Annotated in this window: 41 protein-coding genes and 2 riboswitches (1 of these 43 running past the window's edge); of the genes, 25 read left to right on the forward strand and 16 right to left on the reverse strand. The window is 60.7% G+C overall.

What is annotated here, in order from left to right; genetic code table 11:
- Positions 1-54 precede the first annotated feature (54 nt).
- Positions 55-999, reverse strand: coding sequence for a transporter (locus tag ACM6G4_RS18690; RefSeq protein WP_414914307.1), 945 nt, complete (start codon positions 997-999; stop codon positions 55-57).
- A 208-nt stretch (positions 1,000-1,207) separates the two neighbouring features.
- On the opposite strand from ACM6G4_RS18690, the gene ACM6G4_RS18695 reads away from it, so the two are divergent.
- From ACM6G4_RS18695 to ACM6G4_RS18745, 11 genes are all read left to right on the forward strand, one after another.
- Positions 1,208-2,248, forward strand: coding sequence for an AraC family transcriptional regulator (locus ACM6G4_RS18695; protein WP_056724354.1), 1,041 nt, complete (start codon positions 1,208-1,210; stop codon positions 2,246-2,248).
- A 90-nt stretch (positions 2,249-2,338) separates the two neighbouring features.
- Positions 2,339-3,226: a Dyp-type peroxidase gene (locus ACM6G4_RS18700; protein ID WP_414914308.1), complete on the forward strand. Its 888-nt coding sequence runs from the start codon at positions 2,339-2,341 to the stop codon at positions 3,224-3,226.
- Positions 3,227-3,242: 16 nt separating this feature from the next.
- Positions 3,243-4,211, forward strand: coding sequence for a Gfo/Idh/MocA family protein (locus ACM6G4_RS18705; protein WP_414914309.1), 969 nt, complete (start codon positions 3,243-3,245; stop codon positions 4,209-4,211).
- 215 nt (positions 4,212-4,426) lie between these two features.
- Complete coding sequence (locus ACM6G4_RS18710) at positions 4,427-5,179, forward strand: GntR family transcriptional regulator (protein WP_056724359.1); 753 nt, start codon at positions 4,427-4,429, stop codon at positions 5,177-5,179.
- A complete protein-coding gene (locus ACM6G4_RS18715) occupies positions 5,176-6,906 on the forward strand; it encodes a fumarate reductase/succinate dehydrogenase flavoprotein subunit (RefSeq protein ID WP_414914310.1) in 1,731 nt (576 codons plus the stop codon). The genes ACM6G4_RS18710 and ACM6G4_RS18715 overlap by 4 nt, the downstream gene beginning before the upstream one ends.
- A 26-nt stretch (positions 6,907-6,932) precedes the next feature.
- Positions 6,933-7,178 (forward strand): ferredoxin family protein, encoded by a 246-nt coding sequence (locus ACM6G4_RS18720; protein ID WP_056724362.1) that lies wholly within the window; start codon positions 6,933-6,935, stop codon positions 7,176-7,178.
- Between the two features lie 166 nt (positions 7,179-7,344).
- Positions 7,345-8,751 (forward strand): ABC transporter substrate-binding protein, encoded by a 1,407-nt coding sequence (locus ACM6G4_RS18725; protein WP_414914311.1) that lies wholly within the window; start codon positions 7,345-7,347, stop codon positions 8,749-8,751.
- 76 nt (positions 8,752-8,827) lie between these two features.
- The gene (locus tag ACM6G4_RS18730) at positions 8,828-9,610 is read left to right on the forward strand and encodes an ABC transporter permease (RefSeq protein WP_414914312.1); all 783 of its coding nucleotides are present in this window, start codon (positions 8,828-8,830) and stop codon (positions 9,608-9,610) included.
- Positions 9,610-10,458: an ABC transporter ATP-binding protein gene (locus ACM6G4_RS18735; protein ID WP_414914313.1), complete on the forward strand. Its 849-nt coding sequence runs from the start codon at positions 9,610-9,612 to the stop codon at positions 10,456-10,458. Before ACM6G4_RS18730 ends, ACM6G4_RS18735 begins: the two co-directional genes overlap by 1 nt.
- Positions 10,455-11,417, forward strand: a complete 963-nt coding sequence (locus ACM6G4_RS18740; protein ID WP_414914314.1) for a HEAT repeat domain-containing protein — start codon at positions 10,455-10,457, stop codon at positions 11,415-11,417. Before ACM6G4_RS18735 ends, ACM6G4_RS18740 begins: the two co-directional genes overlap by 4 nt.
- Complete coding sequence (locus ACM6G4_RS18745) at positions 11,414-11,689, forward strand: DUF971 domain-containing protein (RefSeq protein WP_414914315.1); 276 nt, start codon at positions 11,414-11,416, stop codon at positions 11,687-11,689. Before ACM6G4_RS18740 ends, ACM6G4_RS18745 begins: the two co-directional genes overlap by 4 nt.
- A gap of 102 nt (positions 11,690-11,791) precedes the next feature.
- Here ACM6G4_RS18745 and ACM6G4_RS18750 read toward each other — a convergent pair whose 3' ends face one another.
- A complete protein-coding gene (locus tag ACM6G4_RS18750; RefSeq protein ID WP_223542786.1) occupies positions 11,792-12,511 on the reverse strand; it encodes an AAA family ATPase in 720 nt (239 codons plus the stop codon).
- Between the two features lie 1,316 nt (positions 12,512-13,827).
- Here ACM6G4_RS18750 and lexA point away from each other — a divergent pair.
- The 6 genes from lexA to ACM6G4_RS18780 all read left to right on the forward strand — a co-directional run bounded on the left by lexA (position 13,828) and on the right by ACM6G4_RS18780 (position 22,228).
- Positions 13,828-14,445 carry a transcriptional repressor LexA gene (lexA, locus tag ACM6G4_RS18755; protein ID WP_347906995.1) on the forward strand — a complete coding sequence of 206 codons (618 nt, stop codon included), beginning with the start codon at positions 13,828-13,830 and terminating at the stop codon, positions 14,443-14,445.
- The gene (gene imuA / locus ACM6G4_RS18760; RefSeq protein WP_056724376.1) at positions 14,445-15,062 is read left to right on the forward strand and encodes a translesion DNA synthesis-associated protein ImuA; all 618 of its coding nucleotides are present in this window, start codon (positions 14,445-14,447) and stop codon (positions 15,060-15,062) included. Before lexA ends, imuA begins: the two co-directional genes overlap by 1 nt.
- A 7-nt stretch (positions 15,063-15,069) precedes the next feature.
- Positions 15,070-16,485, forward strand: coding sequence for a Y-family DNA polymerase (locus ACM6G4_RS18765; protein ID WP_414914316.1), 1,416 nt, complete (start codon positions 15,070-15,072; stop codon positions 16,483-16,485).
- Entirely contained in the window at positions 16,461-19,559 is a 3,099-nt protein-coding gene (locus ACM6G4_RS18770) for an error-prone DNA polymerase (protein ID WP_414914317.1), read from the forward strand. The genes ACM6G4_RS18765 and ACM6G4_RS18770 overlap by 25 nt, the downstream gene beginning before the upstream one ends.
- 159 nt (positions 19,560-19,718) lie before the next feature.
- Positions 19,719-21,830 carry an ATP-binding protein gene (locus tag ACM6G4_RS18775; protein WP_414914318.1) on the forward strand — a complete coding sequence of 704 codons (2,112 nt, stop codon included), beginning with the start codon at positions 19,719-19,721 and terminating at the stop codon, positions 21,828-21,830.
- A gap of 164 nt (positions 21,831-21,994) precedes the next feature.
- Entirely contained in the window at positions 21,995-22,228 is a 234-nt protein-coding gene (locus ACM6G4_RS18780) for a DUF465 domain-containing protein (protein ID WP_008050666.1), read from the forward strand.
- Between the two features lie 275 nt (positions 22,229-22,503).
- Here ACM6G4_RS18780 and ACM6G4_RS18785 read toward each other — a convergent pair whose 3' ends face one another.
- The 5 genes from ACM6G4_RS18785 to ACM6G4_RS18805 all read right to left on the reverse strand — a co-directional run bounded on the left by ACM6G4_RS18785 (position 22,504) and on the right by ACM6G4_RS18805 (position 26,929).
- Complete coding sequence (locus tag ACM6G4_RS18785) at positions 22,504-23,583, reverse strand: SMP-30/gluconolactonase/LRE family protein (protein ID WP_056724384.1); 1,080 nt, start codon at positions 23,581-23,583, stop codon at positions 22,504-22,506.
- A complete protein-coding gene (locus ACM6G4_RS18790; protein ID WP_414914319.1) occupies positions 23,580-24,725 on the reverse strand; it encodes a sterol desaturase/SRPBCC family protein in 1,146 nt (381 codons plus the stop codon). The genes ACM6G4_RS18785 and ACM6G4_RS18790 overlap by 4 nt, the downstream gene beginning before the upstream one ends.
- Positions 24,726-24,831: 106 nt before the next feature.
- The gene (locus tag ACM6G4_RS18795) at positions 24,832-25,695 is read right to left on the reverse strand and encodes a LysR family transcriptional regulator (protein WP_056724386.1); all 864 of its coding nucleotides are present in this window, start codon (positions 25,693-25,695) and stop codon (positions 24,832-24,834) included.
- Between the two features lie 144 nt (positions 25,696-25,839).
- Positions 25,840-26,154: an SCP2 sterol-binding domain-containing protein gene (locus tag ACM6G4_RS18800; RefSeq protein ID WP_007946492.1), complete on the reverse strand. Its 315-nt coding sequence runs from the start codon at positions 26,152-26,154 to the stop codon at positions 25,840-25,842.
- Between the two features lie 64 nt (positions 26,155-26,218).
- Positions 26,219-26,929, reverse strand: a complete 711-nt coding sequence (locus tag ACM6G4_RS18805) for a histidine phosphatase family protein (RefSeq protein WP_414914320.1) — start codon at positions 26,927-26,929, stop codon at positions 26,219-26,221.
- Positions 26,930-27,130: 201 nt separating this feature from the next.
- Between ACM6G4_RS18805 and sohB the strand changes: the two genes are divergently transcribed.
- On the forward strand, positions 27,131-28,153 hold the full coding sequence (gene sohB, locus ACM6G4_RS18810; RefSeq protein WP_056724390.1) for a protease SohB: 1,023 nt from the start codon (positions 27,131-27,133) through the stop codon (positions 28,151-28,153).
- A gap of 142 nt (positions 28,154-28,295) precedes the next feature.
- On the opposite strand, the gene ACM6G4_RS18815 is transcribed toward sohB, so the two are convergent.
- Positions 28,296-28,883 carry a hypothetical protein gene (locus ACM6G4_RS18815; protein WP_414914321.1) on the reverse strand — a complete coding sequence of 196 codons (588 nt, stop codon included), beginning with the start codon at positions 28,881-28,883 and terminating at the stop codon, positions 28,296-28,298.
- A 284-nt stretch (positions 28,884-29,167) separates the two neighbouring features.
- Between ACM6G4_RS18815 and ACM6G4_RS18820 the strand changes: the two genes are divergently transcribed.
- A complete protein-coding gene (locus tag ACM6G4_RS18820) occupies positions 29,168-33,055 on the forward strand; it encodes a dermonecrotic toxin domain-containing protein (RefSeq protein ID WP_414914322.1) in 3,888 nt (1,295 codons plus the stop codon).
- Between the two features lie 51 nt (positions 33,056-33,106).
- On the opposite strand, the gene ACM6G4_RS18825 is transcribed toward ACM6G4_RS18820, so the two are convergent.
- Both ACM6G4_RS18825 and ACM6G4_RS18830 read right to left on the reverse strand, forming a co-directional pair.
- On the reverse strand, positions 33,107-33,601 hold the full coding sequence (locus tag ACM6G4_RS18825) for a DUF934 domain-containing protein (RefSeq protein WP_056724395.1): 495 nt from the start codon (positions 33,599-33,601) through the stop codon (positions 33,107-33,109).
- Positions 33,585-35,243: a nitrite/sulfite reductase gene (locus ACM6G4_RS18830; RefSeq protein ID WP_056724397.1), complete on the reverse strand. Its 1,659-nt coding sequence runs from the start codon at positions 35,241-35,243 to the stop codon at positions 33,585-33,587. The genes ACM6G4_RS18825 and ACM6G4_RS18830 overlap by 17 nt, the downstream gene beginning before the upstream one ends.
- A gap of 524 nt (positions 35,244-35,767) precedes the next feature.
- On the opposite strand from ACM6G4_RS18830, the gene ACM6G4_RS18835 reads away from it, so the two are divergent.
- Positions 35,768-36,853: an ABC transporter substrate-binding protein gene (locus ACM6G4_RS18835; RefSeq protein ID WP_056724399.1), complete on the forward strand. Its 1,086-nt coding sequence runs from the start codon at positions 35,768-35,770 to the stop codon at positions 36,851-36,853.
- Between the two features lie 6 nt (positions 36,854-36,859).
- Here ACM6G4_RS18835 and ACM6G4_RS18840 read toward each other — a convergent pair whose 3' ends face one another.
- On the reverse strand, positions 36,860-37,078 hold the full coding sequence (locus ACM6G4_RS18840; RefSeq protein WP_056724401.1) for a DUF2970 domain-containing protein: 219 nt from the start codon (positions 37,076-37,078) through the stop codon (positions 36,860-36,862).
- Positions 37,079-37,256: 178 nt separating this feature from the next.
- Between ACM6G4_RS18840 and ACM6G4_RS18845 the strand changes: the two genes are divergently transcribed.
- Positions 37,257-43,853, forward strand: a complete 6,597-nt coding sequence (locus ACM6G4_RS18845; protein ID WP_414914323.1) for an NEL-type E3 ubiquitin ligase domain-containing protein — start codon at positions 37,257-37,259, stop codon at positions 43,851-43,853.
- Between the two features lie 53 nt (positions 43,854-43,906).
- Here ACM6G4_RS18845 and metH read toward each other — a convergent pair whose 3' ends face one another.
- Entirely contained in the window at positions 43,907-47,617 is a 3,711-nt protein-coding gene (gene metH, locus ACM6G4_RS18850; protein WP_414914324.1) for a methionine synthase, read from the reverse strand.
- Between the two features lie 156 nt (positions 47,618-47,773).
- Between metH and ACM6G4_RS18855 the strand changes: the two genes are divergently transcribed.
- Both ACM6G4_RS18855 and nfuA read left to right on the forward strand, forming a co-directional pair.
- Entirely contained in the window at positions 47,774-50,083 is a 2,310-nt protein-coding gene (locus ACM6G4_RS18855) for a fatty acid cis/trans isomerase (RefSeq protein WP_414914325.1), read from the forward strand.
- 189 nt (positions 50,084-50,272) lie between these two features.
- Positions 50,273-50,857, forward strand: a complete 585-nt coding sequence (gene nfuA / locus ACM6G4_RS18860) for a Fe-S biogenesis protein NfuA (RefSeq protein WP_007912592.1) — start codon at positions 50,273-50,275, stop codon at positions 50,855-50,857.
- 101 nt (positions 50,858-50,958) lie between these two features.
- Here nfuA and cobM read toward each other — a convergent pair whose 3' ends face one another.
- From cobM to ACM6G4_RS18880, 4 genes are all read right to left on the reverse strand, one after another.
- Positions 50,959-51,705 (reverse strand): precorrin-4 C(11)-methyltransferase, encoded by a 747-nt coding sequence (cobM, locus tag ACM6G4_RS18865; RefSeq protein ID WP_056724408.1) that lies wholly within the window; start codon positions 51,703-51,705, stop codon positions 50,959-50,961.
- 85 nt (positions 51,706-51,790) lie between these two features.
- On the reverse strand, positions 51,791-52,204 hold the full coding sequence (locus ACM6G4_RS18870) for a cobalamin biosynthesis protein (protein WP_056724410.1): 414 nt from the start codon (positions 52,202-52,204) through the stop codon (positions 51,791-51,793).
- A complete protein-coding gene (locus ACM6G4_RS18875; RefSeq protein WP_409078974.1) occupies positions 52,201-52,908 on the reverse strand; it encodes a CbtA family protein in 708 nt (235 codons plus the stop codon). Before ACM6G4_RS18875 ends, ACM6G4_RS18870 begins: the two co-directional genes overlap by 4 nt.
- A gap of 11 nt (positions 52,909-52,919) precedes the next feature.
- Entirely contained in the window at positions 52,920-53,111 is a 192-nt protein-coding gene (locus ACM6G4_RS18880) for a CbtB domain-containing protein (protein ID WP_223542775.1), read from the reverse strand.
- Positions 53,112-53,231: 120 nt separating this feature from the next.
- Positions 53,232-53,458: riboswitch (cobalamin riboswitch) on the reverse strand.
- A 194-nt stretch (positions 53,459-53,652) separates the two neighbouring features.
- A riboswitch (cobalamin riboswitch) is annotated at positions 53,653-53,866 on the forward strand.
- A gap of 102 nt (positions 53,867-53,968) precedes the next feature.
- Here ACM6G4_RS18880 and cobW point away from each other — a divergent pair.
- Entirely contained in the window at positions 53,969-55,039 is a 1,071-nt protein-coding gene (gene cobW / locus ACM6G4_RS18885; RefSeq protein ID WP_414914326.1) for a cobalamin biosynthesis protein CobW, read from the forward strand.
- Between the two features lie 3 nt (positions 55,040-55,042).
- Positions 55,043-57,671 carry the 5' portion of a cobaltochelatase subunit CobN gene (gene cobN / locus ACM6G4_RS18890; protein WP_414914327.1) on the forward strand. 1,217 nt of this gene lie beyond the right edge of the window, so only the first 2,629 of its 3,846 coding nucleotides appear in the window; its start codon is at positions 55,043-55,045; the stop codon falls past the right edge of the window.

Genomic DNA, 57,671 nt, shown 5'->3' on the forward strand with positions numbered 1-57,671 from the left:
TTTGGAATGCATTCCCCTGTGGGAGCGGGCTTGCTCGCGAAGGCGTCGTTTCAGTCAGAACGCATACGGAATACTGACTTTGGCCCAAAGCATTTCCCCTTCAGGCCGGTTTTCCACGTCGAACTCCTTGGCCCAGCGAATCTCCGCGCTGGCGTATTCGAGAAAGGTCCAGTGCAGCGCCGGGCCAATGGCAAACACCTGGCCGCGCACCCCGTCGTTCACGTCCTGGCCATTGAACTGCACGGTGTGGCCGAACTGTTTGTCGTCGGTGGTCTGCTTGAGGTAATAGCCGTTCAACCCGAGCATCAGGTTGTCGGTGATCTTGAAACTGGCGGAATAGTCGAAGTGGAAAATCTGCCCTGACTTGTAGTCGGTGTCCTTGTTTTTCTCGTTGAAACTGTAGGTGGTCTTCATCGACACCTCGGTTCTGTCCGTCGGCAGCCAGGTGAAGGAGAACAAGGGTTTGTAGGTGTAGAAATTGTTGCTGGTGTTGGCCAGGCGATCAACGCTGTATTCGCCGGTCGGCACGGTGATTTCGATGGCGGCGCCGAGGGTCAGGTCTGGGCCCATGTCCCAGAGAATGATCGGTGCGACCGTGGTGTCGCCCATGCCTTCGCGGGTGTCCTGCAAGCCGAACACCGAGACTTCCTGCTTGAGCCAGGGCTGCGCGATGTAGCCACCCAGCCGGCCGCCAAACACCCGCATCGGGCTGAGGTAATCCAGGCGCGGAATGACCGCCGTGGACTCGATCTCGACGTTCGGCACCTTGCCGCCGAGGGAGCTGATATTGAGCTTCGTGGCTTTGTAGTGGTTGTAGTAGAGGTTGAAGGCAACCATGTTGTCCGGAAGGCTGTCGGGCGAAAGCGGCAACATGAAAAAGCCGTCGGTGCCGGTGCCGATGTTGTCCACGCCAGCCTCGGTGGCCAGTGCCGGTTGCAGGGCGCAGACGCCGGCCAGGCCAATGACCAGTAGGGGAAGTGTCGTGCGGGTCGGGATCATGGGTGTTCTCATTATTATTGTTAGCGGGCTGTCCGGCATCCATACGAGGGCCGCAACATAGAAATAAGCTGTCTGCGCCCTGCAAGGCAGGGTATTGGCGGCCATTTAGGGGGACTTCTGCGGACAGCCTTTGCACCCTGTGCTAACTTCCTTCGACATAACCGGTTACAAAAATAAGAATGCAGCTCGACCCGGAACGTATAGCCCCATGCAAATGAAAGTGACCGATCCCACCTTTGAACTGGCGCTGGTGTCGCCGTTTCTCCTGCAGACCCTGGCCGAAGTCGCCGAGCAAAAAGGCATCCACCCCGAAAGCCTGTGCCGAGGCTTGGGTTTTACCTTTGAAGACCTGCAGGACCCGGCGCAACGCATTTCCTATCGCCAGGCCGTGGCCATGATTCAGCGCGCGCTCAAGGCCTTGCCCAATCAGGGGCTGGGCCTGTGGGTCGGCGCGCAGAATGTGCTCGGTACGCTGGGTTTGTTGGGGCATGTGTTGTCGCTGTGCAAGACCCTGCGCGATGCCTTTGAACTGGGCATTCGCCATCAACACACCTCTGGCGGCATTGTCGTGTCGAGTGTGGAGGAGGCGGGGGATCGGGTGTTTATCGACGTTGAATGCCGCTTGCCGTTCGCCGACGTGCAGTTGTTCGCGGTCGAGGAGTTTTTCGCCAGCCTGCTGGTGTACGGCCGGGCGCTGGTCGGGGCGGATTTCAAGCCGATGGCCGTGGAGTTCATGCATGCCGCGCCGGAGTATCTCGGCGAATATTCGCGCCTGCTGGGGCCGGACGTGCGTTTCGGCTGCCTGCAAAACCGCATGGTGATCGAGGCACACTGGCTGGGCGTTCACTTGCCCAATCACCATTCCCTGGCCCTGCGTCAGGCCGTGAAACTGCTCGAGCTGGAAGCCGCGCAGGTGCACCAGAAAATGGACCTGATCCAGGCCGTGGAACGGGCGATTGCCCGGGACCTGACCGAAGGCAGCCACATCGAGAAAATCGCCGGCGACCTGAACATGAGCAGCCGCACCTTGCGCCGCCGCCTCACCGAACATGCATTGACCTTCGAAGCGCTGCTGGAACAAGTGCGTCAGGCCCGCACCATGAGCCTGCTGGCCAACCCGGACATGTCCATTGAACGCATCACCGAAGAAGTCGGCTACAGCGACGTGCGCAGCTTTCGCCGGGCGTTCAAGCGCTGGACCGGCATGAGCCCGAGTGCGTTCCGCAACGAAATCCCCAGCGTGGTTTGATCTTTTGTGGCGAGTGGCTTCTGTGGCCTCTCACGGCACACAAACCCTCGTACTCCGGTTAAACTCTGTGCTCTTTTTCAAGGAGTTCATATGAGCCATTACCAGCCGGGCATTCTCGCCACCCCTGTTCCGCCTCAAGCCCGCCATATGTTCTTCGCCCTCGAATCCGCCGCGGCACTGCCGGCTGCGCTCGACAACTTGATGCAACGGGTGGACGGGAAATCGGCTGTCGTCGGCTTCGGCGAATCCCTGGTCAACGCACTGGAGGGGCAGATCGAAGGCCTGCGTACTTTCCCGGCTTTGGCGGGTGTCGGCGTCGACAATCCGTCGACTCAACATGCGCTCTGGTGCTGGCTGCACGGTGAAGACCGTGGCGAGTTGCTCAACCGCAGCAACGCCATCGAAGCGGCACTGGCCCCGGCGTTGCGCCTGGTGCAGATGAACGAAACTTTCCGCCACATGAATGGCCACGACCTGACCGGCTATGAAGATGGCACCGAGAACCCCCACGACGCCGCCGCCGTGGCCGCCGCCCTGGTGGGTGAGGGCGCGGACGGTACGGTGGGTGGCAGCTTCGCCGCGATCCAGCAGTGGCAGCATGACCTGAAAGGTTTCCATGGGCTGTCGGCGGATGAAAAAGACAACATCATGGGTCGCCGCTTGAGCGATAACGAAGAGCTCGACGACGCGCCGGTTTCCGCCCACGTCAAACGCACCGCCCAGGAAAGCTTTGCGCCCGAGGCCTTCGTGGTGCGTCGCTCGATGCCGTGGATCGAAGGCGACCGCGCCGGCCTGATGTTCCTGGCCTTCGGCTTTTCCCTCGATGCCTTCGAAGCCCAACTGCGCCGCATGAGTGGCCTGGAAGACGGTATCACCGACGGTCTGTACCGCATCAGCCGTCCGATCACCGGCGGCTACTACTGGTGCCCGCCGCTCAAGGACGGTCGACTGGACCTGCGCGCATTGCGCGTCGGCTGATAAGCAAGGAGAGCCTATGAACCTGGTGCGCTGGGGCATGATCGGCTGTGGCAGTGTCGCTGAACGCAAAAGCGCGCCAGCCTTCTACAAGGCACCCGGATCGGCGTTGGTGGCGGTGATGGGCCGGCGCCTGGAAGCCGTTACCGACTACGCCGCGCGCCACGGTATCGCGCGGGTCTACACCGATGCGCAGGCGCTGATCAACGATCCCGAGGTCGACGCGGTGTACATCGCCACGCCGCCCGACAGCCATCACGCCTATGCCTTGCAGGTGGCCGCCGCCGGCAAGCATTGCTGCGTGGAAAAACCGATGGCGCTGAATGCCGGGCAAAGCCGCGAGATGCAGCAGGTGTTTGCCGATGCCGGGTTGCACTTGTTCGTGTCCTATTACCGACGTTCGTTGCCACGCTTCCGGCAAGTGCGGCAATGGCTGGAGGAAGGGCGGATCGGCGAGGTCCGGCACCTGAGCTGGACCCTCACCAAAGCCCCGTCGGCAGCGGATCGCAATGGCAGTGAAAACTGGCGTACCGACCCGGCGATTGCCGGTGGTGGTTACTTTGCGGATCTGGCCAGCCATGGCCTGGACCTGTTTCAGTACCTGCTGGGCGATATCGTCGAAGTCGCCGGGTTCACCGCACGCCAGGCCGGTATGTATGCGGCCGAAGATGCCGTCAGCGCCACCTGGCGGTTTGCCAGCGGGGCTCTGGGCATGGGCTGCTGGAACTTCGTTGCGGACCGTCGCGAAGACCGGGTCGAAGTGATTGGCAGCAAAGGCCGGATCACCTTTTCAGTCTTCGATGAACACCCGGTCGAGTTGCACGCCGATGAACACCTCAGCCTGACCATCGAGCATCACGCCCACATTCAGTGGCACCACGTAATGGGCATGAATGCGCATATTCGTGGCGAGGCCCAGCACCCGGCCGTGGCCGAGCAGGCGCTGAAGACCGATTGGGTGATGGACCAGATCCTCAAGCGCCACTGATCCTTCAGACCACACACAATCCCCTGTAGGAGCTGCCGGAGGCTGCGATCTTTTGATCCTGGCTTAAAAAACAAAATCAACAGATCGCAGCCTGCGGCAGCTCCTACAGTTTTTGGTTGTGTTGCACTTCTAACCTTATGCGCATTCGGTATTTCTCAAGCCTGTCATAACCTCTCTAAGATCACGTCATAACTCGTTATAACAAGTGATCTGCCATGACCGATAACGTTCTATCCCTGAGCAGCGTCCCGTTGCACACCCAGCTGCGAGACGTGCTGCGCGCACGCATCCTCGACGGCGAATACCCGCAAGACAGCCAGATGCCTTCCGAAAGCGAGCTTGGCGCGTTGTTCAAGGTCAGTCGCATCACCGTGCGCCAGGCCTTGGGCGACCTGCAAAAGGAGGGGCTGATCTTCAAGATCCACGGCAAGGGCACCTTCGTCGCCAAGCCGAAAACCTTCCAGAACGTCAGCACCCTGCAAGGCCTGGCCGAGTCCATGACCGGTCGCGGCTATGAGGTGATCAACCGCCTGCGCAGCTTCAAGTTCATTGCCGCCGACAAGCTCGTCGCCGAGCGTTTGCAGGTGGCCGAAGGCGAGGTCGTGGCGCAGATCAAGCGTGTGCGCCTGATCAATCGCGAGCCGGTTTCCCTGGAAATCACCTACCTGCCCAAGGCCGTTGGTGAGCGCCTGGAAAAAGCCGACCTGGTTACCCGCGACATTTTCCTGATCCTGGAAAACGACTGCGGCCTGGCCCTGGGGCACGCCGACCTGGCCATCGATGCGGTGCTGGCCGACAGCGACCTGACCCAGGCGCTGAACGTTGAACCCGGCTCGCCGATCATGCGCATCGAGCGCCTGACCCATGATGTCGAGGGTCGGCCGCTGGACTTCGAACACCTTTACTACCGTGGCGATGCTTTCCAGTACCGCCTGCGGATCGACCGGCAAAAAGGGGAGCAGGCATGACGCGCAGCACGTTGGAGCAGGAATACGACATCGTTGTCATAGGCGGCGGCACCGCCGGCCCCATGGCGGCGATCAAGGCCAAGGAACGCAACCGCGACCTGCGGGTGTTGTTGATCGACAAGGCCAACGTCAAGCGCAGCGGCGCGATCAGCATGGGCATGGACGGCCTGAACAACGCGATCATTCCCGGTCACTCGACGCCTGAGCAATACACCAAGGAAATCACCATCGCCAACGACGGCATCGTCAATCAGGCCGCGGTGTACGCCTATGCCACCCACAGCTTTGAAACCCTCTCGCAACTGGACCGCTGGGGCGTGAAATTCGAGAAGGACGAAACCGGCGACTACGCGGTGAAGAAGGTTCACCACATGGGCGCTTATGTGTTGCCGATGCCGGAAGGGCACGACATCAAGAAAGTCCTCTATCGGCAGTTGAAGCGCGCGCGGGTGAGCATCACCAATCGCCTGGTCTGCACCCGATTGCTGACGGACGAAGAGGGCGCGGTCAACGGGGTGATGGGCTTTGATTGCCGCACGGCGGACTTCCATGTGATCAAGGCCAAGGCAGTGATCCTCGCCTGCGGTGCCGCCGGACGCCTGGGATTACCGTCCTCCGGCTACCTGATGGGCACCTACGAAAACCCGACCAATGCCGGCGACGGCTACTCGATGGCCTACCACGCCGGGGCCGAACTGGCGAACCTGGAATGCTTCCAGATCAACCCGCTGATCAAGGATTACAACGGCCCGGCCTGCGCCTACGTCACCGGCCCCTTGGGCGGCTACACCGCCAACAACAAGGGCGAACGCTTCATCGAGTGCGACTACTGGAGCGGGCAGATGATGTGGGAGTTCCATCAGGAACTGGAAAGCGGCAATGGTCCGGTGTTCCTCAAGCTCGATCACCTGGCCGAGGAAACCATCCAGAACATCGAAGAGATCCTGCACAGCAACGAGCGTCCGAGTCGCGGCCAGTTCCACGCCAATCGCGGCACCGACTACCGCACGCAGATGATCGAGATGCACATCTCCGAGATCGGTTTTTGCAGCGGGCATTCGGCGTCGGGGGTGTGGGTCAACGAGAAGGCCGAGACCTCGGTCAAGGGCCTGTACTCGGCGGGGGACATGGCTGCCGTGCCGCATAACTACATGCTCGGCGCGTTCACCTATGGCTGGTTCGCTGGCCACAACGCGGCGGATTTTGTCGCCGGGCGCGAGTTTTCGGCGCTGGATACCCGGCAGATCGAAACCGAAAAGCAACGGGTCTACGCACCGCTGGATCGTGAGCACGGCCTGCCACCGGCCCAGGTCGAGTACAAGCTGCGGCGCTTCGTCAATGACTACCTGCAACCGCCGAAAGTGACCAGGAAGATGCAGATCGGCCTGCAACGCTTCAGCGACATCCAGCGTGATCTCGACCAGATCAAGGCCCACAACGCCCACGAACTGATGCGCGCCATGGAAGTCAGCATGATCCGCGACTGCGCCGAAATGGCCGCCCGGGCTTCATTGTTCCGCGCCGAGAGCCGCTGGGGGCTTTACCACCACCGCGTCGATCACCCGCAACGCAACGACCGCGACTGGTTCTGCCATTGCCACCTGAAGAAAGACGAAAACGGTTTGATGAGCAGTTTCAAGAAAGCCGTCGAGCCTTACATCATCCCGCTCGATGCCGACGAGTTGCAGGCCTACGACCGGCTGCGGGTCGGCGCGGATGCCGCCTGAGCATCACCCAAGAGAGAGACCGTGAAATGGCCTATCAAGCCCAGGAAATCTTCTTCCGTTCCAACGCCCCCGTCACCATCGACGAGGACAAATGCATCGCTCACAAAGGCTGCACCGTGTGCGTCGACGTCTGCCCGATGGACCTGCTGGCGATCAACCCGGCCACGCAAAAGGCCTACATGGCGTTCGATGAATGCTGGTACTGCATGCCCTGTGAAAAGGACTGCCCGACAGGGGCTGTGAAAGTAGAGATCCCGTACCTGCTGCGCTGAAACACTATCAACGGTGGGAGCGGGCTTGCTCGCGAAGAGGCCAGCCCAGACAACAAAACGCCATCCGGCACCACCGGACGCCTGATTCAAGACACCCCTCGTTTCCCACCGCGCCCTGATCGTGGCGGAGACGAACATCCAATAAATGATTCGAGGGGAAACACTCATGATGTTGCGTGCAGCTTTAGCCGGTCTGGTACTGGCTTCATTCACCCTGTCGGCCTCGGCCGAAACCATCCGCATTGCCATCGGCACCCAGGACACCACCATCAACTGCGCCGCCGGCGGATTGTTGATTCGCGAACTCGGTCTGCTGGACAAATACCTGCCCCACGATGGCCCCTACAAAGACGCCCAATACGAGGTGCAGTGGAAAAACTTCACCAGCGGCGCCCCCCTGACCAATGAGATGGTGGCCGGCAAGCTCGACTTCGGCGCGATGGCCGACTTCCCCGGCGCGTTCAACGGCGTGGCGTTCGAAACGGCGGGCAAGCACAGCCTGTTCATCAGCGTGCTGTCGGGCAGCATCAAGGGCAGTGGCAACGGCATCGTGGTGCCGAGCGCATCGGGCGTGCAGTCGCTCGCAGAGCTCAAGGGCAAGACCATTTCCGTGCCGTTCGCTTCCACCGCCCATGGCATGTTGCTGCGGGCCGTCGCGGCCCAGGGCTGGGACCCGCTCAAGGACGTGAACATCATCGCCCAGCCGCCGGAAGTCGCCGGCTCCGCGTTGCAGGCCGGCAAGATCGATGCCCATGCTGACTTCGTGCCCTTCGCCGAACTGTTCCCCAGCCGCGGTTTCGCGCGCAAGATTTATGACGGTGCCCAGGCCAACGCGCCGACCTTCCACGGTGCGTTGGTCGATCAGGCCTATGCGAAGAAGTACCCGGAAATCGTCGTCGCTTACCTGCGGGCGAGCATCGAAGCCAACCAGTTGCTGGCGGCTGAACCGGAGAAATACAGCGAGTTGATCGCCAGGGTCACCGGGGTCGATGCCGAGGTCAATTACCTGTTCCATGGCCCCCTCGGTGTGCAGACCCGCGACCTGAGCTGGAAGCCGGAATACCGTCAGGCCGTGGGCACCGCCATCGATACCCTCAAGTTGTTGAAGAAGGCCGATCGCGGGCTCGATCTCAACACCTTCATCGACGACCAATACATCCGCGCCGCCTTCAAGGCCTCGAACCTGGACTACAGCGCGCAACTGGCCAGTTACGGGCCGGCGCCGCTCAAGGCCATCGATGCCGCCAGCGGCCAAGCCATCACCGACTTCAGCCACGTGGCGGAAATCTGGGTGCGCGGCGAGCCGAAAGTCCGCCAGTACGCCTCGGCGCAAGCGGCGTTTGCCGCGCTGGCCAGCCTCAAGCAGGAAGGCAGGAACATCCGCGCGGTGTACGCCCAGGCCAGCGACAGCGGGATCAAGTTGCTGGCGGATCAGGCGTGGTTTGCCACCGATCGCAAAGGGCAACTGAGCGCGTTCCTGCTCAAGGGCCAGGCCCAACAGTTCGCCACGGCGCAAGGCGGCAAGGTCCTCGACTTCACTGATGCTACCGCGCAGGCCGTGGCGGTTCGCTAACAGTCATAACACCGCAATCCCCTGTGGGATCGCCGCACCGCCGCTCCCACAGGGTCCAGGGTTGAGAGGAATAATTGTGTACCAATCATATTCACGCTGGATCCCCAGAGCCGCATCCTTGCTGCTCTGCCTCGTATTCTGGCAACTCGCCGCCAGCCACCACTGGAACCTCGGCCTGGTGACCTTCGCCAACGTCCCGACACCCGTGGCGGTCATTGAAGCTGCCCTCGGCCTCGGCGACTCGGGCAAACTCGGTCAACACCTGGGCAGCAGCCTCGGCCGGGTGTTCGCCGGTTACCTCGCGGCGCTGATCATTGGCGTGGCCCTGGGCCTGGCCATCGGCCGCTCGAAATGGGCCGAAGATCTGTTGTTGCCGCCCCTGGAAGTGCTGCGCCCGATCCCGGCGGTGGCGTGGATTCCCCTGGCGATCCTGATGTTTCCCTCCTCGGAGCTGTCGATGGTGTTCATCACCTTCACCGGCGCACTGTTCCCGATCCTGCTCAACACCGTGCACGGCGTCGAAGGCGTCGACCCACGGCTGATCGCCTCGGCGAAAAGCCTCGGGGCGGGGCGCCGGGCCATCCTGCTGGAGGTCGTTCTGCCGGGCGCTGCGCCCAGCATCATCACCGGCCTGGCCATCGGCATGGGCACTTCGTGGTTCTGCCTGGTGACGGCGGAAATGATCTCCGGCCAGTTTGGCATTGGCTATTACACCTGGGAGTCCTACACCATCCAGAACTACGCCGACATCGTGGTCGGCATGTTGCTGATCGGCGTGCTCGGGATGGGCAGCAGCCTGTTGATCAAGCGTCTGGGCGGGCTGTTCACGCCCTGGCATCGACCACGAGGAAAAGCCTGATGAGCGTTTTTCAACACCTGGAAGGGCGTATCGACATTCGCGGGCTGTCGATCAGCCTGGGCGAGGGCGACACGGCTTTCGAAGCAGTGCAGGGCCTCGATTGCCAGATCGAACCGGGGCAGTTCGTGTGCATTCTCGGGCCGTCGGGTTGCGGCAAATCGACCTTGCTCGGCGCCCTGGCCGGCCACCTGCATCCGCGCACCGGCACCCTGAATGTCGATGGCGCAGCGGTGGCGGGCCCATCGCCCCAGCGCGGCATGGTGTTCCAGCAGCACACGCTGTTTCCGTGGCGCACGGTGCGTGACAACGTGGCGTTCGGCTTGAAAATGCAAGGCATCGGCAAGGCCGAACGGCACAAGGCAGCGGATGAAATCCTCGCCCTGGTGGGCCTCGAAGGCTTTGCCGGGCGCTGGCCCGATCAGCTCTCCGGCGGCATGCAGCAACGGGTGGAAATCGCCCGGGTGTTGGTCAACCGTCCGCGCCTGTTGCTGATGGACGAACCCTTCGGCGCCCTCGATGCCCTGACCCGATTGAACATGCAGGAACTGCTGCTGGACATCTGGACGCGCATCCGCACCACCGTGGTGTTTGTCACCCATGACATCGACGAAGCGCTGTTCCTCGCCGATCGCCTGCTGGTCATGAGTCCACGGCCCGGCCGGATCATCGAAGACTTGCGCCTGGACTTCCCCCGGCCACGCAGCACGCAACTGGTGACAAGCCCCGAATTCTCGCACCTCAAGCGCCATTGCCTCGAACTCCTGCGGCACGAAGACGGCCGGCAACTGCCGCGCCTGAACCCGCTCGGACTTCCCCCTGAAACCAAACTGCCGCGATTTGCCCTATGACCTCACTATTCGATGTAACCGATAACGACGACATTCTTGCCCTGCAGCCGCGCCTGACCGATGACGACCCCGGTGTACGCCGGATCGCGCTGATCGAACTGGCCGATCTCGAGGAGCCGGACGGCCTGCTGTGGCTGATCGATCGACTGGCCGAAGACCCGATTGCGGACGTTCGCGCCGAAGCCGCACGCCTGCTGGAAGCCTGGGAGGACGAACCGGTGGTCGAAGCGCTGTGCCAGGCCCTGACGGACCCATCCCCGGCGGTGCAGGTGGCCGCAGCGCAAAGCCTCAGCCTGCTCAAGAGTGAAGCGGCGGGCCGGGTCATCCTGCCGTGGACCGGGCACGCCGACAGCGGCGTACGCATCGCCGCATTCAGGGCGTTGCGCGAGTTGCGTTGCCCCGATGCCGCCGATGCGGCTGCCCGGGCACTGATTGATGAAAGCGCCAGCGTGCGCCGCGAAGCGGTGGGCGTGCTCGGCTGGCTCAAGCAACTCGATGCCTTGCCGGCACTGGCGCGACTGGCCAGCGCTGACCCGGACACCGAGGTGCGGCGTGCCGCCACCGGCGCATTGGGCCTGGCGTCTGACGCCCAGGTGCTGCCGGCCCTGCGCCAGGCCTTGCGCGACGCAGCCTGGCAAGTGCGCGAAGAAGCCGCCACCACCCTGGGCAAGGTCGGCCACCCCGACGCGGGCCCGGCCCTGGTCGACGCCCTGGGCGACGATTACTGGCAAGTGCGCCTGCGCGCCACCCGCAGCCTCGGTCGCTTGCGTTTTGTACCGGCGCTCGAAGCGCTGATCGACACCCTCGGCCACCGCATCAGCAACCTGCGCAAGGAAGCCGCGCTGGCCCTGGGCGAATTGAACGACCCACGGGCCATTGCGCCATTGCAGGACGCACAAGACGACGGCGACCCTGAAGTGCGCAAGGCCGTGCGCATTGCCTTGAGCCAACTGCAATGAACCCGGTGGCGATTGGCAACTCCCGCAGCAAACAGCAGTTGCGACTGGACTGGCCGGATGGCCGCGAGCAACTGCTGGAGCATGCCGAATTGCGCCGGCAGTGCCCGTGCTCGCAGTGCCGGGCGTTTCGGTTGCGGGGGATGGCGCCGATGGTGGACGGGCGGGTTCAGGTGATCGAACTGAATCCGCAAGGGTATGGCCTGCAACTGGTGTTCAGCGATGGGCATGAGCAGGGGATTTATCCGTGGGCGTATCTCTCAAGCCTGACCTGATCCCTGTAGGAGCGAGCTTGCTCGCGATGGACGTGAACGATAAAGCGATGCAGTTGGAGGAATCGGTACGCCTGGACGGTTTTCGCGAGCAGTCGACCGGCCTTATGCTGTGAATACAGGCTCAGTAACGGCTCGGATAAACGCATCGTCCACAGTATTTACTCCATACCGATGCATGAACTCCCTACCATTGGCAAAGCGATTGAAGCGTTTCTGGCTAATCATGTAAAAATAATCACAATGGTTAATTACCTCATCAACATTGTGCGAGGAAACCAGAATAGCGGTGCCCTCACTGGCGGCGCCGCGTAGGCATTGCCAAATATAGCGACGAAATTCCGGGTCTACACCGGCGGTAGGCTCATCGAGAATCACGAAGTCTGCAGAAATTGAAAGAAGAGTGAGAGTAAAGAACCAGCGTGTCTCTCCGTAGCTGCACAGCGATGATTTTTTGTTCCAGATATCTTGGTATCGGTCAACTATCGCAGGGCTCCACGCGCTTAGTTTTTTCAGGGTTTTATCTTGTGTCATGGGCTCGCTTGATGACAGCGCAGTCACCATTTTAAAAATGTCACGCATGCGTAGCGGCGGGGGAGTGGTGATGATTTGAGAAAGGTATAAAAACTGACTGAAGTCGTTTTTTATCAAGCCGGACTTTGCTTTTTTAAGCTCGCAGACGATATCGAAAAAAGTTGTTTTTCCAGATCCATTGGGCCCCAGAATGCCGACAATGTCACCTTGAGCAACCTCAAGAGATGCCTGGGTCAAGAGGGGCTTGTCCGTATAGGAGAAGTCAATGCTCTGCGCCGTGAATTTTTTCATCAGTATCGACTCCATACGGGATTGATTCTCAGGTGTTTGAAGGTTTTGTGCAGTACTGAAATAAATAAAAAAATTATTGCTGTCGTGATGAGTTTGTTGGATTCAAGACCTTGTTCCATTATCTGGCTTGCAAGTGTCAGTGGGTTTGCGAGGTTCAAAGTGTCGGTGATGGGGTTTGATCTGCTGGCACTCATTACGCCGAGAATCAGCATGCAGAACGAAAAAATGGAAAGCAAAGTGTTCGAGTTCTGAAAGTTGATCGGTAATAATGAGAATACAGCCCCGATCGCGCAAAACATGATAAAGCAGATGTAAAAGCGTGGTGTGATATTCAGTAGTTCATTGAGGTCGTAGTTTCCGAATGGTAATTTGGTCGTTAAGTAAAAGGTTGCGCAATAAGATATCGATATTAGCGAGTAGGCAATGAAGTGCGATAAAAGAAAAATTAGTTTCGATTCCTTGGAGTAAATAAATGATCGGGTGAATCCACTTTCCCTTCTTCCGATTATGTAAAAGGCGAATCCGAATAATGCGACACTTGAAGAGATGTAGGCATAAAACCATGCTGAAATCGTAATGTAATTGCTCGAAAAATAGTTGGGGTCTTGCCTGGTTATTGCAAAAAAATAGAACATCGCACAAGGTGATATCATGATCCAGAACAAGGCGATGGGTTCTTTTAGTTGTTCTTTTATGAATATGGACGTTAGGGAGAAAATTCTGGGCAGAATATTTTTAGTCATTGAGCGTCACTTTTTCAGGCTTGTTGTTTTTTATTTTTCTTTTATTTGTGGGGGCGCTTGGTATTAAGTGGTGCTGCAAGGATTAGTTGATTTTACTGTTGGACGCAAGCGAGAGGGTTTTGTGTTGTAGGGGAATTCCTGCATGTTTTTAAGATGCGTCCTGCATGATGTTAGGAACCTTAGTGGCTTGGTTTTGTTTTGGTGTGGATAGTTTCTAGCGTGGAACTGTGAAATTCCTTTTTGAAACTGTGTTTTAGTTTTCGGCAAGCAGAAATGATCTTGCTATGTTAAGTAGAATATTTCTGTAGGAGTAAATGTGCGTTTCGTACTTTTTTTATGGATTTTTATTTTCTTCAGATGCTAATTATTTTAGAAAGGCGACGAACGGTAGACCCTATTTTTTGATCGTCCGTTTTGTTCGAGTAAGGAGTGCTGGACGTTACGTTTGAACCGGCCTCCTGTAGGAGCTGCCGCAGGCTGCGATCTTTTCGCTCTGGTCTCAAGAGATCGCAGCCTCGTTTCACTCGACAGCTCCTACACGGTCCTTGCCAGGAAAAAGCCAAAAGAGTACAAATGTACTCCATGACGACTCTGACTCCCCGCCGTACCGCCATCCTGACCTTTATCCGCGATCGCATCGCCGAGCACGGTCAGCCTCCTAGCCTCGCTGAAATCAGTGAGGCGTTCGGTTTCGCCTCCCGCAGCGTGGCGCGCAAGCATGTGCTGGCGTTGACCGAAGCCGGGTTTATCGAGGTCAACCCGCATCAGGCCCGGGGCATTCGCCTGCTCGGGCAGCCGCCGCGTCCCGAATTGCTGGACATCCCGGTGCTCGGCCGGGTGGCGGCCGGTGCGCCGATTGGGGCCGATGCGGAGGTGCACAGCCGCTTGCTGCTCGATCCGTCGATCTTCTCGCGGGTGCCGGACTACATGTTGCGGGTGCGGGGTGATTCGATGATCGAGGACGGCATCCTCGACGGCGATCTGGTGGGCGTGCACCGCAGCCCCGAGGCCGTTAATGGCCAGATCGTCGTGGCGCGACTCGACGGCGAAGTCACCATCAAGCGCTTCGAGCGGGTCGGCGATGTGGTTCGCCTGCTGCCACGCAACCCGGCCTACCAGCCGATCATTGTCGAGGCCGACCGGGACCTGGCCATCGAAGGCGTGTTCTGTGGCCTGGTGAGGCAAGGCTGATGGGCGCCGTCGTTGCGCTGGATACGCTGTTCAATGGCGGCCAGGTCTGGAAGGGCCGGCCTGCGCCACCGGCCGCCAGCCCGCAACCCACCGGGCATGCCGCGCTGGACGCCGCGTTGCCCAGCGGTGGCTGGCCGGAGGCGGCGCTGACGGAAATCCTGTTGGCCGGGCAGGGCGTGGGCGAGTTGCAACTGGTGTGGCCGACCCTGGCACGGCTGTCGGCGGCGGGCGAGCGCATCGTGCTGGTGGCGCCGCCTTATGTGCCGTACCCCCAGGCGTGGCAGGGCGCCGGGGTCGATCTGCGGCAGTTGTCGATCATCCAGGCCAGCGAGCGCGATGCACTGTGGGCCGCGGAGCAATGCCTGCGTTCGGGCAGTTGCGGCGCGGTGCTGTGCTGGCCGCACAAGGCCGATGACCGCGCCTTGCGCCGCTTGCAGGTGGCGGCGGAAACCGGCCAGACCCTGGCCTTCGCCTATCGTCCCCTCGGTGAAGCGATCAACCCTTCGCCGGCGGCCCTGCGCATTGCCATCGATGCCCGTCCGGCACAACTGCGGGTGCTCAAGTGCCGCGGCGGCCTGGCCCGTTCGGCGCCGATTGCCTTCGCCGTGGGGCATTGAGGTTGCCATGCGCTGGGTCTGCATTGTTTTCCCGCAATTGGCGCTGGACGCGGTACTGCGTCAGCGCGCCGATCCCGATGAACCCCTGGCGCTGCTGACCGGTCCGGCCCAGCGCCGGGTGCTGCAGGCCGTCAACGGCGCGGCGCGGGCGCTGGGTTTGCGTCCCGGCCAGTCCATGAGCGCGGCACAGGCCTTGAGCAAAGGTTTTGTCACGGCTGAATATGACGCTGCTGAAATCGAACACTGGCAGCGGTTTCTCGCCGCCTGGGCCTATCGCTTCAGTTCCCAGGTCAGCGTGCATTACCCCCGGGCCCTGGTGTTCGAGATCGAATCCAGCCTCGGCCTGTTCGGCGCCTGGCCGCAATTCGAAGCGCTTCTGCGCCGTGAACTCGGTGAACTGGGGTTTCGCCACCGCATCGTGGCCGCGGCCAACCCGGTGGCGGCGCGGGTGCTGGCCAACGCCTATGACGGTCTGGTGGTGCCGGACGATCAAGCCTTGCAGCATCACCTGGGGCAAATGCCCGTCGACCGGGTCGGCCTCGAAGCCTCGGTCGCCACGGCCTTGTCGCGCATGGGCCTGCGCACCTTGAGCCAGGTGCAGGCGCTGCCCCGGCATAGCCTGGCCCGGCGCTTCGAGGCCCAGGTGCTCAAGCACCTGGATGCCCTCTTGGGTTTGCGGCGGTTGGCGCTGGCGTTCTACCTGCCGCCGGACCGCTTCGATGTGCGTATCGAGCTCAATTTCGATGTGCAGTCCCATCAAGCCTTGCTGTTTCCGTTGCGCCGGTTGACGGGAGACCTGTCGGCGTTCCTCTGCGGTCGCGATAGCGGCGTACAGCGTTTCGACCTGCATCTGGAGCACGCCGGGTTGCCGGACACGCTCATCAAGGTCGGCCTGCTCAGTGCCGAGCGCGATCCGGCGATGCTCTTCGAACTGGCCCGGGGGCGGCTGGAGCAAGTCCAGGTCGAGGCGCCGGTGCGCGGCTTTCGCCTGCGCGCCGAGGATTTGCCGACCTTCGTGCCCCAGCATCAGGAACTGTTCGACGATCGCCCGCAACAGTCCTTGCCCTGGGAGCAACTGCGCGAACGCCTGCGTGCACGGCTGGGGGATGACGCGGTGCATGGCTTGCGCTTCCAGGCCGATCACCGCCCCGAGTGCGCGTGGCAGGCCCGTGCCGACAGCCAGCCTTGCGCGGTGCCGGCCGCGGTGAAACGGCCGGGCTGGCTGCTGACTGAGCCGCTGGCCGTGCATCAGGGCTCGGCGCGCATCCTCATGGGGCCGGAGCGTATCGAGTCCGGCTGGTGGGACGGCGACGACGTACGCCGTGACTATTACCTGATCGAAACCCGTGCCGGCCAACAGGGCTGGGCCTACCGGGCGGTCGGTGAGGACGGCCCGCTGTGGTTGCAGGGCTGGTTCGCATGAGCAGCGACTATGCCGAACTGCACTGCCTGTCGAACTTCAGCTTCCAGCGCGGTGCCTCCAGTGCCCTCGAGCTGTTCCAGCGCGCGAAAAAGCAGGGTTATCAAGCCCTGGCGATCACCGACGAATGCACCCTGGCGGGCATCGTTCGGGCCTGGCAAGCGGCGAAGTCCGTGGAGTTGCCGCTGATCATCGGCAGTGAAATACGCATCGAGAACGGTCCGAAACTGGTGCTGCTGGTGGAGAGCCTCGAGGGCTATCAGGCGCTGTGCCGATTGATCACCCGCGCCCGGCGCCGCACGCAGAAAGGCCAGTATCAGGTGCTGCATGAAGACTTCAGCGAGCCCTTGCCGGGATTGTTGGCGTTGTGGGTGCCGGACGCTGTCGATGCCTTTGAACAGGGGCGCTGGCTCAAACAGGTCTTCGCCGAGCGCCTGTGGCTGGCGGTGCAGTTGCATCGCGGCCAGGACGATGCCCGGCGCCTGGGCGATCTGCTGAGCCTGGCCAGGGAGTTGTGCATCGCGGCCGTGGCCAGTGGCGATGTGCACATGCACGCGCGCGGCCGGCGCGCCTTGCAGGACACCATGACCGCGATCCGTCATCACCTGCCGGTGGCCGATGCCGGGTTGCGCCTGCACCCCAACGGCGAGCGCCATCTGCGCAGCCTCGACGTGCTGCAAGCGCTTTATCCGCCCGACTTGCTGGCCGAAACGCTGAACATCGCCCGGCGCTGCACCTTTGATCTTGGCCAGTTGCGTTACCAGTACCCCCGCGAACTGGTGCCGCAAGGACACTCGGCTACCTCGTGGCTGCGTCATTTGACCGAGGAAGGCATCGAGTGGCGCTGGCCAAAAGGGCCGAAAAGCGAAGTGCTGGTGCAGATCGACAAGGAGCTGCAACTGATCGCGGAGCTGGGCTATGAAAGCTACTTCCTGACAGTCCACGACATCGTCCGCTTTGCCCGCCAGCAACAGATTCTTTGTCAGGGGCGTGGTTCTGCCGCCAACTCGGCAGTGTGCTTCGCCCTGGGCATCACCGAAATCGATCCGGATCGCACCACGTTGTTGTTCGAGCGCTTTCTGTCCAAGGAACGTAACGAGCCGCCGGACATCGACGTCGATTTCGAGCATGAACGCCGCGAGGAAGTCTTGCAGTACGTGTTCCAGCGTTATGGCCGGGCCCGGGCCGCATTGACGGCGGTGGTCAGCACTTACCACGCCGCCGGAGCGGTGCGCGATGTGGCCAAGGCCTTGGGCTTGCCGCCGGACCAGATCAACGCCCTGGCCGATTGTTGCGGGCACTGGAGCGATGAAACGCCTCCCGTGGAACGTCTGCGCGAGGGCGGGTTTGACCCCGAAAGCCCAGTGTTGCACCGGGTGCTGAGCCTGACGGGGCAGTTGATCGGCTTCCCCCGGCATTTGTCCCAGCACCCCGGCGGTTTCGTGATTTCCGAGCAGCCGCTGGACAGTCTGGTGCCGGTGGAAAATGCCGCCATGGCCGAGCGCACCATCATTCAGTGGGACAAGGATGATCTCGATGCGGTCGGTTTGCTCAAGGTCGATATCCTGGCGCTGGGCATGCTCAGCGCGATTCGCCGATGTTTCGATCTGCTGCGCCGGCACCGGGGGCTGGACCTGAGTCTGGCGACCATCCCGTCCGAAGATGCGGCCACCTACGAAATGATCGGTCGGGCCGACACCATCGGCGTGTTCCAGATCGAATCCCGGGCACAGATGTCGATGTTGCCGAGGCTCAGGCCGAAGACGTTTTACGACCTGGTGATCGAGGTCGCCATCGTTCGGCCGGGGCCGATCCAGGGCGGCATGGTGCATCCGTACCTGCGGCGACGGAACAAGGAAGAACCGGAGGCCTATCCGTCACCGGAACTGGAGGTGGTACTCAAGCGCACCCTCGGCGTGCCGCTGTTTCAGGAACAGGTGATGCAGATCGCCATCGTCGCCGCCGACTACAGCCCCGGCGAGGCTGACCAGCTACGCCGCTCCATGGCCGCGTGGAAACGCCACGGCGGGCTCGAACCGCACAAGGCGCGGCTGGCCGCCGGCATGAAAAAAAACGGCTACACCGCCGAATTCGCCGCGCAGATCTTCGAACAGATCAAGGGCTTTGGCAGCTACGGTTTTCCCGAGTCCCACGCGGCCAGTTTTGCCTTGCTGACCTACGCCAGTTGCTGGTTGAAATGCCACGAGCCGGCGGCCTTCGCCTGTGCGCTGATCAACAGTTGGCCGATGGGGTTCTACAGCCCGGACCAGATTCTGCAGGACGTACGGCGTCATCATTTGCAGGTTCGTCCGGTGGACGTGCGCGCCAGTGACTGGGATTGCAGCCTGGAGCCGATCGCCGGTGCGCAACCGGCGATTCGCTTGGGGCTACGCATGATCAAGGGTTTTCGCGAGGACGATGCCCGGCGCATCGAGACGGCACGCTCCAAAGGCGCGTTTGCCGACATCGCCGACCTGGGCGAACGGGCGCGACTCGATGCCCGCGCCCAGGAGCAACTGGCCGATGCCGGCGCGTTGCGTGGGCTGGCCGGCGACCGGCATCGGGCACGCTGGGAAGTGGCCGGGGTACAAAAGCAGCTGGGTCTGTTTGCCGGCCTGCCGAGCCAGGAAGAGAACGCGGTGTCGTTGCCCAGACCCACCGTGGGCGAGGACCTGCAAGCCGATTACGCCAGTGTCGGCACCACCCTCGGGCCGCATCCGTTGGCCCTGTTGCGCGGTGAGTTGAAGGCGCGGCGCTGCCGCAGTTCGAAGGAGTTGCTGGACGTCGAGCACGGTCGGCCCGTCAGCGTTGCCGGACTGGTTACCGGCCGACAACGCCCGGCCACCGCCAGCGGCGTGACGTTCGTTACCCTCGAGGACGAGTTCGGCAACGTCAACGTGGTGGTGTGGCGCGACCTGGCAGAGCGCCAGCGCCAAGTGTTGGTCGGCTCGCAGTTGCTCAAGGTCGATGGGCGCTGGGAGAAGGAGGGTGAGGTCCGGCATCTGATTGCCGGACGCTTGAGTGACCTGAGCCCGTTGCTCGATGGCATCAGCGTGCGCAGCCGGGATTTTCACTAACCCCGCATTTCCCTGTAGGAGCGAGCCTGCTCGCGGTTACTGAGGACCAAATAGTGGGATCTCCAGTGGCCCGCGAGAATCAGCTATACCTCTATGAAACGAATAGCGCGCAGGATGCTCGAAACAAACGGGTGCAACTTACCGGGATAGAGCCAGCCGATGCAGTTTCTAGAGGAAAGCCACGGGTGCTCCGGGTGGAACGGCGAAATGGCCGGGCGCATTCGTGCGTTCGACTGGAGCCCGACCGAACTTGGCCCGCTCGATTCATGGTCCAGGAGCCTGAGCAGCGCGGTGCAGTTGATGCTCGCGTCCCCGCTGCCGATGGTGATGCTCTGGGGCCAGTCCGGCTACATGATCTATAACGACGCTTACTCCAAGTTTGCCGGTGGGCGTCATCCGTATCTGCTCGGTTCCGCTGTAGAGCTGGGTTGGCCGGAAGTCGCCGAATTCAATCGCCACGTGGTCGACACCTGCCTGGCGGGCGGCACCTTGTCCTATCGCAACAAAGAACTGGTGCTGCTGCGTGACGGGGTTCCAGAAGATGTCTGGATGGACCTCTACTACAGCCCGGTGGCCGACGATGACGGGCGCCCGGCCGGGGTCATGTCCATAGTGGTGGAAACCACGGAGCGGGTGATCTCCGAGCAACGGCGACAAGTGGCTGAAGACGCCTACCGCGCCGACAACGAACGGGTACGCCTGGCGCTCAACGCTGGCGCCTTGCTCGGTTCCTTTGTCTGGGACATCAAGGCCAACGTACTGACGGGTGATGAGCGCTTCGCTCGCGCGTTCTCTTATCCGCCCGGGCAAGACCTGCAAAACCTGTCCCAGGAAATCGCTGAAAGCCGGATCCATCCGGATGACCGCAGTTGGGTTCAGGAGCGAGTCAGACTGTCGGTGGAGACGGGCGAGCCCTACAACGTCGAATACCGGATCCAGCGCCCGGATGGCAGCTACCTTTGGGTACTCGCCAGTGGTTGTTGCGAGTTCAATGAGCAGGGCGAGGCGTTTCGCTTCCCCGGCGTGTTGATCGATATCCACGAACGCAAGAACGCCGAAGAGTCCCTGCTCAAGTTCACCCGCAACCTGGAACAGCGGGTGGCCGATGAGGTCGAGGCGCGGCTGGCGGCGGAAGAACAACTGCGCCAGTCACAGAAACTCGAAGCCATCGGTGGCCTCACCGGCGGTGTGGCCCATGACTTCAACAACCTGTTGCAAGTGATCGCCGGCAACCTGCACCTGCTGGCGCGCCATGAGCCGGATAACGCCAATGTGCAACGCCGGGTCTCGGCGTCGATCGCTGCCGTCGAGCGCGGCGCCAAGCTGTCCTCGCAACTGCTTGCATTTGCCCGTCGCCAACCGTTGTCGCCCGCGGTCTTCACATTGCGGCAGATTTTCGATGGCCTGGCGGAGCTGTTGCTGCGAGCCCTGGGTGAAACCCTTCAGGTTCACATGACGGCTCCCGAAGACTCGTGGAATGTGTTTGTCGATCGCAACCAACTGGAAAACGCCATTCTCAATCTGGCGATCAATGCCCGTGACGCCCTTCAAGGCGAAGGCAGGATTGACCTGTGCGCGGAAAACATCGTCCTCGACCGCAAGTTTTGCGCTGCAAAGGGCATTGCCCCCGGGGACTATGTGCGGGTGTCCGTGACGGATACCGGCGTCGGCATGCCGCCACAGGTACTGGCCCAGGCGTTCGAGCCGTTCTTCACCACAAAGGCCGACGGGCAGGGTACCGGCCTGGGCCTGAGCATGGTGTTTGGCTTCGTCAAGCAGAGTGGCGGTCATATCGAAATCGCCAGTGAAGTGGGGCGGGGGACCCGGGTGCAGTTGTACTTCCCGCGCACCTTGCGCGCGGCACCCAGCGAAACGCCGGGCGCTGATGTGCCGCAACGGGGCGGGCACGAGCGCATCCTGGTGGTGGAGGACAATGAGGCCGTGCGGGTAGCGGCGGTGGAGTTGTTGCGAGAAGAGGGCTATCAGGTCCTTACGGCCACCAACGGTGACGTCGCCATGCAAACGTTGCTGGAAGGGCTGGCGGTGGACCTGATATTTACCGACGTGGTCATGCCCGGCCTGATCAAGAGTTCGGATCTGGCGGCCTGGGCGAAAGTGCAGGAGCCACCGGTGGCCGTGTTGTTCACCTCAGGGCATACCCGCGACATCATCTCGCGCAACCACCAGCTCAGCCCCGACACCCACCTGTTGAGCAAACCCTACAATCCTGAAGCGCTCAGGCAAATGGTGCGCATGGTGCTCAACGGCTGAAACCGCTTGAGCAGACAAAGGTTTTAGCGCCTGTGGGACCGGACGACGAACGGACACCGCTGGTCTGACAGGTGGTCGACAGAACGGGCAAACCGAGGCCATTCTGATAGTTGGTGAACGCAATTGATCGCGTTTCGCTGCCGATCAACTAACGGAGGTGTTCCATGCCGGTGCCCCATGACCTTTATCAGGATCTGAAACGCTCAAAGGAAGAAATCCAGCAGAAACGCACCAAGGATCCGTTACTGGATTCACTGCTTAACAAGTATTCCCAGGCGGATGCCGAAGTGGTGAAAGCAGAGGAGGCCAAGTCCAACGATGACACCGTAAGGAAGCTCAAGGAGACACGTCTGCTGGTCAAGGACAAGATCGTCAAGCAACTTGGCGCGTCGTCCTGACCCACCAGCCTGCCACCGACGACCGGTGGCTGAACAGTTGAAATGGCACAAAAAAAATGGCACCTCGAATGCCCAGAGACCGATGTTACGGCTCTCAACGAGGTGCCTCATGACCCAGCCCGAATATCCCGATGAACTGAACGCTGTCCCATGTGGGAGCGGGCTTGCTCGCGAAGACGTCAGCACAGTCAACACCACTGGTGACTGCCCGTCCGCCATCGCGAGCAAGCTCGCTCCCACAATGGGTCCTGGGTGAGTTGAGACAGGGCGCTTGCTCATTGCAATGCCTTGCTTAACGGCAATCGCACCATGTTCCGGGCTTTCAGCGAACCGAAATACAACCAGTCCCCATATTCGCGCACCGTGGTGATGGGGGAGTAGTTGTTTTTGCTGCCATCCTGCAGGTTGGCGATCACTTTGCCCTCAAGGTCCAGGCCCAGGGCAAATCCGCGTTTTTCCACGGGCTTGGGCAATACGGTCATGGCTCGCACGATCATCTTGCGTACCAACGGATGCGGTGCCGTGGCGTCGAGCAAGGGGTTTCGGGGGGCATACAGGGCTACCCAGAAGCGGTCGCGGCCATTGAACGACAGGTTGTCCGGCAGCCCCGGCAGATTGTCGATGAACAGGTCATGGGTGCCGGCTTTCGGACCGGTGAGCCAATAACGGCTGATGCGGTAGGCACCGGTTTCATTGACCAGTACATAGGCATCGTCCGGACCCAGGGTCACGCCGTTGGCAAATTCCAGCTTATCCAGCACAACCGCCGTCTTGCCGGTCTGGAAATCGTAGCGCAGCAGTCGACCGTCGCCGCCGTGTTCGATCACGGCCTCACCGTCGTGGCCATAGCCGAAGTGGCTCGAAGCATCGCTGAAGTAAGCATAGTGACCGGGTTTGTCGATGGCCACATCGTCGATAAAACTGAAGGGAACGCCGTCGGCTTCTGTGGTCAAGGCCACCAGGCGTCCCTGGGCGTCGAGGGACAACAGACCTTTGACGGCGTCGGCGATCACCAGCAGACCATTGGGATGCCGGGCCAGGCCCAGCGGTCGGCCACCGGTATCGGCCAGGATCTTAGTGTTGTTGCCGTCCAGGCTCGTGCGGATCAGGCGACCGTCGTGCAGGCCGGTGATGAGCGCGTCGTTTTCCAGCAACAAGGCTTCCGGTCCATCGATGTTGGCGGCACCCACGCGTTCCACGTCCTTGAGCCGCTGGTTGTCGGCGTAGATTCCGCTGGTGAGAGACGGTGCAGGTTGTGGCGTCCAGGCCACTGGTCGCACCTTGGTCGGCATCAGCAGCAGGAAGGCGCCGATGACGATGATGGCAAGCAGCAGGCATTTGAAGGTTCTGCTCACGCGCCGACCCCCGTCGCCGCCAGATACTTCTGCGCCATGTCGCGCAATGCCAGCATCGACGCCGCCGATTCCCCATCGATGCGTCGCTTGAGCAGCAACCGGTTGGCAATGCGCATCGCCAGGCCGCTGAACTGATACTCCAGGGTGCGGACGAAGCGGGTGTCCTCGCCTGTGGCATCGCATTCATAGGTCACCACCAGCGACAGGCCGTGATCACCCCGGGCCTCGGCGCTCCAGCGCCGCCCGGGCAGGTATTCCGCTACCTCCCAGCGCAAGTGTCCGTCGCGCCCGCCGGCACGGATGTCTTCCTCGAAACGTGCACCGGCGTGCAACGGACCTTGTGGCCCATCGATGCGCAGCGACGACGGATGCCATTGCGGCCAAAGGGTCACGGTACTGGCGTAGGCAAGTACCTGGACCGGGTTTCCGGCAATGACAATCTGATGTTGCATGCGGGTCATGGGCGTTCTCGTCGGGTTGAGCGGCTCAGGTTCCGGCTCCCAATAGAGGGTGCCGAACAGGTAGTCCATCAGCGGGAAAACGATGTTGAAATTACGCTCCTGCATCAATTCGCGGCGGTGATGCAGTTCGTGCAACCGGCGCATCTGGCGGATCCACGGCAATCGTGTGACCAGGTTGCGCGACGGCAGGTGCTCGCAGGCATGGAACACTTCGTAAACCAGGTAACCGAGGACAAGAAGGCCGCCGACCAATCCGGCGACGTTGGTGTTGATGTGCTTGAGGAGCCACCAGAGGGGCAGGGCGAAGGCGAGGGTGTGCAGCACGATCAGCCACGCCGGAAACAGGATCACCCGCCAGTCGCGGGCGCTGTCGTAGGTCATGTGGCCGGGGGTGAAAAAGCTGTGGTGGTCGACTGCGTGACGGACATAAAACAGCCGGGCGAAGCTCTTTTTATGATGCCCCAGGTGGCGATGCACCATGAACACGCCGAGGTTGAACAACAGTAGTGTGACGGGTACCGCCAGCCATTCCGTTGGCCGCACCTGATGTACGTTGCTCCAGAAAGCGCTGATCGCTACTGCCCCGAACACCAGGACAAACACGCCGTGCAGCCAGGGATTGTAGAGCGGATGAATGTTGGCGCGGTAACGGCTGCGGAATCCTTCGGTGGTCTGCCTCACTGCAATCACCAGTCGTTTTTGTTATCTCTTTCAGATTAGCCGATCCCGGTGATTTGACGGAGCGAACCTTGATGACACAACGGCCATGATCCGGTGCAAACCGGTCTCAGGTCAGCGGGTCCCAGCGCTGCGACCAGTCTTCGTCGGAATCGATGACCTTGCGCAGCAGGTCGAAGGCGCGTTGCAGCGTCGGCGAGTCACGATCGCGCGAGTAGACCAGATAGGTCGGGTAGTTGAATTCCGGTGCCTTGGGCACCCGTTCCAGGGCGCCGCTTTGCAGATAGCTCTGCACGACGCGGGTGCGGAAGTAGCCACTGCCGCCGTTTTCGAGAAGGTACTGCAAGCCCAGCGGGCCGAGATTGAAACTCAGCGCGGCCTTGGCTTTTTCCGGCAGCGCGGCGTCGTGCTGGCGCCGGAAATCGGCGCCCCAATCGATGTACACATAAGGATCGGGCTTGTCGACCTGGCGCACGAGAATCAGTTTTTCTTCGAGAACCTGCTCAACCTGCAAACGCGGCCAATACTCGGGCTGATACACCAGCGCGGCATCCAGAACGCCCAACTCCAGTTGCCGCAGCAGGTTTTCGCCGTCACGGATTTCCATGCGCAGGGCGTGGCTGGGGATGTTCTTGCGGATTTCACCGGCCCAGCCGAGCATCAGCGGATTGCACAGGCTCACCTCGCCACCGATGTGCAGCACATCGTGAAAACCCTCGGGCAACGGCAAATCACGCCGCGCGGCTTCCCAGGTTTGCACCAGTTGATTGGCATACACCACGAACGCTTCGCCGTTGGGCGTCAGGCGGGCGCCGGCACGGTTGCGCACGAACAGGGTGCTGCCCAACTGGCTCTCGAGTTTTTGCACCCGCGCGGTGATCGCGGTCTGGGTGACATGGAGTTTTTCCGCGGCGGCAGCCAGGCTGCCATGGCGGACGATTTCGAGGAAGGTGCGGGCGAGGTCGATGTCCATGGGGTGGCCGGTGTGGGAAGTTCAGGCATTGTATGCCCCCTTGCCACAAGGTTCAGCGGCGGGCAGGCAAAAACGACGAATCCCGCCACTAAGGGCGGGATTCGTTTGCAGCAGGCACACTCCCGAAGTTCGGGAGCCAGGTGCTTACGACGGGAACAGTTCGGACAGTTTCATCGCCAGCATCATGTCGCCTTCAGCGCGCAGTTTGCCGCCCATGAACGCTTGCATGCCGTCAGTCGAACCGTCGACGATGCCTTGCAGGGTTTCGCCGTCCATCACCAGGGTAACTTGTGCGTCCGGGTTCTCGCCTTCCTGCAGTTCGCAGGTGCTGTCCTTGACGATCAGCGAGAAGTTCTTGGTGTCGTCGATGCGGAAACCGAAGACCAGGTCCAGACCGGCAGCAGCGGCTGGGTTGAACTTGGCTTTCATTGCTTGTACGGCATCAGCTACGGAGGTCATGGTTCGATCCTTTCTTGGGTAATAAGAGCTGGGTGATTACAGCCAGGGTCACAATAGTCCGGACTCAGCGAAACGTGATGAGTTCCGGGGCCTTCAACAGTTGCAGGTGCGCATGACTGTTGAAGGAAGCCAGGGACACCTCGCGACCACGAAACTTAAGCTGGTTGAGCGAGGTGTTGACGATTTGCCAGTTCAACTCAAAGGCCTGCCGGGCAGGCATTTGCGTAATCAGGTGGAGCAGGGCAGTGATGGTGCCGCCGGAGGTGAACACGGCGATTTTCTGGGTGTTGTCGGCCTGGTCGAGGATGCGATGCAAGCCGGCCTGCACCCGTTCGACAAACCCCAGCCAGCTTTCCAGGCCCGGTGTGTCGTAGGTGCCGGCCAGCCAGCGCTCGATGATCAGGGCGAAGATACGCTGGAACTCAGCGCGGTTTTGCGCAGCGTTGCGCAGGATGTCCAGGGCTTCGGGTTCGTCCGGCAGCATGGCCGGCAACAGCGCGCGGATCACCGCATCGGCGTCGAACTCGTTGAAGGCGGAGTCGGTTTCCAGCAGCGGCACCGACAGGCCCGCCGCGGTGAATTGCTCCAGCGCGCTGTTGGCCGTGTGCTGCTGGCGGCGCAGGTCGCCCGCCAGGCAGCGGTCGAAGCTGATCCCCAGTTCGGCCAGGTGGCGGCCAAGGATTTCAGCCTGACGAATGCCGGTCGGCGACAGCACGTCGTAGTCGTCCGCACCGAAGGAGGCCTGGCCATGTCGAATCAAATAGATGCTGCCCACGTCCGCGTCTTCCCGGTACGTTGAAGGTTTGGCGAGGTTATGAGGATGGCGGTGTGCTGTCAATGAAAAAACATACGCTTGTTTGAAATGCTCGTTACACGCCTGTTGCCAGAGGTTTCACGACTGGTCGCAAGGTCGGCGCATGGGTATGCTGGAGGTATCCCGCGCGCGTTCAAGCCGCGCATCGTTTGAGGAGTCCCTGTGGAGTTTTTTTCCGAGTACGCCATTTTTCTGGCCAAGACCGTGACCCTGGTGATCGCCATTCTGGTGGTCCTGGCCAGTTTCGCGGCCTTGCGCAGCAAGGGGCGGCGCAAGTCGTCGGGCCAGCTGCAGGTCAGCAAGCTCAATGACTTCTACAAAGGGCTGCGCGAGCGCCTGGAGCAGACCTTGCTCGACAAGGACCAGCTCAAGGCCCTGCGCAAGACCCAGGCTAAAACCGACAAGAAACAGAAGAAAAAGCCCGAGGCCAAGCCCCGGGTGTTCGTGCTGGATTTCAATGGCGATATCAAGGCTTCGGCCACCGAAAGCCTGCGCCACGAAATCACTGCCTTGCTGACCCTGGCCACACCGAAGGACGAAGTGGTGCTGCGCCTGGAAAGCGGCGGTGGCATGGTTCACAGCTACGGCCTGGCCTCCTCGCAACTGGCGCGTATCCGTGAGGCCGGCGTGCCCTTGACCGTGTGCATCGACAAGGTCGCGGCCAGTGGTGGCTACATGATGGCGTGCATCGGCCAGAAGATCATCAGTGCACCGTTCGCGATCCTCGGCTCGATTGGCGTGGTGGCGCAGTTGCCCAACGTCAACCGCTTGCTGAAAAAGCACGACATCGACTTCGAAGTGCTGACCGCCGGTGAATACAAGCGCACCCTGACCGTGTTTGGCGAAAACACCGAGAAGGGCCGGGAGAAGTTCCAGCAGGACCTGGACATCACCCATCAACTGTTCAAGAACTTCGTGTCGCGCTATCGCCCGCAACTGGCGATCGATGAAGTGGCCACTGGCGAAATCTGGCTCGGTGTCGCGGCGCTGGACAAACAACTGGTCGACGAACTCAAGACCAGCGATGAATACCTCGCCGAACGCGCCAGCAAATCCGAGCTCTATCACTTGCATTACGCCGAACGCAAAAGCCTGCAGGAGCGCATCGGCATCGCCGCCAGCGGCTCGGTCGATCGCGTGCTGCTGAGCTGGTGGAGCCGTTTGACCCAGCAACGCTTCTGGTAATTCTGCGTTCAATGGGCTAATAGCAATTGTCCGCTTTGGTACCATGTACGATTAAAGGACCTTGAACGATGCCATGCAGGCAATGTTCAAGGTCTTTTTTATGGAGACTAAAAACTTAAGGGCGAAAGTGTTTATCCGGTGCTCAGAGCTGCCATGTTATATTTGGAATCCGGACTAGTCCGCGATTGATATACCAATCCAGGATCCTGCAATTATCGCCATAAGTGGCCAGCGCCTGGAGCAGAGATTCAATGTCGGCAAAGCGAGTTTTATACATGGTGTCGATGCTTTCATTTACCGGATAAACACTATCGTATTCAACCCGTATTGGAAACGCCACTGGTCCTGGCCCAAAAGGTTCATACTGAAACTGGAATCTATACATGTGGTCGAGTATAAACATCCCGGGTTCATTGAGTTGCTCTTTTAATGTAGTCGGTAGATCAGGGTATGAAGACCATGGCAGTTCGATACTGTCCATTTTACCTGGAACCTGTTTAAATCCATTTGACTTAAGGGCATCAAGCAGAGTCTCGAGACTCTTGAAACGAACATGATCAATGTTTGGCCATTCTTCGTGTTCAATATAGATGAGAGTGCTGTCAGTCTTGATGGGGACATAGACAATATTACCGCTGGCATCGCAGTATAAAATGGCGAGATAACTAAAGTTTCTTTCATTCCAAAGTATTTTGAAAGCGGAGTTGCGAGCTTCGTCGGTGATATACATCGTGCAAAATCCTTTTTGCGGTAGTTGAGTTTTCATACTCTATCGCGAAAAATAAACAACTTTGCGCGGAATGTATTACCAGGATTTTCAAAGCAATATTGCGACGCTGGTTGTCTGGCCGGTCAGTTCGTTTGAGTTGGGTCCCGCTTTTTTGCCTGCGAATGTCTGCCCGATGTCCTCCACGGCCCGGCGAAATCTCTGTAGGCAGCAGGCGACCATTCCTGCTTTCGGCAGCGCGGCTGCTGGTTATGTTGATGCTCCAGAATTATTGCCATGGAACGCACATGAATGACCATCAGACACCGCTTCATGCCGAACATCTGCCGCTGCGCGAAACACTGGAGTCTGTGGTGAGCGCGGCTTTGCCGCAGTCTCCCGAGCAGTTCGGTGCGCAGTTGATCCAAGAAAGGTGGGGACAAGACATCGACCCGCAAAGCGCCCTGTTGGTCACCCTGGATTATCGCTACCGGGGGCATCCGCCGCAGGACGGTATCGAGCAAGGCCAGGTGGCAAACTCGCAAACCCTGGTGCAGGCGCTGCTGGCGAACTACCAGAGCGTCGCGGACGGGCGTATTGCCGAAGGTCTGTTGGACTTGTTCACACCGCCCGATGTCGGTCCCTCCATTCGTATCGTGGAGCATGTCGATGAATTCGCCGACCATGGCAATGGCAACCACCACACCTACGAAGGCATCTATCGCCGGATCACGCCTCAGGCGTATGGGCCGGCAACGCAAATTACCCTGAGGCCGGCGGCGTTCAAGCAGTGGGTATGGGATCTGGATTTGCAAACCCGCTATCAGGCTTACCTTGATAGTGCCTGGCCCTCCGATAAGCGAATCCTCCAGGCGGCGCCTTTCGACCTGAGAACCTCGACCAGGGCCGCCTTTATCATGAGCGCCTGCCTGCAACATCAGGAGGGCAGCTTGAGTCAGGAGGGCCTGGCCTTGGCCATGCAGGCCGCCGGTTTGCCAGCGGAGCAGGCCTGGAGTACGTTGACTATCGATCAGGTGCAGGCGCCCACCCGCATCAGCGCGCCGATCGAAGTCGGTCGGCTGACGATCTATCGCTACACATCGGACGATATCTGGTGTTACCGCCATCGTCGCAGCGGTCGGGTCTTGTTGAACATTCCCGGCAACTCCTCACCCCTGCATGAATTCGCCGACTTGGCGCATCTGCGCCAATGGATCGTGGCCCAAGGCCGGGTTGCCACCACACGGCAAGCGCTGGTCGCGCATTTTGCCGAGGACGATCGTGAAGACGGCACTTTCCATGCGGGCGTATCGACGGCGTTGGAGGGCATGGCGGTTTACCCGAAGGAGCACTGGCTGACAAAGAACGCCGGATTCTTCAACAATGACGGTTTCTGGGACCCGCAGGACTACATCGACCTTGAGCGTGCGCCGACCGGTACCGATCCGTTCGCACAACTGGTGCTGACGATGAAGCTGGCTTCCATGGCCAGTGTCAAAACCATTCGCAACGATGCCCAGGTCAATCGCGACAACCTGAGCGCGGTGGTGGAGCCGCTTGTGCAGTGGATCAACCGGCTGGGACCTTTGGCATTGTTCATTCCGGGAGGAGAGGGCGTCCTGGTGCTGGCGGGCCTGATCGACGCCGGTTACGGCCTCGATCAGGCCATCAACGGTAAAACACCCGGGCAGCGCTCCGAGGGGGTGACGCGTACAGTGTTCGGCCTGCTCAATGCGCTCCCGCTGGCCGGGGCGGTGGCAGCACTCAAGGGCGAAGAGAAAATCGCCGGGACGTTGCACGAGTCGGGGGAGCCGGGGAGCGAGCCACTTCCCGCAGCGCCGGACGAGCCCGTGCCCGGTACGTCTGAGGTGCCCGTGCCGACACGTGTGGAACTGATGCGTGGCGTTTGCGCACCGCTTGCTGCCTTCAGTGATGAGGTATTGGCACGGATCGCCCGGATCAGCACGGTCGACGACGATATGTTGCGCCTGATGCAGACCGGTCGCCCGCTGACGCCGACGCTTGCCGACACCATCACTCGCTTCAAGCTCGATCAGGAACTTGAAGCCGTCGCCGATCCGCAAGCGCGGGCCGGATTGTTCAACGCCCGCTATCAGGCGCTCCAGCACTCGGACCAGGATTGGATTCGCCTGTTTCAGCGCGAATACAAGGGTTTGCCGAAAAGTGCGGTGGAGCAGATCCTCGACCGTTCAGGGGTCGACATCAATCGGCCCGTCGATGCTGACGAGGTGCTGCAACTGTTCAAGCGCCTGGACAGCAAGGCACGCGAGTATCAGCAGCATGTACGACTCAACCGGGCCTATGAGGGGTTGTACTTGCGTTCGGTCAGCCACCCCGATTCCGATGTCCTGGCGTTGCACTCCCTGGAACGCCTGCCCGGTTGGCCGGAAGGATTGCGCATCGAAGTGCTCGACGGGTCGATCAGTGGCCGGGTCCTGGACCGTTGCGGCCCGCTCGATTCGGCGGATTGCCGGCGCTTGATCAAGGCCGGTGATCGCTATCGGTGTGCCACGGTGGACGCAGCCGACGGTGAAGGTACGGATCTGTTTGCGGCGCTGGTCGAACTATTGTCCGGGGAGGAACGCGCGGCGATGGCGCTAAACGCGCCCGACGCGGCCAGCCAGTTGCGCCTGCGCATTGGCGGGCACGCCTTGTCTCGTTCCGAGCTGATACTCGGCTTGAATCGAATGGATTCGCGGTTGCCCTTCGACGCCAGGGGGTTGCGCGGCGGCGGCTTTCCAAACACGCCACAGGGCGCTGCGCTGGCTCACGAAATCATGCGCATGCAGGTCAAGGATCTGTATCCGGAGTTCACCGATGCCCAGGTGGACGAGTTGCTTCTGACGGCAGGTGCCCGGGCGCAAGCGTTGGTGGATCGCCTGACGCTCGAGGTGCGGCAGTTGCATGCCGATCTGCGCGACTGGGTCGACCAGACCGTGCTGGATGTCGATGACATGGATGTGGATTTTCTGGCTGTGGGCGATGACGCCGCCGCGAGCATGAATCCCCGGCAGGTGGCGGCGCACAATGCCGAACTGCTGCAAACCGTGATCGATTCCGAGCGTGAGGTGCGAAATGAACTGGGCGAGGAGTTGATGAGCATTTGGCAAAAATGCCCGCCCGGGATCAATCGAGTCATGTCCGGCGAGGTGTGCAGCGGCTACAGGCTGGACCTGGGGTACGAGGACTTCCATCGCTTGCCGACAATGAACGTTCGCTTCAATGACGTCGTCGAGCTAACGATGGAGGGCTTGCACCTTGTCGAACGCGAGAGTCTGAGCGCTTTTCTCGAAAGCTTCCCCAATCTGCACACCCTGAACCTGAAACGAGTCGATCTGCGCCGGCTTAATGCAGGCAATGTGCTGGAGGGGATATTGCCTGCACCGGTTCGGCAAATGACTCGACTCACAACGCTCAACCTGAGTTCCACCTTTCTTCAGCTTCAGGAGAACACGGCTTCGCAGTTTCGTGATCTGCCGAGCTTGCAAACGCTGGACCTGAGTGACAACCCGTTGACTGTCCCGCCCGTGGTATTGGGGCTGAATGAGTTGCGTGTGTTGAACCTGAGAAACACCGGGATCAGTCATTGCCCGATTGGCGTCGCCGATCAGCCGTATCTCACCGCGCTCGACTTGCGAGGCAACCGGATCAGTCGGGTTCCCTACGCAATAATGATTCAGGCGATCTCCCGGGACCGGGTGAAACTGTGGGGCAATCCGCTGACGGATGAAGAGACGTTGTTGCGCCTGGTGGATCATCGCGAACGCACCGGTATCAACCTGTGGCTGAGTGAGCCGGGTGCCGATTACGGCAGTGCGACGCCCTGGTTGCAGGAGGGTGATGAAGGCGTGCGCGAAGCCCGGCAACAGATCTGGCAACGATTGGCCGTCAAGCCATCGGGCAGTACGTTGCTCCGGGTCATGGATGGATTGAGTTTGACCGCGGATTTCCAGGTCGGCTATCGGTCGCTGCAGGCGCGGGTGTGGCGTTTGCTGCAGGAGACGGATGCGTCAGAAGAATTGTGGGGTTGGTTGCGGCAGTGTGTCGAAACGCGGATGGGCGATGCGCAGAATCCGTTCCGGTTGTTCGTGGTGCTGGAGGATCGAGTCCGGCTGTACCGCGATTGGGTCGCCATGGGGCGGCCTATGCCGCTGGTCGACTATCCACCGTTTTAGCCGGGAAGGTGAAACGCCTTGAACCCCGGGCCGGGGTTCAAGGCGTGACGGTCAGCGACGACGGAACAGCGGTAGCGGTTCGTCGGTAGCGGCCTGATAGGACACCGAGAAGTCCTTGAGGCCTTCAAGGGCTTCGTGCGGGTCTTTGTCGGCGCGAATGGCGAACGCGTCGAAACCACAGCGATGCATGTAGAACAACTGGTCACGCAGCACGTCGCCAATGGCCCGCAATTCGCCCTTGAAACCGTAACGGTCACGCAGCAGGCGGGCATTGGAGTAGTTGCGGCCGTCGGTGAATGCCGGGAAGTTCAGGGCAATGACCTGGAACTGAGCCACGTCTTCGCCGATTTCCTCGGCTTCTTCATCGGCGTCCAGCCAGATGCCCAGGCCGCCGTCGCGGGCCAGGAGCATGCGGCTGTGTTCGCGCCACAGCTGCAACGGAACGATGTAGTCGTCGCAGTTGGTGATTTCGTCGATGTTGAAGTCCTTGGGCAGCAGGTGCCAGGTCTCGTCGACGACCTCGTTGTTCTTAATGATTCGCTGCATAGACACGCTCCTTGAAGAGGTCGATACCAATACGCTGATAGGTGTCGATGAAGCGTTCGTCTTCGGTACGTTGTTCGATGTACACGTCGATCAGCTTTTCGATCACGTCAGGCATGGCTTCCTGGGCAAAGGACGGGCCGAGGATCTTGCCCAGGCTGGCGTCACGGCTGGCGCTGCCGCCGAGGGAAACCTGATAGAACTCTTCGCCTTTCTTGTCCACCCCCAGAATGCCGATGTGGCCGACGTGGTGGTGACCACAGGCGTTCATGCAGCCGGAGATGTTCAGATCCAGTTCGCCGATGTCGAACAGATAGTCCAGATCGTCGAAACGACGCTGGATCGATTCGGCGATCGGGATCGACTTGGCGTTGGCCAGGGAGCAGAAATCGCCGCCCGGGCAGCAGATGATGTCGGTCAGCAGGCCGATGTTCGGCGTGGCGAAGCCTTGCTCGCGCAACTCGCCCCACATGGCGAACAGCTTGTCCTGCTCGACGTCGGCCAGGATGATGTTCTGCTCGTGGGAGGTTCGCAGTTGGCCGAAGCTGTAGCGGTCGGCCAGGTCGGCCACGGCGTCGAGCTGTTTGTCGGTGATGTCGCCCGGCGCAACGCCGGTCGGTTTCAGGGACAAGGTCACGGCCACATAGCCCGGCTTCTTGTGGGCCAGGGTGTTGCGCACGCGCCAGCGGGCGAAGCCCGGGTGCTGCTGGTCGAGTTCGGCCAGGGCGGCGCTCTGGTTGTCCAGTGCCTTGTAGTCCGGGTCGACGAAGTGCTTGGCGACGCGCTGCACTTCGGCTTCGGTCAGCGTGGTCTGGCCACCGCGCAGGTGCTCCATTTCCGCATCGACTTTCTGTGCGAAGACTTCAGGCGTCAGCGCCTTGACCAGGATCTTGATCCGCGCCTTGTACTTGTTGTCGCGACGGCCATAGCGGTTGTAGACCCGCAGGATGGCGTCGAGGTAGCTCAACAGATCTTGCCACGGCAGGAATTCATTGATGAATGCGCCCACCACCGGCGTACGGCCCAGGCCACCGCCGACCAGCACACGGAAGCCCAGTTCGCCAGCGGCGTTGTGCACCGGCTCAAGGCCGATGTCATGGACTTCGATGGCGGCACGGTCGGAAGTCGAACCGTTGACGGCGATCTTGAATTTACGCGGCAGATAGGCGAATTCCGGGTGGAACGTGGTCCACTGGCGCACGATCTCGCACCATGGGCGCGGATCGATCAGTTCGTCGGCGGCGACACCGGCAAACTGGTCGGTGGTGACGTTGCGCAGACAGTTGCCGCTGGTCTGGATCGCGTGCATCTGCACGGTGGCCAGTTCAGCGAGAATGTCCGGAATGTCTTCCACGGCCGGCCAGTTGAACTGCACGTTCTGCCGGGTACTGATGTGGGCGTAGCCCTTGTCGTAGTCACGGGCAATTTTGGCCATCATTCGCATCTGGCGCGAAGTCAGCTGGCCGTATGGCACGGCGACTCGCAACATAGGCGCGAAACGCTGGATATAAAGGCCATTTTGCAGGCGCAGGGGGCGGAATTCTTCTTCGCTCAGCTCGCCTGCCAGATAGCGTCGGGTCTGATCACGGAACTGCTTGACGCGGTCCTCGATGATCCGCTGATCGTATTCGTCGTATACGTACATATAAGTCCTGTTCTCAGGCTTGGGCCGGTCGGAAACAGCGGCGTTTTTTTGGCTTGCTGGCGTCCGATAAAACCTCGGCAATTCTGCGCGCACGGCCGCGCACTCCCTACGGAGCCGGGGCACGATACCAGTTTGCAGTTATGCGTAAAAGTGATGTTTGAGCATATGTAAAGAACCAAATCGCCTAATGATAAACGTTGATGCAAAGACCCTGTTTGTGATGCGGGCAATCGTCGTCTTTACTCTGCTCGAGTCTTTATGCAATCACCGATAAAACCGACAAGAGGCGATGCAATGAGCAACCCAACCAAAGCACGGAAAAGCGATAGCACCGTTGATGCATGGGCAATTTTGTTCCTGATCATTCTGGTCGTGGGGACGGCGGTATTCTGGGTCAGTCATCAATAAGCGACACCGTCCGGGCCCGGTTCCGACGATTGTCTGACAAAAACCGGAAAAATCGGCGTTTTACGGAGGTTCGCTGGCTATAATGCGCGGCGAATTTCCGGGGGCTCGGACGACCAATGCTGAAGTTTCTGTGTGGCGTATTACTGACGCTGGGCATGGTCTTGGGACCTTGTGCCCAGGCGGCGTCAGTGCTGTTCCTGAATCCGGGAACCCCCACCGAGGCTTTTTGGGTGAGTTATTCGCAGTTCATGCACGCCGCGGCGACTGACCTGGGGATGGACTTGCGCATCCAGTATTCCGACCGTGTCTCCGAAAACACTCTCCGCCAGGCTCGCGAAGCCCTTCAGGGCCACCACCGTCCCGACTACCTGGTGTTCGTCAACGAGCAATACATCGCCCCCGAAATCCTGCGGCTGGCCAAGGGCAGTGGGGTAAAGCTGTTCATGGTCAACAATGCCCTGACCCCGGATCAGATGAAGCTGGTCGAAGCCCGGCCTGACAAGTATCCCGATTTGCTCGGCAGCCTGGTGCCCAACGACGAGGAGGGCGGCTACCTGATGCTCAAGGAGTTGATCCGACAGCACGGCCCGGTAGCCCCCGGCCAGACCATTGAGTTGCTGGCTTTTTCCGGATTGAAGATCACCCCGTCCGCGCAATTTCGCGAGAAGGGCATGCGGCGTGCCTTGGCCGAGCACCCCGAAGTGCGTTTGCGGCAATTGGTGTACGGCGGCTGGACCCGGCAACGTGCCTGCGAGCAGGCCCGGTTGCTGTTCAAGCGCTACCCGCAGACGTCGCTGGTCTGGGCTGCAAATGACGAAATGGTGTTCGGTGTGATGCAGGCGTATGTCGAAGCGGGAGGTGTGCCGGGCAAGGGCGTGCTGTTCGGCGCGATAAACAATTCACCCGCCGCGTTGCAAGCGCTGCTGGACCATCGCCTGAGTGTCTTGCTGGGCGGGCACTTCACCCTCGGTGGCTGGGCGCTGGTGCAATTGCATGACTACGATGAAGGTGTGGACATCAGCCAGTACGGCGGCCGTGACCGGCAGATTCCGTTGTTGCAGCTGATCGATCGGACGCAGGCCAGGCGGTTGCTGGCGATGGACACCGCGCAGGACTTCGGCGTGGATTTCCACAAACTCTCGGCCAAGGGACGTCCCGCGTCCTGGCGTTACCCGTTCACCCTGCAAACCCTGATGCACTGAGTCTGATCAAACCCCGGCCAGAAGCAGCACCAGCTTGACGATGCCAAACAGCGTCAATGCAAACACCGCCGTGAACATTATCCCCAGAATCACGAAATGACTCGGCTTGCCGTGAGTGAAATCTCGGGCCCGGTTCTTCCCGCTCTGCACCCCGAATGCCGCCGCCATGACGCTGTGCAGCATTTGCCAGAAGGTCGGCGGCTTGTTGTCGGCTGGATCGGCCATAAATCCCTCGCCTGTCAGTAGGTCCTCAGAGCATAGACAATCCAGCGGCCGGTGGTGGGGCGGCCGGTCCGCGGATCGACGTATTTTGAAATCAGTCTTGAGCGGTGCGATAACTATCTACCGCAGATGCGGTTCGCTGAAATGGTGTCCTGTCGTTCCATTTTTCAGGAGCGACACTATGTCTACCCATCCTCCATCCGTGCCCCGTCAACATTTGGTTCCGGGCCGAAACAGCATTCATCGCGAACTGCTTGAACAACAGACGCCTGATTGGTTGATCGATGCCACGCCGCAGCGGCGAGCTGCCATAAAAGCGAGCGGTTCGCTCCCGCCGCAGTGGTACCAGCGAGCATCCCGCGAGCAAAAGCAGGCACTGAAAGACCTTTTCAACGACAGTTTTGTGTCCCAGGCCCGGCTCGACAAGACGATGTCGTCGCTGCCGGACGCCGAAAGCTTTGCCGAGCCGATACTGCGCAAGGCCTTGAAGGAGCAATTTGGTGTTGAGGTCGACGTCAACAAAACCCTGGTGTGCCTCAGGCGGGCGCTGGAAGTCAGCGCCCTTGAAATAGAGATCGCCTCGTTCGAGGTGATGAAGCTTTCGTTGTTGCAAGCGGCATTGCACAACTTCGAAGCGTCCGAGTGTGAGGAGGGCGCCTTTCATCGCGGGTCCGGGTTTGTGATCGAGACATCGACGCCAGGCACGTTCGAGGTCGCTACCTTCAGCATGTCGGTCAGGCAGTTCCTCTCACTCTGTCGCAAGCTGGATATCGGCGAGCAGTATCAAACCCGACTGAAGGCGTTTTTCCAGCCAGCGGATGCGCAGAAGGAAACGGCATTGCGCGAGCAGTTCGTTGCCAGCCAGAAAGCGGCATTGAAGGCAGCAGCCGAACTGGCGCTGCTGAAAAAGGACATCGAGCCCGACGATTACGAAATGATTCTTTCGGTGGTTAACGGCGAAGTTCATCCCCGTCTTGGCAACAGGCCTGTCTGGTTTCGCGACCTGAGTTTGATGAAACGCAGGATGACAGGCTGCGTCGTGTTCGGCATCTGTGAACAATATCGCTATAGCAGCGATTTCATCGTTTACATTCCCCATGATCCGGAACATCCGCTCAAACGCTATACCCCTGAGCGGATGAGGGCGGAATTCAAGCGGCAATTCACAGCCCTTGGCGCATCGCCGTCGAGTGATGGCCCGACGGAGCACCAGCGGTATTTCAGCCAATTCGTCGCTTACGCCGACCGGCCTTACTATTTCAGTCAATTCACCCGTAAAGCCGCGGATGCTCCCGCCGATCCATTGCACTCCATTTGGGTGAAAGTCGCGCAGTACATTCCCGTGCTTTCTCCCGTCGCCCGCATCAAGGAGTTGCCACCTGAGCATTCGGTCAAACGTGAGCGGGTCGAAGATCCCTATCTCGATCCTGTTGACGTCACTCGCAAAGGCGCGGCCGGAATCTGGTCCGCCAACACCGATCTGTGGACTTATCTCTACGAGCAAAACCGCGCCAAGGTGATCGCCGATGCACGCAGTCATGCTGTGCCCACGGCTGACGTCGATGCAACGGTGCGGGCGAAAAAGCTCAATCACCTGCTGGAAATCGGCATGCTGGGCTTGAACATGGTGTCGATGTTCGTACCGGTGCTGGGCGAGATCATGCTGACGGTGATGGCCGGGCAATTGCTGTACGAGTCGTTCGAGGGCGCGATCGAGTGGAGTGAGGGGGATCGCACCGCGGCCAAGGCGCACCTGATCGACGTGGCGGAAAACCTGGCGCTGATCGCGGCGATGGCCGGGGCCGGCAAGGCGCTGGGCAAGCTAGTGCCACTCGCACCGGAGCCCGTGATTGAAGGGCTGGACGCCATCAAGCGTGCCGATGGCACGACTCGGCTGTGGAAACCCGACCTGAAGGCCTATGAGCGCAACGTTGAGCTGGGCGATGACATTGTCCCCAATTCCTTGGGACAGTTTCGCGCGAACCGCAGGACTTACATCCGCCAGGCGGGCAAGGTGTATGAGATCACCTTTGATTCATCAGTGAAAAAATGGCGCATCAAGCATCCGTCCGATACCGGGGCCTGGCGGCCGATTCTCGAACACAACGGCCACGGTGCCTGGCGCCATACGCTGGAGCGTCCTCTGGAGTGGGACCGTTTGACCCTGTTGCGGCGCATGGGCCATGCGACCGAGGCCCTGACGGACGAACAACTGCTCACCCTCGCCGATGCCAGCGGTGCCACTGACAATGCCTTGCGCAAGATGCACCTCGATCACCTGCCTCCGCCTCCGGGGCTGGTTGAGTTGTTGTCGGCGTTCGAGGCTGCCCCCGGTAGCTCCGAGGCGGGCAAGGGGCCGGTGGCGATGTTGCGGCGAGCTTGCCCGGGGCTGAGTGAATCCGCAGCCAACAGGGTGTTGCAGGATGCCAATGCCGAGGAGCTGGCGCGGTGGCAAACGACGCGGCGGATCCCCTTGAACATGCTTGAAGAGGGCCGCTGGTACGCACGCCAAGGGCGCGTCAACCAGGCCTTTGCCGGGTTGCATCTGGAGCGTATGGCGTCGGCGGACAGCCGATGGCTCGCCCTGCATTCCCTGGAAAAACTGCCGGGCTGGTCCGACAGCGTGCGCCTGGAAGTGCGCGACGGTCACGTCGAGGGGCCGCTGATCGATGGCATTGGCAGTCAAACTGCCGTCACGCGCAAATATGTGGTCAAGAAGGGACCGGCTTACCAGGCGTTTGATGAGCGCGGCGAGGAGCTCAACGGCATTCCTCGAAATGAAGACAATTTTTACTCGTCGATCATGCACGCCTTGCCCGACTCAGCGCGCCAGGCGCTGGGTGTTCCCCATGTGGCTCAGGGCAGCCAGTTGCGCAAGGCAATCATCGACCATGCCGTTGCCCATCGTGGCGAGCTGGCACAAAGCCTGGAGACACGCACTGGCAAGCACGCGAACTTCAAGCCTCCGGTCCGGATCAACGAACGGTTGGTGGGGTACTACGCCAGCGGGCGCGGGCAAGGGATCAATCCTTCGCTGGCGAGTCGGGTTCGGGATGTCTATCCGGCGCTGACCGAACAGCAGGCCAACGGATTTGTCCTGGCGCAGCTGCGTGCGGGGAAAACCGACGGGCAGATCTACGGTTTGTTGCAGGCCCGCCTGCGCGAGTGGGAGACGCTTGAGGCTACGCTCGATCATTGGGTGGGCGAGCCATCGCCGAACGCTGCCCTGGAACTCATGTTGGGTGGCAAGGCCTCGGTCGCGCAGAGCCTCAAGCAAAGCTGGCGCAACTCGCCGTTGGCTGCAGAGCAGGCGCGCTTCACATTGCTTGAGCTGACCTGTGACCAAGCGCTTCCTTCGTTGCCTGCGGATTTTTCCCATGTGCGTGATCTGTACGTCCGGGGCCGCTGCATCACCGATGCCAATGCCGATGCACTGCTGGGCAATTTCCCCAAGTTGAGAAAACTGCGGATCAACGCCACGGGCAATCAGTTCAGCAATGTGCCCGAAATCATCGGTACGATGCCGGAGCTCACCGATCTGAGCCTGTACTCATCCGCTCCCTACGCCGCCGACATGCCGACGAGGCTGGGCGCGTTGACCAGGCTTGAGTACCTCAATGTCTATTGTTCGGCGTTTACGCCGATTGCGCTGGATGTCCGCCAGTTGCGCAATCTGCGCCTGCTGGAAGTGCTGGCACCTTCATTGTTCGAATGGCCCGCCGGGGTGCTCGAACTGCCGCGACTTGAGCGATTGAATCTCAAGGGCACCGGGATCAGGACATTGCCGGACGGCATTTTCAACGGCCATGAAACACTCTGGTCCGGATTGTCGCTGGACTGGTCGAATTTCCTTCGTGAAAACTTCAGGCCGGCGTATGAGTACGCCAAAAGCCTACCCCCGCACCTTGTCGATCTCGAGGAAATGGTCAGGGACTACAGCAAGGGTGAGTTGAGACGCCTTGGCGAAGGCCTCAACGAGAATCACGAGACCTTGTTCAATCGGTTTGTCGAGCAGTGGCCGGACGCCGAGGCGAGGTACGGAGCGATCGAAGCCTTGAGTGAGCAAAACACTGTACTCAACCGCAACCTCAATGACTGGGGTGAAATGCCGATAGCGGTCAATGAAATGACAGGCCGGATATTAGCGACAAGTTCCCTGAGAGCCTGCTGGCGCAAAGGCGTATTCAAGCGCTACGGCGCTAGAGTCGATGCCTCGGTTCTCGACTTGCCTAATCTGGGGCTGAGTAGTTTTCCCGAGTTGCCGGCCGGTGCTTTCCCGGAAGTGCAAACGCTGTATTTGCGAAGCAATCAAGCGCCCGCAGCACAGATTCGCGGTTTCATCAGCGGTTTTTCCGAACTTCAAACACTCGAATTGCGTGGTTGCGGCCTGACCGAAATCCCCATCGGACCCAAAGATCTCGGAAAATTGACTCAACTGGATCTCTCCAGTAACGCGATTGTTATCGATTCCGGGGTTCAGCAAGGTCTCGATGGGTTGAAGATGCTCGAATATCTGGACCTTGGCAGCAACCCCCTGAACACCCTGGACGTCAGCGCAATGACTCACCTCAAGGCCTTGAACCTGCGCGCGACAGAGCTGGGGGAGTGGCCGGCAGGTGCCCAGGAGTTGCCGGATCTGACCTGGCTGGATTTACGCGACAGCAAAATTTCCGAGCTGCCGGGGGCGGTGCTGGAAAATGAGGTGTTGCTCAAAACCAATCTCGGCGGTTCGCCCTTGACCCCTCAGGCTGACGCAATGCTCCGGACCGCCTGGCAGCGAATAGAAGCGGCCAGAGTACTTCCAGAGGGCACCCTGCAGCGGTTCGCCCTGGAGCCGATACCGCTCGGTTTTCCGCCGTCCGAGAGTGGGTTTTCCATTGCGCAGCATTTGCTGACGCTGCCTGAGGTACCGGCGGGAGAAGGGGCCGAGGTTTTCACAAGGCGTCTGCAACGTTTAAAGCCGGCACTGGCGGATGATGAGGCCTTGCAAGCGCTGGAACAGATGCGCGAGCGCGGGGTGACCGAGGTGCAAATCAGCGAGCGCCTTGCCGGTTGGGAACAGACCTTCGAAGCGCTTACGCGTCAGTTGAACGGCTGGATCTTCACACGGGGAGTACGCGACACAGGCTGGATAATATCTTCAAGCATTCGCCGGTTGGGCGCCTTGCGCATCCTCGAATGCTGGCGCCAGGGCCTGGCCGGCGTGGAGGGGGTTGCCAATGCCGTTTTGGATCTGAGCGGCCTGCAACTGGGCGATCTCCCTACGTTGCCGGGAACATTCGACCACGTTGGCAGGCTGGACCTGACCGGAGTAAAACTGACCCGAACAGGCTCCGACGGGTTCCTCGCCGCCTTTACCCGGCTCAAGACCCTGGAACTCAATGGCAATGGGCTGGAGGCAATACCCGAGCCTGTCCAGCACATGGATAGGCTCGAGCGCCTGGAGCTGTCTTCGAACCGGCTGGACGATGCCGAACACCTGTACGACTCGTTAAGCAATCTGGAACGTCTGAACCAGCTTGACCTGAGCTACAACGAACTGGAGTCCTTCGACCTCGACGTTTTCGAAGCGCTGGTGACACTCGATCTGCGTAATAACAATCTGACGCAATGGCCTGGCGGTGTGCTGGATGCCGCCCACCTCCGGGTCCTGAACCTGAGTGGTAACGGCATCACATCGGTTCCGGCGCAGGCGCTGGATGGCAATCACAACGTCCTGATGATCGGCATCGACCTGAGTGACAACAACCTGGTGCTTGAGAGTCTCGAGCGCTTGAGGGACTACCGTGACTCGGGAGCACGGGACACCGTGCTGGGCCTGTCGCGCGATGAACTCGACGAGTTACTCGATGATGCTCAAGACCAAGGCGACAGTGACAGCATTGAGTCGGATGAAGAACTCCCTGACGTTGAGCCTGATTCCGCGCAACAGGCCCCTTGGCTGGCCAATGCGCCCCCGGAGGAACTGGCCGCTAAAAGCGAAATCTGGAATCAACTGGCGGCCGAGCCGGACAGTGCTGCGTTCTTTCATTTGCTCGAGCGACTGCAAGACACCCGGGAGTTTCGGGTGGCCAATGCCGATTTGACACGACGGGTCTGGACAGTGATGGAAGCCGCGGCCAGCAACAGCGAACTGCGGGAGGTTCTGTTCGCCAGTTCGAGTACTCATGGCACCTGTGTCGACGGGCGAATCCTCACGTTCAGCGGGCTGGAAAGCAAAGTGTTCACCCACAATGCCTTGCTCGACATTGCGCCTGGAGGCCTGAGTGTGAAGGGGCAGGCACTGCTGAAGCTGTCCAGGCAACTGTTTCGACTGGACAAGATCGATGATCTGGCGACCAAGGCCGCGGTTCGATCCGGTGGGGATGAGGCCGAGGTGCGCCTGGGTTATCGAATCGGCCTGACGGAGGGTTGGGATGACGGCCTGATCCTGCCGGGTCAGCCGAAACACATGACGTATGCGTCGGGCGTCACGCGGCAACAACTGGCGGACGCGCGCGCGGAGGTCGTCAATGCGGAGCAGTCCGACGGGTTTTACGAAGACTTGATCCAGCGCGACTATTGGGTGAGCTATCTGAAGGAGAAATACCCTGAAGAGTTCACGGCACTTGATGAAGCGGAGAATCAGGCGGGGGAGGAGGATGACGTCGATGACGCTGCCCTTTTGACTCAGATGTTCGAACAGACGGCGGCGCGCAACGCGAAGATGATCGAGTTGTCCCGCAAGGAGGTTGCGGGTGAAGAACCGCAACCAGGGACATCGGCCGGGAACAGCTGAATCAGCCGCTGGACAACCACTGTGGGAGCAAGCTCGCTCCCACAGTGGGTCACTCAGTTGTCGTAACCCAGGTTCGGCGCCAGCCAGCGTTCGGTCACGCTCAACTCCTGGCCTTTACGCGAGGTGTAGCTCTGCACCTGGTCCTTGTCGATCTTGCCCACGGCAAAGTATTGCGCCTGCGGGTGAGCGAAGTACCAGCCGCTGACCGCTGCCGCCGGGAACATCGCGTAGTGTTCGGTGAGGAACACGCCGCTGCGACCTGCGCGCATTTCCTGGGCCTCTGGGTCGAGCAAGGCGAACAGCTGGGCTTTCTCGGTGTGGTCCGGGCAGGCCGGGTAGCCTGGTGCCGGACGGATGCCGCTGTACTGCTCCTTGATCAGCGCTTCGTTATCCAGCACTTCATCCTTGGCATAACCCCAGTAGTCTTTACGCACCTGCTGGTGCAGCCACTCGGCGCAGGCCTCGGCCAGGCGGTCGGCCAGGGCCTTGACCATGATTGAGTTGTAATCGTCGCCGGCGTCCTGATAGGCCTTGGCCACTTCTTCGGCGCCGATCCCCGCAGTGGTGATGAAACCACCCACGTAGTCAGTCACTTCACTGTCCTTGGGCGCGACGAAGTCGGCCAGGGAGAAGTTCGGCTTGCCGTCGGTCTTGATGATCTGCTGGCGCAAGTGATGCAGCTTGGCCATCGGCTTGCCGTCATCGCCATAGAGCTCGATGTCGTCGTCATGCACCTGGTTGGCCGGCCAGAAACCGAACACCGCGCGGGCGCTGATCAGCTTCTCGTCGATCAGTTTGGTCAGCATTTCCCGGGCATCCTTGTACAGCGAGGTGGCGGCTTCACCGACCACTTCGTCCTGGAGGATGCGCGGGAACTTGCCGGCCAGGTCCCAGGAAATGAAGAACGGCGTCCAGTCGATGTATTCGGCCAGGACGTTGAGGTCGATGTTGTCCAGCACCCGGGTACCGGTGAAGGTCGGTTTGACTGGCGTGTAGCTCGCCCAGTCGAATTGCGGCTTCTTGGCGATGGCCGCACCATAGCTCAGACGCTCGGTGCGGGCGCTGCGGTTGGCGGTGCGCTCGCGAACCTCGATGTAGTCCTGGCGGGTTTTCTCGACGAAACCGGCCTTGAGCTCCTTGGACAGCAACTGCGTCGCCACGCCCACGGCGCGGGAAGCGTCGGTGACGTAGATCACCGCATCGTTGCTGTACTTGGGTTCGATCTTCACCGCCGTGTGCGCCTTGGAGGTGGTGGCGCCACCGATCATCAACGGCAGGTGGAAGTCCTGGCGCTGCATTTCGCGGGCGACGTGGACCATCTCGTCCAGCGACGGGGTGATCAGGCCGGACAGGCCGATGATGTCGCACTTCTGTTCCTTGGCCACTTGCAGGATTTTCTCTGCCGGCACCATCACGCCGAGGTCGACGATGTCATAGCCGTTGCAGCCCAGCACCACGCCAACGATGTTCTTGCCGATGTCGTGCACGTCGCCTTTCACCGTGGCCATGAGGATCTTGCCCTTGGCTTCAGGCTTGTCGCCTTTTTCCAGTTCGATGAACGGGATCAGGTGGGCCACGGCCTGCTTCATCACGCGGGCGGATTTCACCACTTGCGGCAGGAACATTTTGCCGGCGCCGAACAGGTCGCCGACGATGTTCATGCCGGCCATCAGCGGGCCTTCGATCACTTCGATCGGGCGGGCGAAGGACTGGCGCGATTCTTCGGTGTCTTCGACGATGTGAGTGGTGATGCCCTTGACCAGGGCGTGCTCCAGGCGCTTGTTGACGTCCCAGTTGCGCCACTCTTCGGTCTCGGCTTCCTTGACGCTGCCGTCGCCCTTGTACTTGTCGGCGATGGCGAGGAGGGCGTCGGTGCCTTCCGGGGTGCGGTTGAGGATCACGTCTTCCACGGCATCACGCAGTTCCGCCGGGATCTGGTCGTAGATCTCCAGTTGCCCGGCGTTGACGATACCCATGGTCAGCCCGGAGCGGATCGCGTACAGCAGGAACACCGAGTGGATCGCCTCGCGCACCGGGTTGTTGCCACGGAACGAGAACGACACGTTGGACACGCCGCCCGAGGTCAGCGCATACGGCAGTTCGTCACGGATGTAGGCACACGCATTGATGAAATCGACGGCGTAGTTGTTGTGTTCTTCGATACCGGTGGCGACGGCAAAGATGTTCGGGTCGAAGATGATGTCTTCCGGCGGGAAGTCCACTTCGTTGACCAGAATGTCGTAGGAACGTTTGCAGATTTCCTTCTTGCGCGCTTCGGTGTCGGCCTGGCCGGCTTCGTCGAAGGCCATCACCACCACGGCGGCGCCGTAGCGCTTGCACAGCTTGGCGTGATGGATGAACTGCTCGACGCCTTCTTTCATGCTGATCGAGTTGACGATGCCCTTGCCCTGGATGCACTTGAGACCGGCTTCGATCACTTCCCACTTGGAGGAGTCGATCATGATCGGTACGCGGGAGATGTCCGGTTCGCCGGCAATCAGATTGAGGAAGGTCACCATGGCCTTCTTCGAATCGAGCATCCCTTCGTCCATGTTGATGTCGATCACCTGGGCGCCGGCTTCAACCTGCTGCAGGGCGACTTCCAGGGCTTCGGTGTAGTTGTCTTCGCGGATCAGGCGGGCGAACTTGGCGGAACCGGTGATGTTGGTGCGCTCGCCGACGTTGACGAACAGCGAGTTGCGATCGATGGTGAACGGTTCAAGGCCCGAGAGGCGGCAGGCCTTCGGGATGTCCGGAATCTGGCGCGGGGCATAACCGGCCACGGCCTTGGCGATGGCTTCGATGTGCCCCGGCGTAGTGCCGCAGCAGCCGCCGACGATGTTCAAGAAGCCGCTCTGGGCGAACTCTTCGATGACCTTGGCGGTTTCCGACGGCAGTTCGTCGTACTCACCGAATTCGTTCGGCAGGCCGGCGTTCGGGTGCGCGGAAACGTGGGTGTTGGCCTTGTTCGACAGCTCTTCGAGGTACGGGCGCAATTCTCGGGCGCCGAGGGCGCAGTTCAGGCCGACGGAAATCGGCTTGGCGTGGGCCACGGAGTTCCAGAACGCTTCGGTGGTCTGGCCCGACAGGGTACGGCCCGAGGCGTCGGTGATGGTGCCGGAGATCATGATCGGCAATTCAAGGCCCAACTCCTCGAACACGCCTTGTACGGCGAAGATCGCCGCCTTGGCGTTGAGGGTGTCGAAAATGGTTTCGATCAGGATCAGGTCGGCGCCGCCTTCGATCAGGCCCTTGGTGGACTCGGTGTAGTTTTCCACCAGTTCATCGAAGGTCACGTTGCGGTAGCCGGGGTTGTTCACGTCCGGGGACAACGAGCAGGTGCGACTTGTAGGACCGAGCACGCCGGCAACGAAGCGCGGCTTGTCCGGGGTTTCCAGGGTCTTGGCGTCGGCGACCTTGCGCGCCAGGCGCGCGCCTTCTACGTTTAATTCATACGCCAGGCCTTGCATGCCGTAGTCGGCGAGGGAGATCTGGGTGGCGTTGAAGGTGTTGGTTTCGAGAATGTCGGCGCCGGCGTCCAGGTAGGCTTTTTCAATGCCGCCAATCACATCCGGGCGAGTCAGTACCAACAGGTCGTTGTTGCCTTTGACGTCGCTTGGCCAGTCAGCGAAGCGTTTGCCACGGTAATCCTGCTCTTCGAGCTTGTAGCTCTGGATCATCGTGCCCATACCGCCATCGAGAATCAGGATGCGCTCTTTGAGGGCGTGCTTGAGAGCTTGAAGGCGAACGCTGCGATCGGACATTTGGACTACTCGGTAAGGCCATGACGAAGGGCCGGGATGATAGCAAACCTGTGCGCTTTTGGAGCATGACTCGAATTTGCATGAATATCGTTCATGTTGGTAAGGATGACAGACCGGTAGAATCGCGGCGTTTTTTCAGGATTCAGGACCAGGGACATGTCGTATCGCTTCGTCATCGGCACATTGTTGTTGTGTTTAAGCTGGGGCGCTCTGGCGCAAGGCCTGGTGATTCCCACTGCCATTTCACCTGCTATTTCCTATAGCCGCGACATTCAACCGATCTTCACTGAAAAGTGCGTGGCCTGCCACGCCTGCTACGACGCCGCCTGTCAGCTCAACCTGGGCAGCGGTGAGGGCGCGGCACGTGGCGCAACCAAAGTCCCGGTCTACGACGGTGACCGTCGTCAGGCGGTTGCACCGACCCGACTGTTCTATGACGCTTCCGGCAAACAGGCCTGGCAGCAAAAGGGCTTTTATTCGGTACTCGATACCCAGGGCAGCCAGGCTGCACTGATGGCGCGGATGCTGGAGCTTGGCCACAAGACTCCGTTGCAACCCAACGCGAAGTTGCCGGAAGACATCGTCCTGGGCCTGAATCGGGAAAACATGTGTGCCATGCCCGGGGAGTTCGACGGCTATGCCGCCAGGCATCCAAAAGAGGGCATGCCGCTGGCAGTGACCGGCCTGACCGACCAGCAGTACCAGACGCTGCAACGCTGGCTGGCGGCAGGCGCGCCGATCGATCAGCTGGCGCTGGCGCCCAGCGCCAGGGAAGCCTTGCAGGTGGTGCAATGGGAAAACCTGCTCAATGCGCCGGGCGCCCGGGAAAGCCTGGTGGGGCGCTGGCTGTTCGAGCACTGGTTCCTCGCCCATCTCTACTTCAAGGACGGCGAGCCTGGGCATTTCTTCCAGTGGGTGCGTTCGCGCACCCCGACCGGCCAGCCGATTGACCTGATCAACACCCGTCGCCCGAACGATGATCCGGGCACGCAGTTCTACTATCGCTTGTGGCCGGTGCAGGGCGTGATCGTGCACAAGACCCACATCACCTATGCGCTGAGTCCGGCGAAACTGGCGCGGGTCAAGAGCCTGTTCTACAGCGGCAACTGGCAGGTCGACGCATTGCCGGGCTATGGACCGCAGAGCCGGGCCAACCCGTTTGCCACCTTCGAAGCGATTCCGGCCCAGGCGCGCTATCAGTTCATGCTCGATAACGCCGAGTATTTCGTGCGCACCTTTATCCGTGGGCCAGTGTGTCGCGGTCAGATCGCCACGGACGTGATCCGCGATAATTTCTGGGCGCTGTTCCAGGCGCCCGAGCACGACCTGTATGTCACCGATCCGAACTATCGCGGGCAAGCCACGCCGTTGCTGGCCATGCCGGGGCAGAACGATGATGTCGGCAGCATCCTCAGCCTGTGGCACGACTACCGTGACAAGCGAAATGAATACGAAGCCTTGCGCCGGGACAGCTACGCCGATGAGCCCGCGCCAAGCTGGTCGACCCTCTGGGCCGGCAACGACAATGCGTTGCTGAGTATCTTCCGCCATTTCGACAGTGCTTCGGTGACCAAGGGCCTGATCGGCGAGGTGCCGCAAACCGTATGGCTGTTCGACTATCCGCTGCTGGAACGCACCTACTATCAATTGGCGGTGAACTTCGATGTGTTCGGCAACCTGTCCCACCAGGCCCAGACGCGCTTGTATTTCGACCTGATCCGCAACGGCGCCGAGCAGAATTTCCTGCGCCTGATGCCCGCCGACTCCCGGGATGACTACCTGGACGACTGGTATCAAAATAGTGGCAAATTCAAGATGTGGCTCGACTACGAGACCATCGATGACGACAAGCCGACCGCGCTGAAGCTGAACCCGGCTGATCCCAAGCGTGACTTTGCCAATCAGCTGCTGGCCCGATACGGCGACCTTAACGCCAGGCCTGACCCGATCAATCGCTGCGACGGCGCCTATTGTTCACGGCCGAACATCGACCCGGACCTGCAAAGTGCCGAGCAGGCGCTCAGTCGCCTGACTTCGCGTCCGGCTGCGGGGCTGAAGGTCATCGACCTGTTGCCGGAAGCCACTATGCTGCGTATCGAAACCAGCAGCGGCAAGCGTGAGGTCTACAGCCTGCTGCGTAACCGTGCCCATAGCAACGTGGCGTTTTTGCTCGGTGAATCACTGCGTTACCAACCGGGGCTCGACACCCTGACGATTTTCCCGGGTGTGCTCAGCAGCTACCCGAACTTCATGTTCAACATCCCGGCCGGGCAAGTGCCGGCGTTTGTGGATGCGATGGAAAGCGCCAAGGACACCGACAGCTTCGAGAAAATCGTCGAACGTTGGGGAGTACGTCGCAGTCATCCGCAATTCTGGTTCTATTTCCATGATCTGAGCCGCTACATCCAGGAAAACGATCCGGTGGAAGAGGGTGTGCTGGACATGAACCGCTACGAGAACCTTTGAACCACTGGGCCCTCCTGTAGGAGCTGCCGCAGGCTGCGATCTTTTGATCTAAAAAACAAATCAAGAGATCGCAGCCTGCGGCAGCTCCTACAGGGAGAGATCATCGGGATCTTTTCCCGACAAAAATACTAGGACTTTGTCCGGCGCGTTGATTGGCGTAAACTGCGCCCAAGCCTGCGAGGAGTTTCCATGACCGCTATTACCATCACTGACGCCGCCCACGATTACCTGGCTGATCTGCTCTCCAAGCAGAACACCCCGGGCATCGGCATTCGCGTCTTCATCACCCAGCCTGGCACCCAGTACGCCGAAACCTGCATTGCCTACTGCAAGCCGGGCGAAGAAAAACCCGAAGACACCGCGCTGGGGCTCAAAAGCTTCACCGCGTACATCGACCACTTCAGCGAAGCTTTCCTGGACGATGCCGTTGTCGACTACGCCACCGACCGCATGGGCGGCCAGCTGACCATCAAGGCGCCAAACGCCAAGGTACCGATGGTCAACGCCGACAGCCCGGTCAACGAGCGCATCAACTACTACCTGCAAACCGAGATCAACCCCGGGCTCGCCAGCCACGGCGGTCAGGTCAGCCTGATCGACGTGGTCGAAGACGGCATCGCCGTCCTGCAGTTCGGCGGTGGTTGCCAGGGCTGCGGCCAGGCCGATGTGACGCTGAAGGAAGGCATCGAGCGCACTTTGCTCGAGCGCATCCCTGAGCTCAAGGGTGTTCGCGACGTGACCGACCACACGCAGAAAGAAAACGCCTACTACTAAGTAAGGTGTTCGCTGCGGCATAAAAGACCGCAGCCTTCGGCAGCTCCTACAGGTGTACGCATTCTGTTGTAGGAGCTGCCGAAGGCTGCGATCTTTTGATTTTAAGGGCGGTAGAGATGCGCATGCCCCGCGCGATACAGCGACGACTCGCTGAAGTGGTCACTGCCCAGCACCCGACCCACCAGAATCAACGCCGTACGGCGAAAGCCCTTGGCTTCAACTTTCCCGGCAATATCCTCAAGCGTGCCCACCACCCAATCCTGATCCGGCCAGCTCGCGCGGTGAACCACTGCAATCGGGCAATCGGCGCCGTAATGGGGCAGCAGTTCCTCAACGATCTTCGCCAGGTGATTGACCCCCAAGTGAATCGCCATGGTCGCGCCGTGCTGCGCCAGGCTGGAGAATTCCTCTCCGGGAGGCATGGCGGTTTTGTCGGCGTAACGCGTCAGGATCACGCTTTGCGAAATGTCCGGCAGCGTCAGTTCCGCGCCCAAGAGCGCAGCGCAAGCGGCTGTGGCCGTCACACCAGGGACGATTTCGAACGCAATGCCCAGCTCACGCAGATAGCGAATCTGCTCGCCAATGGCGCCATACAGACTCGGATCGCCGGAGTGCACCCGGGCCACATCCTGGCCCTTGGCGTGGGCGCTCTTGATCAGGTCGATGATCTGTTCCAAGTGCAGTTCGGCGCTGTTGACCACCTGTTCGGCACAGTGACCTTCCAGCACGGCGGCAGGCACCAGGGAGCCGGCATAAATGATCACCGGACAGCTGCGAATCAGCCGCTGGCCCTTGACGGTAATCAGTTCGGGGTCGCCGGGACCTGCGCCAATGAAGTAGACGGTCATCGTCGGTTCCTGTGGGGAAAAAAAGGGGCTGAACAGGGCTTCAGATGAAGAATGTTCATGATCAAAGGCGGAGATTATCGGTTTTTTACGCAGCGCCAGCCAATGCCAGGGTTGCCTGGGCATATTTTTGTCGTGGAATCAGCAGTTTTGCCGGGGCCTGGGCCAACTGTTCCGCCAGCGCCAGGGCGGCGCTTTCCGCCACGCCGTAGCAACCGGTGCGTTCAAAGGCTATTTGCGATTGATGACTGAGTTGCGGTTCATAAGCGGCCAGTTGTTCACTGCTGAAATACATCAGTTCCAGGCCAAGCTGCTGAGCCAGTTCGATCAGCGCAGGTTCGTCGCGCTTCAAATCGATGCTGGCCAGTGCCTTGATTGCATGCAGGGGAATTTGATGCGCGGCCAACGCCTGGTCGAGCAGCGCCCGCAACGTGCTGACAGGGCAGCCTCGCTGGCAGCCCAGGCCGACCACCAGGGTCGGCGCTGTGCTGATATCCGTCATGCGTGGTATTGACCATCGCTTTTGCGACGGAACAACCAGGCGCTGATCAGGCCCAGGGCCAGCCAGAACGCCACGTTGGTCAGTTGCGAAGCGATTTTGAACTGGGTTTCCAGTGCCTCTGGAGCGAGCATCGAATGCACTTGCGGTTGCGGTGCGCCAATCACATGGGGAACGGCGAGGATCGCCGCACCGAGGACTTTCATCAGCCAGTGACGGCTGAACACGATCAGCGCGATACCGACGGCGGTGGAGGCGGCGGTACCGATCCACCACAGTTGCCGTTGTGCCAGGTCGGCCGCGGCAGTGCCTGGCAATTCAGGCGGCAGGCCGAGGGTCGGCGCGAGCACGAAGGTCGCGTAACCGGCCAGGCCCCAGAGCAGGCCCTGCGAGGTTTTGGTCGGCGCACGCAAGGTGTACAGACCGGCCAGCATCAGGGCGAAACCGACGGCCACCACCAGGTTGCCACCGGTGGTCGACAGCACGCGCTGCCAGCCATCTTCCGGCTCCCAGGCTTGTGCATCGTGGGTGTGGGCAGCCATCGCACCGTCGGCGTGTTCATGCACTTCAACAGCGGCCGGTTCGGATTTTTCGTAGGTCTCGGCCTGCAAAATCAGCGGGGCGACCCAGAAGCTTTGCAGCAGCGTCAGCAACAGGGCGGCCAGCAACCCGGTGAAACCTGCGGTTTGCGCAATACGCTTGATCATGTCGACAGCTCTCAATGGCACGGAAACGCGGAGCTGTGGCGGGTATCGTGGGCGGCATTGTGCACCGCTTCGATGTGCGAGAAACCGGCAAAATACACAAGGCACGCGCCCAGGATCGACGCGCAGACGGCAACGGTCAGACGTTGGGTCAGGGTTGAAGTGGTACTCGCGGCTGTGTGTTCGGCGCTGCTGATGATCGACATGGCGTTTCCCTCTGGTCTGTCAGCGGGGAATAAGAGCGCATGCAAAAACCCGCGCGACCAGGCGCGCAAGGTTTCGAACAGCGCCCGCCCACCGCGGGTTTGTTGGTTCAGTGACCGTACTGGTCACTTTGTGTTGCGGGCCGGTCTCCGGGCTCACGAGGGGCGAAGGCTTGCGCCTGAACCTGAAAACGTCACCTTCCCATGCCGCAGTGGCACAGTGGATCTGACGCTTCGCTCGCTTACCGTTGCGGGGGCAGCACCGGACTGACATGGCTTAAGAGTAAAGCACATGATTCACCGGTTTCCCGTTTCACCCTGTGAAGGGCACCCGTAACAAGGCGTGTAGGAGAGCATGGGCGGGGGTTGGGCGTCAATTGGCAAGGGTTCTCACTTGAGACTGAATGATGCTCGGCTCTTTGTAGGAGCTGCCGAAGGCTCGGGCCGCGTTCGGACGATCTTTTGATCTTGTTTTTAAAAGGGAAATCAAAGGATCGCAGCCTTCGGCAGCTCCTACAGTGATTGACCGGTCTTCCCACCATGCGTAGCCTTGCGCTTTCGAGGTTCTTCGGCATTTGCCGAAGCTAAGAAGGGAACGCGGTCGATGCCGCGGCTGCCCCCGCAACTGTGAACGGTGATGTTCGTTGCCACGCCACTGCAGGCTCAATCCATGAGGCCGGCGGGAAGGCGCAGCGAATGCCAGGCTCAAGGCCGGCACACCGTCAGCCAGGAGACCTGCCTCGTCACAGATTCTCACTTTCAACCGGGCGGGGTGATCCGGTGGCGAACTCTTCAGGCACGCGTGTCCGCGTTGCCGGTCGTCGTCCCGTATGCCCGCCACATTAGCCATAGGGCATCCGATGAAAACACTGGCCAAACTCCCCGTTACCATCGTTACCGGCTTTCTCGGCTCGGGCAAGACCACGCTGCTGCGGCACATGCTCGACAACGCCCAGGGTCGCCGCATCGCAGTGATCGTCAACGAATTTGGCGAGCTGGGCATCGACGGTGAAATCCTCAAGCAGTGCTCCATCGGTTGCACCGAAGAAGAAGCCAACGGCCGTGTCTATGAGCTGGCCAACGGCTGCCTGTGCTGCACCGTCCAGGAAGAATTCTTCCCGGTGATGCGCGAACTGGTGGCCCGTCGTGGCGATCTTGACCACATCCTCATCGAAACGTCCGGTCTGGCCCTGCCCAAGCCGCTGGTGCAAGCCTTCCAGTGGCCGGAAATCCGCAGTGCCTGCACGGTGGATGCGGTGATCACCGTGGTCGACAGCCCGGCCGTGGCCGCCGGCACCTTCGCCGCGTTCCCGGATCAGGTCGACGCCCAGCGCAAGCTCGACCCGAACCTGGACCACGAATCGCCGCTGCACGAACTGTTCGCCGACCAACTGGCCAGCGCTGACCTGGTGATCCTCAACAAAGCCGACCTCATCAATCCGGCGGACCTGGCCCGCGTGCGCCTGGAAGTCGCCGAGGAATTGCCGCCGGCGGTGAAAGTCATCGAAGCCAGCAGTGGTCGCCTGCCGCTGGACGTGCTGATCGGCCTGGGTGCCGGCTCCGAAGAACACATCGACAGCCGTCACAGTCACCACGACCATCATCACGATGGCGACGACGATCATGATGACCACGATCACGACGCCTTCGATTCGATCTCCATCGAACTGCCGCAAGCCGACGAAAGCCTGCTGCTGGACGCGCTGACCCAACTGGTGGTCCAGCACGGCATCCTGCGGGTCAAGGGTTTTGCGGCGATCCCGAACAAGCCGATGCGCCTGCTGATCCAGGGCGTGGGCACGCGTTTCGACAAGCATTTCGACCGCCAGTGGGGCGCTGAAGAAGCACGGGTCACCCGTTTGGTGCTGATCGGCCAGGAACTGGACGCCACTGTACTCGAAGCGCAATTGCGCGCCGCGCTCAGCGTGTAAGCCATGCACCTGCTCAGGACCCAGCCCGGCGGTTTCGTGTCGGATGACAACATTGCCGACCTTGGACAAACCCCCGCTGAACTGGTGGTCCTGTGCAGCGGCGATTCCAGCCTGGCGCTGCTCGCCGAAGCGGCGCAGCAGTTGCCCGACGATTACCCGAGCGTACGCTTGGCCAACCCGATGCAGGTGCAGAACCATGCCTCGGTGGATTTGTACGTCGATGAAGTGCTGCGTCACGCCAGGGTGATCCTGATTTCGCTGCATGGCGGCATCGCCTATTGGCGTTACGGCATCGAGCGCCTGGTCGAACTGTCGCAGCGTGGTGTGCAGGTGATTCTGGTGCCGGGTGATGATCGTCCGGACCCGGAGCTCAGTGACTTGAGCACCGTCGGTGCCGAGGATCGCGACCGGCTCTGGCAGTTTCTGCGCCAGGGCGGCATGGGCAACGCCCTGGATTTCTTCCGCTGCCTGGCCAACCGCTGGCTGGCCCGTGATTACACCTGGGGCGAGCCGCAAACCCTGCCGCGCACGGCGATCTACCATCCGCACAAACACCGCGCTGCACTGAGCGACTGGCAAGCCGACTGGCACGCCGATCAACCGGTGGCGGCGGTGCTGTTTTACCGATCGCATTTGCAGGCGGCGAACACCGCTTTCATTGATGTTTTTTGCCAGCGCTTGCAGGCGGCGGGGTTGAATCCGTTGCCGATCGCGCTGGCCAGCCTGAAAGAGCCTTGTTGCCTTGGCGTGGTCGAGGACTGGCTGGATGAGGCCAGCGTCTCGGTGATACTGAACACCACGGGTTTCGCCCAGTCCAGCCCCGAAGCACCCCATCTGCGCCCGTTTCGCCGCAATATTGCGGTGATCCAGGCGATTTGCGCCCAGGACAACGAACCCGGTTGGCGCGCCAGCGAACAGGGACTTGGCCCTCGTGATCTGGCGATGCATATCGCGTTGCCTGAGCTGGATGGACGCATCATCAGCCGCCCGATCAGTTTCAAGGACCTGGCATGGCGCAGTGAGCGCAGCCAGTCGGATGTGGTTTGCTACCGGCCACAACCGGAGCGCATGGATTTCGTGGCCGAACTGGCGCGGCGCTGGGTCGATCTGGGACGGGTACCCAATGCGGAAAAACGCATTGCCTTGATTCTCGCCAATTACCCGACCCGCGATGGTCGCATCGGTAATGGCGTCGGTCTCGACACCCCGGCAGCGGCGCTGAATATCCTGCGGGCGCTGCATGCCGAAGGTTACCCATTGCCGGCCCAATTGCCCGACAGTGGCACCGCGCTGATCCAGCAGTTGCTGGGCGGCGTCAGCAACGATCTCGAGACCCTCGACCTGCGTCCGTGCCAGCAAAGCCTGGGAATGGATGACTATCTGGCGATGTTCAACGCACTGCCCGAAGCCAACCGTGCGGCGGTGCTTGAACGTTGGGGCACGCCGGAAAGCGACCCGATGTGCCGCAGCGGACGGATGATGATCGCCGGCCTGCGTTTTGGCCTGACCTTCATCGGCATTCAGCCGGCCCGGGGTTATCAGGTCGACCCGAGCGCGGTGTATCACGACCCGGACCTGGTGCCGCCCCATGGCTACCTGGCGTTCTACTTCTGGTTGCGCAACACCTATGGCGCCCACGGTGTGATCCACGTCGGCAAGCACGGCAACCTTGAGTGGCTGCCGGGCAAAGGCGTCGGGCTGTCGGAACATTGCTGGCCAGATGCGTTGCTCGGGCCGCTGCCGAACATCTATCCGTTCATCGTCAACGACCCGGGCGAGGGCGCCCAAGCCAAGCGGCGCACCCAGGCCGTGATCATCGATCACCTGATGCCACCGCTGACCCGCGCCGAAACCTACGGCCCGCTGCGCAACCTTGAGCTGTTGGCCGACGAGTATTACGAAGCGCAGTTGCTCGATCCGCGTCGTGCCCGAGAGTTGCAGCGCGACATCCTGCAACTGGTGCGCGACACCCACATCGACCGTGAACTGCAACTGGACGAACAACTCGACAGCGATGCCGACGCAGCGATCTGGTTGCCGCGGCTCGACACATACCTGTGCGACTTGAAGGAGTCGCAGATCCGCGACGGCCTGCATGTGTTCGGCGAATCGCCCACCGGGCGTTTGCGTATCGACACCTTGCTGGCGTTGTTGCGCATTCCTCGGGGCGATGGCCGGGGCGCGCAGTCGAGTCTGCTGCGGGCACTGGCCAAGGCATTCGGGCTGGGGTTCGATCCACTGGATTGTGCGCTGGCCGAACCTTGGACAGGGCCGCGCCCCGAGGCTCTTGTGGGCATCAGCGAAGAGACCTGGCGTACGGCGGGCGATACCCGCGAACGCCTGGAGTTGTTCGCCGCACAGTTGATTTCGGACGCTTTGAACAGCCCCTGTGGGAGCGAGCCTGCTCGCGAAGCTCTTGACTATTCATTGTTGATGATTGACCCACCGCCTTCGCGAGCAGGCTCGCTCCCACAAGGGGGCAACTGGATTGAGGTACAAGCCATCATCGATGGTTTGCGTGACGTCATTGCCCCGCGTCTGGACGCCTGCGGTCCGGCGGAAATGCGCGGATTGCTCGATGCCCTGAGCGGTCGCTTCGTCCCGGCCGGTCCCAGCGGCGCGCCGAGCCGTG

This window comes from Pseudomonas sp. IT-P258 (assembly GCF_949767825.1).
Classification (GTDB): domain Bacteria; phylum Pseudomonadota; class Gammaproteobacteria; order Pseudomonadales; family Pseudomonadaceae; genus Aquipseudomonas; species Aquipseudomonas monachiensis.

What these genes read in the sequence shown, in the direction of transcription:
- ACM6G4_RS18690 (WP_414914307.1), bottom strand. Translation starts at nt 999, where the DNA reads ATGATCCCGACCCGCACGACACTTCCCCTACTGGTCATTGGCCTGGCC.
- ACM6G4_RS18695 (WP_056724354.1), top strand. Translation starts at nt 1,208, where the DNA reads ATGCAAATGAAAGTGACCGATCCCACCTTTGAACTGGCGCTGGTGTCG.
- ACM6G4_RS18700 (WP_414914308.1), top strand. Translation starts at nt 2,339, where the DNA reads ATGAGCCATTACCAGCCGGGCATTCTCGCCACCCCTGTTCCGCCTCAA.
- ACM6G4_RS18705 (WP_414914309.1), top strand. Translation starts at nt 3,243, where the DNA reads ATGAACCTGGTGCGCTGGGGCATGATCGGCTGTGGCAGTGTCGCTGAA.
- ACM6G4_RS18710 (WP_056724359.1), top strand. Translation starts at nt 4,427, where the DNA reads ATGACCGATAACGTTCTATCCCTGAGCAGCGTCCCGTTGCACACCCAG.
- ACM6G4_RS18715 (WP_414914310.1), top strand. Translation starts at nt 5,176, where the DNA reads ATGACGCGCAGCACGTTGGAGCAGGAATACGACATCGTTGTCATAGGC.
- ACM6G4_RS18720 (WP_056724362.1), top strand. Translation starts at nt 6,933, where the DNA reads ATGGCCTATCAAGCCCAGGAAATCTTCTTCCGTTCCAACGCCCCCGTC.
- ACM6G4_RS18725 (WP_414914311.1), top strand. Translation starts at nt 7,345, where the DNA reads ATGATGTTGCGTGCAGCTTTAGCCGGTCTGGTACTGGCTTCATTCACC.
- ACM6G4_RS18735 (WP_414914313.1), top strand. Translation starts at nt 9,610, where the DNA reads ATGAGCGTTTTTCAACACCTGGAAGGGCGTATCGACATTCGCGGGCTG.
- ACM6G4_RS18740 (WP_414914314.1), top strand. Translation starts at nt 10,455, where the DNA reads ATGACCTCACTATTCGATGTAACCGATAACGACGACATTCTTGCCCTG.
- ACM6G4_RS18745 (WP_414914315.1), top strand. Translation starts at nt 11,414, where the DNA reads ATGAACCCGGTGGCGATTGGCAACTCCCGCAGCAAACAGCAGTTGCGA.
- ACM6G4_RS18750 (WP_223542786.1), bottom strand. Translation starts at nt 12,511, where the DNA reads ATGAAAAAATTCACGGCGCAGAGCATTGACTTCTCCTATACGGACAAG.
- lexA (WP_347906995.1), top strand. Translation starts at nt 13,828, where the DNA reads ATGTACTCCATGACGACTCTGACTCCCCGCCGTACCGCCATCCTGACC.
- imuA (WP_056724376.1), top strand. Translation starts at nt 14,445, where the DNA reads ATGGGCGCCGTCGTTGCGCTGGATACGCTGTTCAATGGCGGCCAGGTC.
- ACM6G4_RS18765 (WP_414914316.1), top strand. Translation starts at nt 15,070, where the DNA reads ATGCGCTGGGTCTGCATTGTTTTCCCGCAATTGGCGCTGGACGCGGTA.
- ACM6G4_RS18775 (WP_414914318.1), top strand. Translation starts at nt 19,719, where the DNA reads ATGCAGTTTCTAGAGGAAAGCCACGGGTGCTCCGGGTGGAACGGCGAA.
- ACM6G4_RS18780 (WP_008050666.1), top strand. Translation starts at nt 21,995, where the DNA reads ATGCCGGTGCCCCATGACCTTTATCAGGATCTGAAACGCTCAAAGGAA.
- ACM6G4_RS18795 (WP_056724386.1), bottom strand. Translation starts at nt 25,695, where the DNA reads ATGGACATCGACCTCGCCCGCACCTTCCTCGAAATCGTCCGCCATGGC.
- ACM6G4_RS18800 (WP_007946492.1), bottom strand. Translation starts at nt 26,154, where the DNA reads ATGACCTCCGTAGCTGATGCCGTACAAGCAATGAAAGCCAAGTTCAAC.
- ACM6G4_RS18815 (WP_414914321.1), bottom strand. Translation starts at nt 28,883, where the DNA reads ATGTATATCACCGACGAAGCTCGCAACTCCGCTTTCAAAATACTTTGG.
- ACM6G4_RS18820 (WP_414914322.1), top strand. Translation starts at nt 29,168, where the DNA reads ATGAATGACCATCAGACACCGCTTCATGCCGAACATCTGCCGCTGCGC.
- ACM6G4_RS18825 (WP_056724395.1), bottom strand. Translation starts at nt 33,601, where the DNA reads ATGCAGCGAATCATTAAGAACAACGAGGTCGTCGACGAGACCTGGCAC.
- ACM6G4_RS18830 (WP_056724397.1), bottom strand. Translation starts at nt 35,243, where the DNA reads ATGTACGTATACGACGAATACGATCAGCGGATCATCGAGGACCGCGTC.
- ACM6G4_RS18835 (WP_056724399.1), top strand. Translation starts at nt 35,768, where the DNA reads ATGCTGAAGTTTCTGTGTGGCGTATTACTGACGCTGGGCATGGTCTTG.
- ACM6G4_RS18840 (WP_056724401.1), bottom strand. Translation starts at nt 37,078, where the DNA reads ATGGCCGATCCAGCCGACAACAAGCCGCCGACCTTCTGGCAAATGCTG.
- ACM6G4_RS18845 (WP_414914323.1), top strand. Translation starts at nt 37,257, where the DNA reads ATGTCTACCCATCCTCCATCCGTGCCCCGTCAACATTTGGTTCCGGGC.
- metH (WP_414914324.1), bottom strand. Translation starts at nt 47,617, where the DNA reads ATGTCCGATCGCAGCGTTCGCCTTCAAGCTCTCAAGCACGCCCTCAAA.
- ACM6G4_RS18855 (WP_414914325.1), top strand. Translation starts at nt 47,774, where the DNA reads ATGTCGTATCGCTTCGTCATCGGCACATTGTTGTTGTGTTTAAGCTGG.
- nfuA (WP_007912592.1), top strand. Translation starts at nt 50,273, where the DNA reads ATGACCGCTATTACCATCACTGACGCCGCCCACGATTACCTGGCTGAT.
- cobM (WP_056724408.1), bottom strand. Translation starts at nt 51,705, where the DNA reads ATGACCGTCTACTTCATTGGCGCAGGTCCCGGCGACCCCGAACTGATT.
- ACM6G4_RS18870 (WP_056724410.1), bottom strand. Translation starts at nt 52,204, where the DNA reads ATGACGGATATCAGCACAGCGCCGACCCTGGTGGTCGGCCTGGGCTGC.
- ACM6G4_RS18875 (WP_409078974.1), bottom strand. Translation starts at nt 52,908, where the DNA reads ATGATCAAGCGTATTGCGCAAACCGCAGGTTTCACCGGGTTGCTGGCC.
- ACM6G4_RS18880 (WP_223542775.1), bottom strand. Translation starts at nt 53,111, where the DNA reads ATGTCGATCATCAGCAGCGCCGAACACACAGCCGCGAGTACCACTTCA.
- cobW (WP_414914326.1), top strand. Translation starts at nt 53,969, where the DNA reads ATGAAAACACTGGCCAAACTCCCCGTTACCATCGTTACCGGCTTTCTC.